This is a genomic window from Pseudomonas sp. S2_E01 (assembly GCF_054668365.1).
This window is the reverse complement of the sequence record NZ_CP162762.1, coordinates 169,517-226,917: the sequence shown is the minus strand read 5'-3', so window position 1 is coordinate 226,917 and position 57,401 is coordinate 169,517. Positions and strand designations below refer to the sequence as shown.

General features: G+C 59.0%; 49 protein-coding genes, 2 tRNA genes, 3 rRNA genes and 3 pseudogenes (2 of these 57 running past the window's edge). 26 read left to right on the top strand and 31 right to left on the bottom strand.

The window, feature by feature from the left end; genetic code table 11:
• A pseudogene (locus AB4O36_RS01110) lies at positions 1 to 3 on the top strand (type II toxin-antitoxin system HigB family toxin) (its annotated part extends 183 nt beyond the left edge of the window); the annotation flags it as partial.
• 26 nt (positions 4 to 29) lie between these two features.
• Here AB4O36_RS01110 and AB4O36_RS01105 read toward each other — a convergent pair.
• Positions 30 to 665 (bottom strand): LysE family translocator, encoded by a 636-nt coding sequence (locus tag AB4O36_RS01105; RefSeq protein ID WP_460140907.1) that lies wholly within the window; start codon positions 663 to 665, stop codon positions 30 to 32.
• A gap of 154 nt (positions 666 to 819) precedes the next feature.
• Here AB4O36_RS01105 and AB4O36_RS01100 point away from each other — a divergent pair, with 154 nt between their 5' ends.
• Entirely contained in the window at positions 820 to 1,629 is an 810-nt protein-coding gene (locus AB4O36_RS01100; protein ID WP_460140906.1) for an AraC family transcriptional regulator, read from the top strand.
• A 76-nt stretch (positions 1,630 to 1,705) separates the two neighbouring features.
• The gene (locus AB4O36_RS01095; protein WP_460120888.1) at positions 1,706 to 2,074 is read left to right on the top strand and encodes a cupin domain-containing protein; all 369 of its coding nucleotides are present in this window, start codon (positions 1,706 to 1,708) and stop codon (positions 2,072 to 2,074) included.
• Positions 2,075 to 2,084: 10 nt separating this feature from the next.
• On the opposite strand, the gene AB4O36_RS01090 is transcribed toward AB4O36_RS01095, so the two are convergent.
• The 4 genes and pseudogenes from AB4O36_RS01090 to AB4O36_RS01075 form a co-directional block, all read right to left on the bottom strand.
• A complete protein-coding gene (locus AB4O36_RS01090) occupies positions 2,085 to 2,684 on the bottom strand; it encodes a flavin reductase family protein (protein ID WP_460140905.1) in 600 nt (199 codons plus the stop codon).
• A 58-nt stretch (positions 2,685 to 2,742) separates the two neighbouring features.
• Positions 2,743 to 3,177, bottom strand: a pseudogene (locus tag AB4O36_RS01085) (methyl-accepting chemotaxis protein); the annotation flags it as partial.
• Between the two features lie 111 nt (positions 3,178 to 3,288).
• Positions 3,289 to 3,969 (bottom strand): annotated as a pseudogene (locus AB4O36_RS01080) (PAS domain-containing protein); the annotation flags it as partial.
• 205 nt (positions 3,970 to 4,174) lie between these two features.
• Positions 4,175 to 5,488, bottom strand: coding sequence for an MFS transporter (locus AB4O36_RS01075; protein ID WP_460140904.1), 1,314 nt, complete (start codon positions 5,486 to 5,488; stop codon positions 4,175 to 4,177).
• Positions 5,489 to 5,687: 199 nt separating this feature from the next.
• Between AB4O36_RS01075 and AB4O36_RS01070 the strand changes: the two genes are divergently transcribed.
• The 3 genes from AB4O36_RS01070 (at position 5,688) to AB4O36_RS01060 (ending at position 9,082) form a co-directional block, all read left to right on the top strand.
• The gene (locus AB4O36_RS01070) at positions 5,688 to 7,106 is read left to right on the top strand and encodes a short-chain fatty acid transporter (protein ID WP_460120884.1); all 1,419 of its coding nucleotides are present in this window, start codon (positions 5,688 to 5,690) and stop codon (positions 7,104 to 7,106) included.
• Between the two features lie 94 nt (positions 7,107 to 7,200).
• Positions 7,201 to 8,376, top strand: a complete 1,176-nt coding sequence (locus tag AB4O36_RS01065; RefSeq protein WP_460140903.1) for a hypothetical protein — start codon at positions 7,201 to 7,203, stop codon at positions 8,374 to 8,376.
• 178 nt (positions 8,377 to 8,554) lie between these two features.
• A complete protein-coding gene (locus AB4O36_RS01060) occupies positions 8,555 to 9,082 on the top strand; it encodes an SET domain-containing protein-lysine N-methyltransferase (protein ID WP_460140902.1) in 528 nt (175 codons plus the stop codon).
• A 6-nt stretch (positions 9,083 to 9,088) separates the two neighbouring features.
• Here AB4O36_RS01060 and can read toward each other — a convergent pair whose 3' ends face one another.
• On the bottom strand, positions 9,089 to 9,733 hold the full coding sequence (can, locus tag AB4O36_RS01055) for a carbonate dehydratase (protein ID WP_460120879.1): 645 nt from the start codon (positions 9,731 to 9,733) through the stop codon (positions 9,089 to 9,091).
• A 167-nt stretch (positions 9,734 to 9,900) separates the two neighbouring features.
• On the opposite strand from can, the gene AB4O36_RS01050 reads away from it, so the two are divergent.
• The gene (locus AB4O36_RS01050) at positions 9,901 to 10,305 is read left to right on the top strand and encodes a serine kinase/phosphatase (RefSeq protein WP_460140901.1); all 405 of its coding nucleotides are present in this window, start codon (positions 9,901 to 9,903) and stop codon (positions 10,303 to 10,305) included.
• A 74-nt stretch (positions 10,306 to 10,379) separates the two neighbouring features.
• Here the strand turns inward: AB4O36_RS01050 and rimI are convergent, their stop codons facing one another.
• Positions 10,380 to 10,832 carry a ribosomal protein S18-alanine N-acetyltransferase gene (gene rimI / locus AB4O36_RS01045; RefSeq protein WP_460120875.1) on the bottom strand — a complete coding sequence of 151 codons (453 nt, stop codon included), beginning with the start codon at positions 10,830 to 10,832 and terminating at the stop codon, positions 10,380 to 10,382.
• Positions 10,825 to 11,565: an energy transducer TonB gene (locus AB4O36_RS01040; RefSeq protein WP_460142098.1), complete on the bottom strand. Its 741-nt coding sequence runs from the start codon at positions 11,563 to 11,565 to the stop codon at positions 10,825 to 10,827. The genes rimI and AB4O36_RS01040 overlap by 8 nt, the downstream gene beginning before the upstream one ends.
• Before the next feature lie 238 nt (positions 11,566 to 11,803).
• On the opposite strand from AB4O36_RS01040, the gene mksB reads away from it, so the two are divergent.
• Genes mksB through mksF form a run of 3 tightly spaced genes read left to right on the top strand, consistent with a single transcriptional unit; the run spans position 11,804 to position 16,624 of the window.
• Positions 11,804 to 13,084: an Mks condensin complex protein MksB gene (mksB, locus tag AB4O36_RS01035; protein ID WP_460120873.1), complete on the top strand. Its 1,281-nt coding sequence runs from the start codon at positions 11,804 to 11,806 to the stop codon at positions 13,082 to 13,084.
• Positions 13,074 to 13,787, top strand: a complete 714-nt coding sequence (gene mksE / locus AB4O36_RS01030) for an Mks condensin complex protein MksE (protein ID WP_460140900.1) — start codon at positions 13,074 to 13,076, stop codon at positions 13,785 to 13,787. The genes mksB and mksE overlap by 11 nt, the downstream gene beginning before the upstream one ends.
• Positions 13,784 to 16,624 (top strand): Mks condensin complex protein MksF, encoded by a 2,841-nt coding sequence (gene mksF / locus AB4O36_RS01025; RefSeq protein ID WP_460120869.1) that lies wholly within the window; start codon positions 13,784 to 13,786, stop codon positions 16,622 to 16,624. Before mksE ends, mksF begins: the two co-directional genes overlap by 4 nt.
• Positions 16,625 to 16,765: 141 nt before the next feature.
• Here the strand turns inward: mksF and AB4O36_RS01020 are convergent, their stop codons facing one another.
• The 14 genes from AB4O36_RS01020 to AB4O36_RS00955 form a co-directional block, all read right to left on the bottom strand.
• Complete coding sequence (locus tag AB4O36_RS01020; protein WP_460120867.1) at positions 16,766 to 19,069, bottom strand: PqiB family protein; 2,304 nt, start codon at positions 19,067 to 19,069, stop codon at positions 16,766 to 16,768.
• Complete coding sequence (locus AB4O36_RS01015) at positions 19,062 to 19,685, bottom strand: paraquat-inducible protein A (protein WP_460120865.1); 624 nt, start codon at positions 19,683 to 19,685, stop codon at positions 19,062 to 19,064. The genes AB4O36_RS01020 and AB4O36_RS01015 overlap by 8 nt, the downstream gene beginning before the upstream one ends.
• The gene (locus AB4O36_RS01010; RefSeq protein ID WP_460120864.1) at positions 19,672 to 20,331 is read right to left on the bottom strand and encodes a paraquat-inducible protein A; all 660 of its coding nucleotides are present in this window, start codon (positions 20,329 to 20,331) and stop codon (positions 19,672 to 19,674) included. The genes AB4O36_RS01015 and AB4O36_RS01010 overlap by 14 nt, the downstream gene beginning before the upstream one ends.
• A 147-nt stretch (positions 20,332 to 20,478) precedes the next feature.
• A 5S ribosomal RNA gene (gene rrf / locus AB4O36_RS01005) occupies positions 20,479 to 20,594 on the bottom strand.
• 146 nt (positions 20,595 to 20,740) lie between these two features.
• Positions 20,741 to 23,634: ribosomal RNA gene (locus AB4O36_RS01000) — 23S ribosomal RNA — on the bottom strand.
• 245 nt (positions 23,635 to 23,879) lie between these two features.
• Positions 23,880 to 23,955, bottom strand: a tRNA-Ala gene (locus AB4O36_RS00995).
• A gap of 30 nt (positions 23,956 to 23,985) precedes the next feature.
• Positions 23,986 to 24,062: transfer RNA gene (locus AB4O36_RS00990), tRNA-Ile, on the bottom strand.
• Positions 24,063 to 24,142: 80 nt separating this feature from the next.
• Positions 24,143 to 25,679: ribosomal RNA gene (locus AB4O36_RS00985) — 16S ribosomal RNA — on the bottom strand.
• Together the 16S, 23S and 5S rRNA genes with 2 tRNA genes alongside form the textbook arrangement of a ribosomal RNA operon.
• A gap of 543 nt (positions 25,680 to 26,222) precedes the next feature.
• A complete protein-coding gene (msrQ, locus tag AB4O36_RS00980) occupies positions 26,223 to 26,837 on the bottom strand; it encodes a protein-methionine-sulfoxide reductase heme-binding subunit MsrQ (RefSeq protein WP_460120860.1) in 615 nt (204 codons plus the stop codon).
• Complete coding sequence (gene msrP, locus AB4O36_RS00975) at positions 26,837 to 27,850, bottom strand: protein-methionine-sulfoxide reductase catalytic subunit MsrP (RefSeq protein WP_460120858.1); 1,014 nt, start codon at positions 27,848 to 27,850, stop codon at positions 26,837 to 26,839. Before msrP ends, msrQ begins: the two co-directional genes overlap by 1 nt.
• A gap of 58 nt (positions 27,851 to 27,908) precedes the next feature.
• On the bottom strand, positions 27,909 to 28,763 hold the full coding sequence (pssA, locus tag AB4O36_RS00970; RefSeq protein WP_460120856.1) for a CDP-diacylglycerol--serine O-phosphatidyltransferase: 855 nt from the start codon (positions 28,761 to 28,763) through the stop codon (positions 27,909 to 27,911).
• Positions 28,764 to 28,909: 146 nt separating this feature from the next.
• Positions 28,910 to 29,926: a ketol-acid reductoisomerase gene (ilvC, locus tag AB4O36_RS00965; protein ID WP_007909969.1), complete on the bottom strand. Its 1,017-nt coding sequence runs from the start codon at positions 29,924 to 29,926 to the stop codon at positions 28,910 to 28,912.
• A gap of 48 nt (positions 29,927 to 29,974) precedes the next feature.
• Positions 29,975 to 30,466 carry an acetolactate synthase small subunit gene (gene ilvN / locus AB4O36_RS00960; protein WP_040064172.1) on the bottom strand — a complete coding sequence of 164 codons (492 nt, stop codon included), beginning with the start codon at positions 30,464 to 30,466 and terminating at the stop codon, positions 29,975 to 29,977.
• A gap of 2 nt (positions 30,467 to 30,468) precedes the next feature.
• Positions 30,469 to 32,193 carry an acetolactate synthase 3 large subunit gene (locus AB4O36_RS00955; RefSeq protein ID WP_460120854.1) on the bottom strand — a complete coding sequence of 575 codons (1,725 nt, stop codon included), beginning with the start codon at positions 32,191 to 32,193 and terminating at the stop codon, positions 30,469 to 30,471.
• A 401-nt stretch (positions 32,194 to 32,594) separates the two neighbouring features.
• Between AB4O36_RS00955 and AB4O36_RS00950 the strand changes: the two genes are divergently transcribed.
• The gene (locus tag AB4O36_RS00950; RefSeq protein ID WP_460140899.1) at positions 32,595 to 33,017 is read left to right on the top strand and encodes a DUF4124 domain-containing protein; all 423 of its coding nucleotides are present in this window, start codon (positions 32,595 to 32,597) and stop codon (positions 33,015 to 33,017) included.
• Between the two features lie 147 nt (positions 33,018 to 33,164).
• Here the strand turns inward: AB4O36_RS00950 and AB4O36_RS00945 are convergent, their stop codons facing one another.
• From AB4O36_RS00945 to mrcB, 3 genes are read right to left on the bottom strand one after another with little or no spacing between them, the layout of a single operon-like run.
• A complete protein-coding gene (locus tag AB4O36_RS00945; RefSeq protein ID WP_460120850.1) occupies positions 33,165 to 33,500 on the bottom strand; it encodes a YqcC family protein in 336 nt (111 codons plus the stop codon).
• Positions 33,500 to 34,240, bottom strand: a complete 741-nt coding sequence (locus AB4O36_RS00940; protein ID WP_460140898.1) for a tetratricopeptide repeat protein — start codon at positions 34,238 to 34,240, stop codon at positions 33,500 to 33,502. Before AB4O36_RS00940 ends, AB4O36_RS00945 begins: the two co-directional genes overlap by 1 nt.
• Positions 34,241 to 34,256: 16 nt before the next feature.
• On the bottom strand, positions 34,257 to 36,578 hold the full coding sequence (mrcB, locus tag AB4O36_RS00935; RefSeq protein WP_460140897.1) for a penicillin-binding protein 1B: 2,322 nt from the start codon (positions 36,576 to 36,578) through the stop codon (positions 34,257 to 34,259).
• A 117-nt stretch (positions 36,579 to 36,695) separates the two neighbouring features.
• Between mrcB and AB4O36_RS00930 the strand changes: the two genes are divergently transcribed.
• The 4 genes from AB4O36_RS00930 (at position 36,696) to AB4O36_RS00915 (ending at position 40,008) form a co-directional block, all read left to right on the top strand.
• The gene (locus tag AB4O36_RS00930; protein ID WP_460140896.1) at positions 36,696 to 38,252 is read left to right on the top strand and encodes a bifunctional aminoglycoside phosphotransferase/ATP-binding protein; all 1,557 of its coding nucleotides are present in this window, start codon (positions 36,696 to 36,698) and stop codon (positions 38,250 to 38,252) included.
• Positions 38,253 to 38,342: 90 nt separating this feature from the next.
• Positions 38,343 to 38,687 (top strand): pentapeptide repeat-containing protein, encoded by a 345-nt coding sequence (locus tag AB4O36_RS00925; protein WP_460120842.1) that lies wholly within the window; start codon positions 38,343 to 38,345, stop codon positions 38,685 to 38,687.
• A gap of 232 nt (positions 38,688 to 38,919) precedes the next feature.
• Positions 38,920 to 39,192, top strand: coding sequence for a TfoX/Sxy family protein (locus AB4O36_RS00920; protein ID WP_009050884.1), 273 nt, complete (start codon positions 38,920 to 38,922; stop codon positions 39,190 to 39,192).
• A gap of 15 nt (positions 39,193 to 39,207) precedes the next feature.
• On the top strand, positions 39,208 to 40,008 hold the full coding sequence (locus AB4O36_RS00915; protein WP_460120840.1) for a Crp/Fnr family transcriptional regulator: 801 nt from the start codon (positions 39,208 to 39,210) through the stop codon (positions 40,006 to 40,008).
• Between the two features lie 229 nt (positions 40,009 to 40,237).
• On the opposite strand, the gene AB4O36_RS00910 is transcribed toward AB4O36_RS00915, so the two are convergent.
• The 4 genes from AB4O36_RS00910 to AB4O36_RS00895 are packed head-to-tail and all read right to left on the bottom strand — an operon-like array spanning position 40,238 to position 43,780.
• The gene (locus AB4O36_RS00910) at positions 40,238 to 41,089 is read right to left on the bottom strand and encodes a ChaN family lipoprotein (protein WP_460140895.1); all 852 of its coding nucleotides are present in this window, start codon (positions 41,087 to 41,089) and stop codon (positions 40,238 to 40,240) included.
• 17 nt (positions 41,090 to 41,106) lie between these two features.
• Positions 41,107 to 41,874: a heme ABC transporter ATP-binding protein gene (locus AB4O36_RS00905; RefSeq protein ID WP_460140894.1), complete on the bottom strand. Its 768-nt coding sequence runs from the start codon at positions 41,872 to 41,874 to the stop codon at positions 41,107 to 41,109.
• Positions 41,874 to 42,857: a FecCD family ABC transporter permease gene (locus AB4O36_RS00900; protein WP_460126893.1), complete on the bottom strand. Its 984-nt coding sequence runs from the start codon at positions 42,855 to 42,857 to the stop codon at positions 41,874 to 41,876. The genes AB4O36_RS00905 and AB4O36_RS00900 overlap by 1 nt, the downstream gene beginning before the upstream one ends.
• A 50-nt stretch (positions 42,858 to 42,907) precedes the next feature.
• The gene (locus tag AB4O36_RS00895; RefSeq protein ID WP_460140893.1) at positions 42,908 to 43,780 is read right to left on the bottom strand and encodes a heme/hemin ABC transporter substrate-binding protein; all 873 of its coding nucleotides are present in this window, start codon (positions 43,778 to 43,780) and stop codon (positions 42,908 to 42,910) included.
• A gap of 167 nt (positions 43,781 to 43,947) precedes the next feature.
• On the opposite strand from AB4O36_RS00895, the gene AB4O36_RS00890 reads away from it, so the two are divergent.
• The gene (locus AB4O36_RS00890; protein ID WP_460120835.1) at positions 43,948 to 44,265 is read left to right on the top strand and encodes a Rieske (2Fe-2S) protein; all 318 of its coding nucleotides are present in this window, start codon (positions 43,948 to 43,950) and stop codon (positions 44,263 to 44,265) included.
• Here the strand turns inward: AB4O36_RS00890 and sfsA are convergent.
• Positions 44,262 to 44,975: a DNA/RNA nuclease SfsA gene (gene sfsA, locus AB4O36_RS00885; protein WP_460120833.1), complete on the bottom strand. Its 714-nt coding sequence runs from the start codon at positions 44,973 to 44,975 to the stop codon at positions 44,262 to 44,264. The genes AB4O36_RS00890 and sfsA overlap by 4 nt on opposite strands.
• Positions 44,975 to 46,147, bottom strand: coding sequence for a pyridoxal phosphate-dependent aminotransferase (locus AB4O36_RS00880; RefSeq protein ID WP_460120832.1), 1,173 nt, complete (start codon positions 46,145 to 46,147; stop codon positions 44,975 to 44,977). The genes sfsA and AB4O36_RS00880 overlap by 1 nt, the downstream gene beginning before the upstream one ends.
• A 337-nt stretch (positions 46,148 to 46,484) precedes the next feature.
• On the opposite strand from AB4O36_RS00880, the gene dksA reads away from it, so the two are divergent.
• The 10 genes from dksA to panD all read left to right on the top strand — a co-directional run.
• Positions 46,485 to 46,919, top strand: a complete 435-nt coding sequence (gene dksA, locus AB4O36_RS00875) for an RNA polymerase-binding protein DksA (RefSeq protein ID WP_460120830.1) — start codon at positions 46,485 to 46,487, stop codon at positions 46,917 to 46,919.
• A 98-nt stretch (positions 46,920 to 47,017) separates the two neighbouring features.
• On the top strand, positions 47,018 to 47,905 hold the full coding sequence (gluQRS, locus tag AB4O36_RS00870) for a tRNA glutamyl-Q(34) synthetase GluQRS (protein WP_460120828.1): 888 nt from the start codon (positions 47,018 to 47,020) through the stop codon (positions 47,903 to 47,905).
• Positions 47,906 to 47,983: 78 nt separating this feature from the next.
• Entirely contained in the window at positions 47,984 to 48,160 is a 177-nt protein-coding gene (locus AB4O36_RS00865; RefSeq protein ID WP_003176118.1) for a hypothetical protein, read from the top strand.
• Complete coding sequence (locus tag AB4O36_RS00860; RefSeq protein ID WP_460120827.1) at positions 48,144 to 51,098, top strand: sensor histidine kinase; 2,955 nt, start codon at positions 48,144 to 48,146, stop codon at positions 51,096 to 51,098. Before AB4O36_RS00865 ends, AB4O36_RS00860 begins: the two co-directional genes overlap by 17 nt.
• 22 nt (positions 51,099 to 51,120) lie before the next feature.
• Positions 51,121 to 52,557, top strand: coding sequence for a sigma-54-dependent transcriptional regulator (locus AB4O36_RS00855; protein ID WP_460120825.1), 1,437 nt, complete (start codon positions 51,121 to 51,123; stop codon positions 52,555 to 52,557).
• Positions 52,558 to 53,244: 687 nt separating this feature from the next.
• Positions 53,245 to 54,648 carry a polynucleotide adenylyltransferase PcnB gene (locus AB4O36_RS00850; RefSeq protein WP_460140892.1) on the top strand — a complete coding sequence of 468 codons (1,404 nt, stop codon included), beginning with the start codon at positions 53,245 to 53,247 and terminating at the stop codon, positions 54,646 to 54,648.
• Between the two features lie 4 nt (positions 54,649 to 54,652).
• Positions 54,653 to 55,144, top strand: coding sequence for a 2-amino-4-hydroxy-6-hydroxymethyldihydropteridine diphosphokinase (gene folK / locus AB4O36_RS00845; protein WP_460140891.1), 492 nt, complete (start codon positions 54,653 to 54,655; stop codon positions 55,142 to 55,144).
• Between the two features lie 341 nt (positions 55,145 to 55,485).
• The gene (gene panB / locus AB4O36_RS00840) at positions 55,486 to 56,286 is read left to right on the top strand and encodes a 3-methyl-2-oxobutanoate hydroxymethyltransferase (protein ID WP_460140890.1); all 801 of its coding nucleotides are present in this window, start codon (positions 55,486 to 55,488) and stop codon (positions 56,284 to 56,286) included.
• Positions 56,283 to 57,140, top strand: a complete 858-nt coding sequence (panC, locus tag AB4O36_RS00835) for a pantoate--beta-alanine ligase (protein WP_460140889.1) — start codon at positions 56,283 to 56,285, stop codon at positions 57,138 to 57,140. Before panB ends, panC begins: the two co-directional genes overlap by 4 nt.
• A gap of 128 nt (positions 57,141 to 57,268) precedes the next feature.
• Positions 57,269 to 57,401, top strand: the 5' end (the start) of a protein-coding gene (gene panD, locus AB4O36_RS00830) for an aspartate 1-decarboxylase (protein ID WP_460120814.1). It continues 248 nt past the right edge of the window; 133 of the gene's 381 nt are visible here — the first part of the coding sequence; its start codon is at positions 57,269 to 57,271; its stop codon lies beyond the right edge, outside the window.

Here is a 57,401-nt window from a genome sequence, read left to right as displayed (position 1 = left end):
TGAAATGGGCGCCGCCACCTAGACGCCTTTCAGCGATTGGCTACCAGATGCGCACCGAAAAGCAGGTAACAACTTCCGGCAAAACGATCCAGCCATTTGCGCGAACGCTCGTAACCCTTCGCCATTCGACGACTGGAAAACAACAACGCCACGCTGCAATACCAACTGAACGACAAGGTTGCCATCGTCAGAACGGCCAGCGCCAATAATGTCGCAGGCACCGTTGCCGGCATGGCCGTCGCAAAAATGGTCGCGACAAACAGTGCGGCTTTGGGATTGGTCATGTTGCCGAGAAACCCTTGGCCATACACGGATAACAACGTACGGCTTGCACCGCCCCTCAGGCCGGTATCACTGACAGCCATCGGCGGTTTGCGCTTGAACTGTTTCAGCCCGAGGTAGATCAAGTAACAACCACCCGCGATCTTGAAGCTCAGGTACAGCATCGGTGCTGCGCTGAACAGCGACTTGATACCCAAACCACCCGCCAACCCCCACAACACGGTGCCAGTCGCCACGCCGAGCGAGGCTACGACACCGTGGCGCTTGGACTGACTGGCCGCCAGTTGCGCGACGTTGAAAAAGTTGGGCCCCGGCGTCACCACCGCGACTGTCCAGAGAAGCGCCAAAGACAGCAACGGCGCTGCGTAGCTCGAGACTTCCATGCTCCGTCATCCCTTTCGTTGTTCAAGAAGAGGCTCAACACAATGCGCCATCTGCTCTCCATTTTCTACTGAATAAAGCGACTGCCCCGCCGGAAGACAATCGACTGATCATTGAGTTAACGTATTACCTGTCTCGTCCAGAAACGGCGTCTTCATGGCCAGCCCTCCCCTTCGCAACGACTGGTTCCACCGCGCCCCCGACGTCGGCGGCATGCAGCGCTTCGAGGCGTTTTTCGCAGGCCATGGTTACGAGATGCATCGCCACGACACCTACGCCATCGGTCATACCCTGTCCGGCGTGCAGCGTTTCCAATACCACGGTGGCTGGCGCCATAGCCTGCCCGGCGGGACGATCGTGTTGCACCCGGATGAAGCCCACGACGGCGAAGCCGGGACCGAGAACGGCTTTCAATACAGGATGATGTACATAGAGCCGGCGTTGATCCAGCAAATGCTCGACGGCAAACCCCTGCCTTTCATCAAGGATGGGATATCGAACGACCCTCGCCTATTTGCCGCCAGCGCCGCATTGCTGCACAGCCTCGATTGCCCAATGGAACCCCTGCAAGCGCAGGACGCGCTGTTTGATCTGGCGCAAGCCTTGAACACTGTCAGCGGCAGCGCTGCCAAACATCACAACTTCGACTACGTGGCGGCAGAGCGTGCCCGGGAATACATGCACAGCGCACTGGATCGCACAGTGACGCTGGAAGAGCTCGCGCACCACAGCGGTCGGGATCGCTGGAGCCTGTCGCGCGATTTTCGCCTGCTGTTCGGCACCAGCCCTTATCGCTACCTGACCATGCGCCGACTGGACCTGGTTCGCTCGCTGCTGATGCAGGGCCAGCCGCTGGTCAATGCGGCGCTGATCGCTGGCTTTACCGACCAGAGCCACATGACCCGTCAGTTCAGCAAAACCTTCGGCATGTCGCCGGCGCGCTGGATAAAGATGCACCGGCGCTGACCCACGCACAATCGTTCAAGAATCAACCCGACGCTCTGACTATCGTGGTTGCACGAATAACCACGAGAGCCGTGTCATGAACGCCTATAAAAGCCTGAACTTCGCTGAAAAAATTTCCCGGATCGGCCCGCACTGGAGCCCGCGGGTCATCGCCGAAATGAACGACTACCAGTTCAAGGTGGTGAAGCTGCTGGGAGACTTCATCTGGCATGACCACCTCGACACCGACGAGACGTTCATTGTCCTGGACGGCCAGTTGCGCATCGACTTTCGCGATGGTCACGTGCTGGTGAATGCCGGTGAAATGTACGTCGTCCCCAAAGGTGTCGAGCACAAACCCTGCGCCGAGCAGGAAGTGAAACTGCTGCTGATCGAACCCCGAGGCGTATTGAATACGGGCAACGAAGGCGGCGAACGGACGGCGCAGAACGACGTCTGGATCTGACGCAAAGGCGTTACGGCGCCAGCGTCTTTCCATCCACCGGATCACCGATGGTCAGGAAGTGTCCGCCGGCCACGTGGTGCAAGGTGCGCAACGCATCGTGTCCCTCGAAATGCCAACGGCCGTCGCTGAACACGCGCTCATCCGCATGGGCGGCGATCACTTCAGCCAGGAACAGATCATAGCGTTCATGGTTGCCGGGCTCGGGCAGTAGCCGGCATTCGAGCCAGGCTACACAGCCTTCGAGCAGCGGCGCGTCGATCAACTCGCCGTTGAACGCCTGCAGGTCATAAGCCTGGAACTTGTCTCGGCCTTGGTCTCGGTTCAGCTCCAGGCCCGAGATCGAGCCGACGGTCTGCACGATGTCGGCCTGCACAGCGCAAGGCACGTTCAGGGCGAACGCGCCCGACGCTTCCAGCAATTGCCGGGTCCAGGTGGATTTATCGAGTACCACGGCAATTTTGGGGGGCTCGAAATCCAGCGGCATGGCCCAGGCCGCCGCCATGATGTTGCGCTGCCCGCCGTGGGCCGCGCTGACCAGCACGGTCGGCCCGTGGTTGAGCAGGCGGTAGGCCTTGGCCAAGGGAACCGGGCGACGATGGGAAGCGCTCATGGACATCTGCTCCAGGGAAAAGAGCCGATTGTAGCGACTTGCGCCCGGTTCGCAGGGATCAAGTCGACAGTTGATTGGCGAACTGCCCGACGGCATTCACCACTTTCTGCGCACCGTCCTGAATCTCGACAATCACCGTACCGGCCTCTGCCGCGAGTGCCAGGCCCTGCTCCGCCTGGAGTTTGCCGTCGGTCATCAGCGACACGGCGTTACGCGCCATGTCCTGGTTCTGACGAACAACGAGGACAATTTCATCCGTGGCCTGGCTGGTACGCGACGCCAGTTGTCGGACCTCGTCCGCCACCACCGCAAAACCGCGCCCCTGCTCACCGGCCCGTGCCGCTTCGATGGCGGCGTTGAGCGCCAGCAGGTTGGTCTGTTCAGCGATGCCGCTGATGGTCTTGACGATGGTGCCAATCACCAGCGATTGCTCGTTCAGTGCTTCGATGCCGTCGCCGGCGGTTTGCATATGCTTGGCCAGATCGCGCATCACATTGACCGCCTGGGTGACCACGGTGGTACCGCGCTGCGCACTTTGATCGGTCAGTTGCGAAGTACCGTAGGCGATGTTGGCGGCTTCGGCGACAGCCAACTCCTGGTTGACCTGATCGGTAATCACAGTGGCGAATTTCACCACTTTGTAGAGTTTGTTATTGGCATCGATCACCGGGTTGTAGGAGGCTTCCAGCCACACATCACGTCCGTGACTGTCGATACGCTTGAAGCGCCCCGCCACGAACTCGCCGGCGTTCAAGCGACGCCAGAACTCCTGGTATTGGGAGCTGTTGTATTCCTGCGCGTCACAGAACGTGCGGTGATGTTTGCCTTTGATCTGCGCCAGGTTGTAGCCCATGGCGTTCAGAAAGCGGTCATTGGCCGTGAGCACATTGCCCTGCAGGTCGAACTCGATCACGGCGGTCGAACGCACCAGCGCACCGATCAGGTTCTCATGCTCACGGGAGGCTTCGATGGTGCGGGTGAGATCGCTGGAGAAAATCGAAAAACTCCTGATCTTTCCGTCCGAAGAGCGCACAGGCTGCAGGATCGACCGCAACCAGGCTTCCTGTCCGTTACCACGGAGCAGGCGCACTGCACCGGCGAAATGTTCCCCACGGCTTAGCGCTTGCTTGAAACGCTGGTGGAACTCATTGGACTTGACGTGAGCCGGGACAAAGTCGTCGAGTTGATGACCAACAAGGTCACTTTCCTTGTAGAGCATCTCGGTGAGGAAGTTCGGATTGACCGACTGAATCCGTGCATCGGCATCGAGAGTGAAGACAAGCATTTCGCTTTCCAGGCTTTCCTTGACTTGCTTGAGGCAGGAAAGCTCCTCGCGAAGGTCCGACAGTTCTTGCTTCAAGCGTTTGTTGAACATGGGAAAGCACCGATGGCAGGATAAATAGCGGCTTACAGCTTAGCCATCGGCCTACACGGTAGTTTCTGAAGCGTCTTTGAGGATTGTCCTACATAAATATTGTCACAGCGCGCAATCAGATGGCCTCAGCCGCTGGGCACGCTTCGGTTTTCGGTATACGCGTCCCAAAATACATCGCGCTGCTGACCCCCACAGCTCCCATTACGGCGCAGAAAATCACGCAGATCCACGGGCTCCACGGCATCAGTCCGATCAACAATAGCGGTGTGATACTCGCCCAGGCGGCGTAGGCAATGTTGTAGGTGAAGGAAATCCCGGAGACACGAATGCGCGCCGGGAACAGGTTCACCATCACTGACGGCACCGCGCCCACCACGCCGCAGCACAGGCCGGCAATCGCGTACGCCAGACCCAGCCAGCTCCCCCCGGTGATCAGGCAGGTGTAAAGCAGGCCGATACCCAGTGGCAGCAGCAGGCTGTAGAGCAACACCGTGCGCCAGGCACCCATGCGGTCGACGAGCAACCCGGCCAGCACGCAACCCATATTGAGGAAAACGATGCCCAAAGCGCTCAACGCAAAGGTGTGGCCGGCGGTCATGCCGAAGGTTTTCTGCATCATGGTCGGGGTAATGACCACGAACACCACCACCGCCGAGGTCAGCACGCAGGTGAGGATCATGGCGGGCAGGATCGCCAGGCGATGCTCTCGCAATACCGTGCGCAGCGGCAATTCGACCGCGGCCTCGCGCTTGGCCTGCATCGCAATGAATACCGGCGTTTCACTGAGCCAGCGGCGCAACCAGACACCTATTACGCCAAATACGCCGCCCAGCAGGAACGGGTAGCGCCAGGCGTAATCGAGGATTTGCTCCGGGGTGAACGCCTGCGCCAGAAAGGTCGCCGTCAGCGCTCCGATCAAATAACCAAAGGTCAGCCCTGCCTGCAAAAAACCCAAGGCGTAACCACGATGGCCGACTGGCGCGTGCTCGGCCACGAACACCCAGGCGCTTGGCACCTCGCCGCCCACCGCAGCCCCTTGCAGAATCCGCAGGGCCAATAGCAGCAGCGGGGCGAAATAGCCGATCTGGGCGTAAGTCGGCATGATCCCGATCAGCAGGCACGGCAGCGCCATCATCAGGATGCTCAGGCTGAACACCTTCTTGCGCCCCAGACGATCGGCGAAATGCGCCATCAGGATCCCGCCCAGCGGCCTGGCCAGATAGCCGGTGACGAAAATCCCGAAACTTTGCAGCAGCCGCAGCCATTCAGGCATTTCCGGCGGGAAGAACAGCTGGCTGAGGGTCAGGGCGAAAAACACGAATATAATGAAATCGTAGATTTCCAGCGCACCGCCCAGAGCCGCAAGGCCAAGGGTCTTGTAGTCCGAGCGGCTGAAGGGGGCCGGGCGCGATTCGTTAGGGGCAATCATCAAAAAGAACTCTGGCGTAGGCAAAAACCAAGGCGCACATGGTCTACGCAAATGCGCCAGCGAACAACCCGTTAGACCATAGTCCTGAAAGGCAGAAACGTTGTCACAAAACGTGACCGATTGTTTTACTGTGGGCATCTGTCCAGACGGGCCTTTGCAGCCCCGAAGACCATAACAAACATAAAATAGAGGTACTCCTGTGGCCGCTGATATCGAAGATACCCGCTCCGCCCGCTTTGCCCTGCGCTGTTCAAACTTTGCCGAACGCTGGTTTCCCGACTCCTGGGTGTTCGCCGCCCTGGCGGTGATCATCGTCGCCGTGGCGACCTTGTTCATGGGGGCCAAGCCCACCGACGCCGCCATGGCCTTCGGTGACGGATTCTGGAGCCTGATCCCATTCACCATGCAGATGGCGTTCGTGGTGATTGGAGGTTATGTGGTGGCCAGTTCGCCACCCGCCGTGAAACTGATCGACCGCCTCGCACGCATCCCAGGCAACGGCCGTTCCGCCGTTGCCTGGGTTGCCCTGATTTCCATGGTCGCATCCCTGTTGAACTGGGGTCTGTCGCTGGTGTTCGGCGGCTTGCTGGTACGCGCACTCGCCCGCCGTACCGACCTGAAAATGGATTATCGCGCAGCCGGCGCGGCCGCCTATCTGGGGCTTGGCGCTGTGTGGGCCCTGGGCCTGTCGTCGTCTGCCGCGCAATTACAGGCCAACCCGGCCAGCCTCCCGCCGTCCATTCTATCGATCACCGGGGTGATTCCTTTCACCGAGACGATCTTTCTCTGGCAGTCCGGCGTGATGCTGCTGGCGCTGATCGTGATCTCGCTGATCATTGCCTACGCCACCGCGCCGGGTCCCAAGTCGGCCCGTGATGCCCAGGCCTGCGGCGTCGACCCGAGCTTCAACCTGCCACCGCTGCAACCGCGCACCCGTCCGGGCGAATGGCTGGAGCACAGCCCACTGCTGACGATCGTGCTGGTGCTGTTGGCCGCCGGTTGGCTGTTCCACGAATTCTCGACCAAACCTGCAATCACAGCGATTTCGGGGCTGAACACTTACAACTTCCTGTTCATCATGGTGGGCGCACTGCTGCACTGGCGTCCGCGCAGCTTCCTTGATGCGGTGGCGCGCGCGGTGCCGACCACCACCGGTGTGCTGATCCAGTTTCCGTTGTATGGCTCGATCGCCGCATTGATGACCACTGTCAAGGGCACCGATGCGCAGACCCTGGCCCACCATATCTCGACCTTTTTCGTACAGATCGCCTCGCACGATACTTACGCGCTGTTGATGGGTGTGTACTCGGCGATCCTCGGTTTCTTCATTCCGTCCGGCGGCGGCAAATGGATCATCGAAGCGCCGTATGTCATGCAGGTGGCGACCGACCTCAACTATCATCTGGGTTGGGCCGTGCAGATCTATAACGCGGCCGAGGCGCTGCCGAACCTGATCAACCCGTTCTATATGCTGCCGTTGCTCGGCGTGTTGGGTTTGAAGGCGCGGGACCTGATCGGTTTCTCCTTCGTGCAACTGCTGGTGCACACACCACTCGTGCTGTTTTTGCTGTGGGCATTGGGGACGACGCTGGCGTACACGCCTCCAGTCATGCCATAAAGAAACAGGGCCGATCGTGCTATCGGCACTGTTTTTCGCGGGTCTGTTTCTGTTCGCCTCTCTATCGGGACCACACGCTGACAAGGATCTGAGCATGTTAAAACTCGCTGGACTCACCCTCGCCGCCCTCACCCTCAACACCGCTGCCCATGCGGATGTCGGCCTGAAGCTGGGCAGTACCGAGCGCGTCACCCGCCTGTTCGCCTACCCCAACAACTGCAACGTGATCTGCTTTCGCAACTGGACGCTGGAGCAGACCGTGGAACACTACCTGACACAAAGCGTGCAGCGCGATGGCTACAGCGATGCGAAGGTGCAGGTCAAAAACGATAACGGCCAGCTACACGCCGAAATCCTCGGCGTGCCGCCCCGTTATGAAAAGCCGCTGACCGCGCTGCTCGATGCGGGCGATCTGGCCTACACCGGCGCCAGCAAGCTCAATGCCGACGGCAAGTGGGCGTACAACTGGTACTTGTTCCTGCCGCTGGGCATGGCCCTGGAAAACCGCAGAAGCGTCGAACTGCTGCACTTCCCGCCGGATTACTCGCTGACCCAGGCGCAGGATTATCTGAAATCGGCCACAACCGACCGCTGGGCCTCGCTGTTGACGATCAACGGCGTCGCCGCCGAGCAGACACCGGCTTACCAGACCATCATCGACATTGCTCCGATTGCCGCGCCCTCCAACGCCGGCAAGGACCTGGAAGGGGTTTATGACTACTTCAAGGACTACCAGACCACCATGGTCAAGCAACTGAGCCAGACCTCCAGCGGCACGGCATTGCCAATGGTGGCCTTTGGCTCGCCCGTACGGACCTGGATCAAGCAGCAATACGGGCCCACCGTGAATGTACTGGGTCTGGTCAGCATCAACCCGACCGGCGCGCTGAAAGTGCCGGTATTGGGCGCCAACCACCCCAGTTATATCTGGTATGCGGCGGACCCGGACAGCTACACCGGCAAGGATGCACAGGCACAGGCCGATGCGGCGGGCCTCAAAGTCATGGGCCAGGATCTGGCCGCGTCGTGCTGGCAAGCCACCATGGGCCGCGAACCCGACAGCAATCCGGACATCGAGCTACGAACCTGCACCCAGACCTGGCAAGTCGCTCAGGCAGAGAAGACCTGTCAACTGTTCTACACCTCGATTCGCGACTTGACGCCTGCGCAGGCCGCTGCCAAATGCACATCAGCACCGATCAAGGCGCAACTCAAGCAACTCAAGGTTCCGACACCCGCGACCGCGGCACCTGCTGCCGCTCACCTGTAAAAAAACGCGCATCCGCATGTAAGCCCAGGCGGACATGCAAATGCGCGCTTTTCTCCTGTCAGATGTGACAGTAGACCAACCCGCCTATTTGCGAGAGGCTTGCGCCACACCCATGTGCCGCAGAGTTGACAGGATGTCAGCTGCCGGAGGTCGCAGCACCCAGACAACAGGGACCGTTATGACTGCCCAGACAAAACAGCCGGTTACCCAATCATCAACCGACGGCGGCATCTACGCGTCCAGCAGGTTGCCGGTCCACCGTGGTTTCCCCTCCCGTCACGATTTTGAAATCGTCACCAACGCCAAGGGTGTTGCAGTGGCGGTCACGGCCTTGCGTGATTTCCTGCGACTTGGCCGGGTTTGCCGGGTATCCGGCCAACTCTTGCCTTATCGCAGCCTGCACACCCGCCAGCTCGCGCCGGGGATCCACGTCTTCGCCCCCCTCTTCTGCAGCCTGCTCAACCACAGCTGCGACCCCAACGTGTTTCTCGATATGAGTGAGTTGTGGTTATGGGCGTTGAAGGACATCAAAAAGGGAGATCGCTTGACGATGGACCTCGCCATGACCGAAGACAAACTGCAGCGGCAGTTTGCCTGCCGCTGTGGTTCACCGGGATGCCGGGGCTGGATTACCGGCTACGACGAAATGCCGAATGCCAATGGCCAGCTGTTCTTTCGCAAACGGCGCAGCCCCGGTCCGGGTTGACGGTTGTTACGGGGCGTCGATCGGGCGCAGTCGGTATTGCGGCGGCAACTGCTCGAAACCACTGATGGTGGCATTGAGGCTTTTCCAGCGACCGTCCTTGATGCCGTAGATGCAACCGTGAATCGACAGTTTCTGTCCGCGATGCCAGGCATTTTGCACAATGCTGGTGTGGCCGACGTTGGCCACCTGCTGGATCACATTGAGTTCGCACAAGCGGTCGACCCGCTCTTCCTCGGTGGCGAAAGTGGCCAGTTCTTCACGCTTTTCGTAGTACAAATCACGAATCGAGCGCAGCCAACCGTCGATCAGGCCGAACTGACGGTCCTGCATCGAGGCCCGCACACCACCACAGCCATAGTGGCCGGTGACGAGGATGTGTTTGACCTTGAGCACGTCAACGGCGTACTGGATTACCGACAGGCAATTGAGGTCGGTGTGCAGCACCACGTTGGCGACGTTACGGTGGACGAACAGGTCGCCAGGCAGCATGCCAACAATCTCGTTCGCCGGCACACGGGCGTCGGAGCAGCCGATCCACAGGTATTCCGGGGTTTGCTGACGGGCCAGTTTGGCGAAGAAATCAGGATCTTCCTGTTTGATCGCGTCAGCCCAACGCGCGTTGTTATCAATCAGATCTTGTAATTCGTTCATGCATGAAGCCTCGATAATGATGCGCTGGTTTGACAGACAACCGTCCGTCGAGGTCACGCATCAGATGCAGATTGCCGTAGATGCATATTACCGGTGTTCCATGCCGGCGGAATTCTGGGCAGCCCAGTGGGTCCACCCAAGTAAGGACCACAGTATGAGGAATTGCCATGACTGATTCACGACGTCCATTTGACGCAGCGCAACCAGAGCCCATTGATGACAACGAAGATCGCATGGGATCGATGCATGAGCTGGATTTCGACGAGCAAGAGCCCAGCGCGAAAATCGGCGATGAACTGCCGGAAAAGGAGCGCAAGCAGCTGATGCCTGAGGAGCGCGTACGAGAAGCCGGAATGACCGGCGCATCGACCGCTGACCACGAAGCCACCGACGATGACCTGAGCCCCGAGACTCTCATCCGCGAGGACGGTGCTCGGGATGCCCGTGAGGCAGGGGATGACGGTCAAGCCGATTGGGATTTGAGCGTGGTCGACGAGAATGAAATCGGCGGCGGTGACGGGCTGGATGAGGCTGAACTGGCGCGCCGCAGGCCTTTGGATGGCAAGCCCTGACAGGATCGTTATCGTCGGAACGCCTCCCGGAGCGAGCTTTCTCCGGGCGGGGTTCCGACGATGCTTTCAGGCGTTCACTCCACCAAGGTGCAGGCCATCACCACCGCATCCTCACGCCCACCCACCGCCGGGTAGTAATCCCGACGTCGGCCAATCTCGTTGAACCCATACCGCTCATAAAGCCTGAACGCCGAAGTATTACTGTCGCGAACCTCGAGGAAACACTCCCGGGCCTCGGCCTTATAGGCAATCGACATCAAATGCTCCAGTAGCGTCAACCCGAGGCCGCGGCCCTGGTTTTCCGGTTTAACCGTGATGTTCAGCAGGTGCGCTTCATCGAGGATGATTTGCACCACCCCGTGGCCCACCTGTTGCGAACCTTCGAACATCAGCCATATCTGGTATTTGCCCAGCCCGTCGAGAAAAATCCCGCGTGTCCATGGGTGGCTATACGCTGCGTATTCAATCTTCAGCACAGCCTCGAGGTCCGCCTCAGTCATCGGGCGGAACGATACAGCGTCAGTCATTCGATTCTTTCCAGCGCGCCATCAGCCGACGCATGGCTTGCCAGACATCAGCCTTACGCTGTGGCTCTTCCATTAACAACTCCAGGCCCGGCAGGGCCCAAACCGAACCCAGGCCGTCGACCTGGAGTTCTCGGTTGAATGATTCAGCATTGCTCTCACCGGCAAAACGCACCGCTGGCAGGCCGATCAGCCACACGCAAACGCACGGCGCGTCCTCCAGCCGGGCCGAGAGAAAACCCTGCACGAAGTCGCGGGCTGCTTCCGGGCCCTGATCCATGGTGCCCCGGGCCAGCAGCGGCCAGCGCACCGGGTCGCCGACAATCTGCGGGCTGTCCGGCAGACCGGCGGCGCGCAGCATGTCCTTGAGCAACAAATACGCCGGATCGCGGCTCTGGAAGCGTTCGCCTGTGGGTAACTCCACCAGCAGCAGGCATCGACCAGCACGCAGCAATTGCAGCGCGAAACGCGGCGGCGGCACGGGCGTCGGCTTGACGACCGCTGGAGCTTCCTCCTCCACCGGGGGTGTGGCAATGCGTGTGCTCGGCGAGGAAGGCCTCGGCACTTCGATCTTCACTCGCTCGACAGGCCTGGCCACCGGCTGGGCAGGCGCGTCCGCCACGACCACGGGCGCCAGGGGGGCGTCGACCAGCGGCGAAGGCATCTCCAGCAACTCGGGCCGCGAGGGGGCGGCGAAGGGCAATTCGGTACGCGGCAGCCAGTTGACCACCTGCATGGCGGTCAAATAAGCGCGGCGACGGGACTCGATAAGCAAAGGTCGGCCACTTGTGGATAACTAAAGTGCGCTGATTCTACCGCCGTTCGCTCAAGATCGCCCGCGCTGTTGATCGATAGACCTCACCGCCAGCCTTTGCACAAGGGAAAAATGGCGACAGCCCGTCCCCGGAGTGAATCGACAGGGCTGCGATGCAGTACAATCGCGGCTTTTAATTGCCAACCAGCCGGCCATTCCGATGATCGAACCCAAGCGCGTCTTGCGCGCCCTCGCTGAACACTGGGCACTTCTGGAGCCACTGTGCGAGCACTTCGACCAAGGCACACTGAGCCTCAACGAACTGCGCACGCAGCTGGCGACCCAGCAACTGGACAGTACGCCGCAGGACATCACCAACCTGCTGGACGTGTGGATCCGCCTCGACATCCTGGTGCCCGTGGCCAAAAGCCCGAACCGTTTCGAGCTCAATGCGCAGATCCATGACTTCCTGGCGTATCTACGTCGTGAGCACCGCCTGGGCCTGTGCCTGGAAATCGAAGCTTACCTGCGCCACCTCGAGCGTCTGGCAGGTTACATCCAGGATGCCTTCGACGTGCGCGACGGCCACGACCTGGCGCGCCAGTTGCGCCTGCTCGACATGCGCGTACGCGATGTATTGAAAAAACTCGCCAACGACGAACAAGCCCTGGTGGCCGTGGCCGAACGGGCCAAGACCAGCGACCGCCAGATTCCGCTACGCCAGCGTTACGCCGAAGTGCTGGCGACCTGGGACGAATACGTCGAGCCGATGATCCAACTGGTGAACGCCGACGGTGCCTTCGAACAAGGCGTACGCAAGGTCGAAACCGTGTTGTTGAAAATGCTCACCGAGCAGCAACGACTTGGGCACCTGGTCGACGACGACATGCTGCTGCGCACCCACGCGCGCATCCTCGAAATGCAGACGAGCGCCCAATTGACGCTGCGTCATGCCCGCGAGCTGCTGTTGCCGCTGCGTGAAGAGGCTCGACGCCACAATGCCGTGACCCGTGGCGCGGCCCTGGCCCTGGCGGCCATCCGGCGAAAGGGCATCGACGCGGTACCGCAAGCGGCGATGCCAATGTTCACCCGGCCGCAAAGCACGTTCCTCGGCAGTGCCAGCCAGGTTGAAGCCTATGTTTACGCCCTGGCCCGTTTCGAGCCAAAACCGGCGCGTTTCCCCAAGGCCCACAAAACCCACAGCGGCGTGGGTGCCCCGCGCGCGCCGCGCACCGTTCGGGAGATGCTCGATCGCTGCGAAGACGCCCTGCCCATGCCGGACTTGATGACCTGGCTGCTGGAGCAGGAGCCGGACGGCGCCACCGACGAATTGCTCTACTGGTTCTCGCGCCTCTCGCGGGAGAAACGCTTCAAGCGCGAGCGTCTGGAACGTCGCGACTACTTCACACATGAGCACCAGGTCAGCCTGCGCTCCTTCGCCCTGCTCTCGGCCGCCGCCGATGCCACCGAGAATTCTGCGAGCAAACCACATGCATCTTGATCTATCCGAACTGTCCCAACTGGCACCGATCTTTCGCGAGCTGTTCAAGGGCTATCACGTCAGCCGCCGCGATCCGGAGCTGTACGCGCAATTGTCCAACTTCCAGGACCAGTACCGCACGCTGTTCAAGGCCCTGGGCTTTGAACTGGTGTGCGACACCCGGGGCTTCTACTACTTCGTGCCGGACCTCGCTGCGGCAGCGGTCAACAAGACCGCGCAACGCCTGGCGCTGTTCACCTTCATCCTGGTCGAGCACCTGGCTGACCAGGGCCGTGACCCGATCGCCGTGCTGGACGGCGGCAGCCTTGGTCGCGACGAACTGCCGTCGCTGCTGGAAAAGTACCGCGATCTGTTCATCCAGGCCGAAGTACAGACCCAGGACGAGCTTGAAGAAAAAATCATGCGCCGCATGACCCAGCTCGGTTTCGCCAGCGAAGACAATGGCGTTTACCGCTTCCTGCCGCCGATGCACCGGTTCCTGGACGTCTGCCTGTCGGTCCAGCAAGACCGCGACCTGGCCGCCAGCCTGCACAGTGTTCTGCCGTTGCCAGCACCGGTGCTGATCGACGAAGACAGCGACGAAAAACTGCTGCAAACCGATGATCCGCTGGATTTGAGCGAATTTGAAGGAGAGGGTGTCGAGGAAAGCGAAGAAGACGCCCTCGCCCGCGCCATTGCCGAAGAACAGGAGACCGACGCATGAGCAAGGAACGCTACGGCATCCGCCGCTTCGCCCTTTTGAACACCGCCGGCTACAGCCTTGGTTTGTTCCCGCTGGAAGAGCCGCTGTCGGTCTACGGCGCGAACAACCTCGGCAAGTCCGCGTCGATCAACGCCCTCCAGTTTCCCATCCTGGCGCGCATGTCGGACATGAGTTTCGGCAAATACAGCCTGGAACAATCCCGTCGTTTCTACTTCGCCTCGGACACCAGCTACATCCTGGTAGAAGTGGCACTGCCTCACGGCCCGCACGTGATTGGCGTGGTCGGTCGCGGTCCTGGCGGTGGTTTCGGTCACCAGTTCTTCGCCTACGCCGGCAAGCTCGATCTGGCGCACTACCAGAAGAACGACACCTGCCTGCGCCAGAAAGAGCTGTTCACCAACCTGGAGCGTGAAGGCCTGAAAGCCTACGAGCTGAAGCCTGACGAACTGCGGCGCCTGCTGGTGGGCGGTCACACCTCGATTCCGCTGGACCTGACGCTGATCCCGCTGCGCTCCACCAGTGAACAGAGCCTGAAAACCTTCCGCGCCTTGTTCATCAACCTGCTGCACATGCGCGAAATTACCGCCGCCAAGCTCAAGCAGCTGTTCCTCGATGCGTTCGAGCACAGCCTGCGTTCCGGTAGCGTCGATTACATCGCCGCGTGCGAAGAAGCCTTCCGCGACGTACGTCGCATGGAGCAGGACTACAACTCCCTGGTCACCGCCGGCCCGTTGGTCGAAGCCCTGTCCGCAGGCGTCACCCAGCGCAACATCCTGCGCGGCAAGCTGCACCGCATTTCGCCTGTGCTCGACTCGTTGCTCGGTACCTGGTCGGATTACGCCAGTGCGCGCAAGGAAGAGCTGACCATCCAGGCCGAGCACTATCGCAACGAGCAGGACGCCCTGCAAAACGATCAGCGTAGCGGCACCCAGGAGCTGATGCGCCTGGAACGGGAAATCACCGGCATCCAGCGCTGGCTCGGCGAACTCTCGGCACTGAAGAACCGCTTCGCGCTGGTCGACGACGTCAAAGTGTTGGAGCAACAACTGCTCGCCGCCAAGGATGCCCACGATGAACTGGCCGGTGCATTGGCGCAGTCGCGGCAGTTCTCCGCCGAGGATCTGGATGAACGTCTGCGCGACCTGGAAAAACGCCTGAAGTCGGTCAAGCAGCAACTCGATCACGCCGACAACAACAGCTATGCACGCCTGCGCGAAGAGTTTTCGCAACAGGACGTCGAGCGCCTGATGCGTCTGTTCAACAGCGCGCTGTTCAGCCTGCCGCTGGGCGAACACGGGATTGCACTGGACGAGGACGGCCAGTGGGTCAAATCCATGGAGCTGATCCTCGATGGCTTCAAGGGCGAGCGCTTTGAGGTGCCAGGCCTGAGCATCGACCTCTCGCACATCGAGCCTCCGGCGCTACAAGCCCTGGCAGACCGAGCGGCGTTGCGCGATCAGAAAGAGCGCCTGGAAAAAGAACTCAAGCAACTGAAAACACAGCAAGCCGTGGCGGCCGACCGCGCGGCGAGCAAGACCCAGACCGAAGCGCTGTACCAGCAAGTGCTGGATGCACAGAAAGCCCTGGAGGACTTCCGCCGCGCGCAAACCCTGAGCGCCGAAGAAGGTGACAAGCTCGAACAACTGGCGCAGATGGAAGCCGCACAGGACGAGTTGAAGCGCTCCAGCGACGCGTTCACCGAACGCGTCCAGCAACTATCGGCCAAGCTGCAATTGGTCGGCCGGCAGATCGGCGACATGGAAGCGAAGCAGCGCACCCTCGACGACGCCCTGCGTCGCCGTCAATTGCTGCCGGCAGACTTGCCATTCGGCACGCCGTTCATGGACCCGATCGACGACTCCATGGACAACCTGCTGCCGCTGCTCAATGACTACCAGGACAGTTGGCAAGGCCTGCAACGCAGCGACGGTCAGATCGAGGCGCTGTACGCCCAGGTGCGTCTCAAGGGCGTGGCCAAGTTCGACAGCGAAGACGATATGGAACGTCGCCTGCAACTGTTGATCAACGCTTATGCGCACCGCACCGACGAAGCCCTTACCCTGGGCAAGGCTCGTCGCGCCGCCGTGACCGACATCGCCCGGACCCTGCGCAATATCCGCAGCGACTACGACAGCCTCGAACATCAACTGGCGTTGTTCAACCGCGAGATCAACAAGCGGCAGGTGTCCAACCTGCAAAGCTTCCGCATCGTGCTCGCACCGAACAAGGAAGCGCTCAAGCACATCGATCAGATCATCCACAGCGCCGGCCAATACGAGGAAGGCGAAACCCTCTCCGTATTCGACTTGAGTCAAAGCGCCGAGCAGGACAACAAGAACGAGGAAGCCAAGGAATACCTGGCGCGCCTGGTGGCGGCGAACCACAACCAGCTCGGGCTCAAGGACCTGTTCGAGTTGGCGTTCGAAATCACCAAGGTCAACGGCCAGCCGGTGATCCACACCGACATCGATGGCGCCGCGTCCAATGGCACCACAATGACCATCAAGGCGCTGACCAACATGTACCTGTTGCTGCATTTGATGGACCGCGACCAGGCCGGCCGCGTGCGTTTGCCGTACTACCTCGACGAGGCAGCGGACATCGACGAACGCAACCAGGCGGCATTGCTGGAAACCAGCCTGCAATTGGGCTTCGTGCCGATCCTGGCCAGTGTGAAACCGCAGGTCTGCGCCAGTGTGGCAATCGACCTGGAAGGTGGCAGTGGGCCAAACGGCATCTACATCGACGAGGCGGACTGGAAGTACATCCGTCGTCACGATCAGGTGAAGGCCGTGGTCAATGTCGAGTCGGATGAGCCGGAGCTGGATGCGGTCTGATCCTGCGCAATAAATGAAAAGGGCCGCGATCCATTGGATGGCCGCCCTTTTTTTGTCTGGGGGTTTTGGGTTGCCTGTGCCGGCCCCTTCGCGAGCAAGCCCGCTCCCACAGTGATTTTGGGTGTGGCTCGCGATAGGGCCTTACTTGCCGAGCGAGATCTTCGGCGCCCAGGTCAACCACTCATCCTCGAACTTGTCGAACAACGGGAACGTCTGCTCCGGTCGCGCCGGCGCGCCCATGCGATCACCTTCCGGTGTTGCGAAGGCGATACCGCCCTGCAGCAGCGTCTCCAGCGATTCGGTCCGGACCGTCGCACCCTTGAACAATCCGTAATCGAAACCAAAACCGCTGGTGTTCCAGAAGCGCGTACCACTGCGTACCAACGGCGCATATTTCGGTTCGATCAGGATGTGCACCAATACGCGATCCGCCGTCTGGCCCAACTCATACCCCGTCACCTTGCCCACCGTCACTTCGCGATAGGTGACCGGCACGCCGATTTTCAGCGATCCACGGCGAGCGGCGCTCAGTACGAGGCTAAGACCGTCTTCCGATTTGACAATTTCCGGAGGTGTGGTCAACGCAACGAAATTCTTCTGCGGCGCCGCGCTCTTCGCCGCTGGCTGCACTTCGATGTACTGACCGGTCACCAGGGTTTCCAGGTTCTGCGTCTTGATCAGGCCCAGCTCAGGCTTGACCACCCAGAATCGACTGCCGGCACGGGCGATGCGCTCCGGTACTTCGGTAATCCGCGCGGTAAGCAGCACCGACTGCAGGTCATCGCTCAAGTCGACATCTTCGACCTTGCCCACATCCAGGCCTTTGAACCGTATCGGCGTGCCGCTGCGCAGACCGTCGGCGCGATCCACTTTGATGGTGATGACTTCACCTTTCTGATTGGCTTCGTCGTGGCTGGCAAACAGGCGGAAGCGCGGGATGCGCTTCTGCAGGGGCGCTTTCGCCAGTGGCGTTTCGAAAGCGATACCGCCAGCCATCAGGCTTTGCAGCGACTCACTCTTGACCTGAATGCCGCCGGTCAATCCGCCGGTGAGGGTAACGCCGCTGGCGTTCCAGAAACGGGTGGAGGCGTTCACCAATCCTTCGTATTCCTTCTCGATGTGCACGCCGATCACCAGTTGCTTCTTGGTGCGCGAGAACTGATAGCTCTGAACCGAACCGACCTTGACCTGTTTGTAAAGAATCGGGCTGCCCACCTCCAGCGATCCCAGATTGTCGGTGAATAACACCAAGTGCAGGCCGGGTGAGCGCAGGTCCAACGGCGGCGCCTTGGCCCGAGCGATAAATTCACGCTGTGGAGTAGCGCCCTTGTCACCAGGACGCACTGCGATGTAATTGCCTTTGACCAGCGCTTCGAGGCCGGTGATACCTGCCAGGGAGATCGATGGTTTGACCACCCAGAACTGCGTGCCTTCGACCAGGTAATCTTCGGCCAGCGGGTCCAGGGTCAACTCGGCGGAAGCACCGGACAGGTCCGGATCGATTTTCAGCGTTTTCAAGTTACCGACTTGAATGCCCTTGTACATGACTGGCGTCCGTCCGGCCTGAAGGCCTTCAAAATCGCTGAGTTTGACCTTGACCTTGATCCCGGCGGCAGCGGCATCATAATCCTCGTACAGGCGAAACGGCAGGCTCGGATCGGTGGGAGGGCTGTCCTTGCGGTTTTCCGGGGTGGCGAACGCGATACCGCCGGCGACGATGCTGGCCAAGGATTCGCTGCGCACCTTCACGCCGGACAGGTTGGCATCGATACTGATGCCGCTGGCATTCCAGAAACGCGTGTGTTTACGCACGAGCTTGGCGTAGGTTGGTTCGATGAACACCTTGAGCTCGACCGTACTTTGATCTTCTGACAGCACGTAGCTTTTGATCTGACCGACCCGGATTTGTTTGTAGAACACCGGGCTTCCCCGGTTCAGCGAGCCGAGGCGGTCAGCCTTTATGGTCAAGTGCAGGCCCGGTTGTGCATCTGACAGCGGCGGCTCTTCGGCCAACGCCTTGAACTTGCGCGCGGGCTCACCCTCCCCCGGACTGATGGCGACATAGTTGCCGGAGACCAATGTCTCCAAACCAGAAATACCGGCCAGGGTTACGCTCGGCTTGACCAGCCAGAAGCGTGTGCTGGTACGCAGGTATTGCTCGACGTCCTTGTTCATCTCGACCGTGGCAATCACCGCTTTGGAGGCGCCTTCGTCATCGAGCTTGAGGGTTTTCACCTTGCCGACCGGCATGCCTTTGTAGACCACTTCGGTCTTGTTGGCCTGAATGCCTTCACCACTCTCGAAACGCACCTGAATCTCGATGCCTGTTTCGTTGTAGGCGCGCCAACCGAGCCAACCACCAATGATCAGGGCGATCAGGGGCAACACCCAGATGGCGGACCAGTTGGAGGCCGGTCGGGTTTTCGCTGTAGGCAAATCAGTCATGGTCGTCGTCCGACTCCGTGTTATCCCAAATCAGTCGGGGATCAAATGTTACTGCGGCAAGCATTGTCAGAATCACCACACTGGCGAAAGCGATCGCGCCAAGATTGGCTTCGACACTGGCAAGCCGTCCGAAATTCACCACCGCAACAAGGATGGCAATCACAAATATGTCGAGCATCGACCAACGACCAATGAACTCGATGAAACGGTACATCCAGATGCGCTGGCGAGCCGACAGCGGCTGGTGGCGCTGAACTGAAAACAACAGCAACGCGATACCAACCAGCTTGAAGGTCGGCACTAGAATACTGGCGATGAACACCACGGCAGCGATGGGAATCATGCCGTGCTGAACCAACTGGATGACGCCGGACATGATGGTACTGGGGTCGCCCTGGCCAAGTGAGCGGACCGTCATGATCGGCAGGACGTTGGCCGGTATGTAGAGAATGGCAGCGGTGATCAGCAACGCCCAGGTACGGACGATGCTGTTCGGGCGCCGCGAGTGGACCAGCGCCCCACAACGGGTACAGGCCTGCTCATCAGTGCCGGCTTCCTGCCGGTTCAACTCGTGGCATTCAGCACAAATCAGAATGCCTGCATCAATCGCCCGCATGGGCATCCTCTCCTGATAGTGCCTGCCAGACCTGATGAGGCGACATCACCACCTCCAACCAGACCTGGACCAACAACAAACCGATAAAGCATGCCAGACCAAGGCCGACAGTGAGCGCTGCCATATCTGCCAGCTTTACGATCGCCACCAGCACGCCCATGAGGTAGACCTCGAGCATCCCCCAATCGCGCAAGTGGTGATAAATCCGGTAGAGCAGCAGCCCGTAACTACGGCCGACATCAAATCGAATGCTCAACAATACGGCCAATTGGCACAGCAGCTTGAGTAACGGGATGGCCATGCTGCATAGGAAGACGATCACCGAAACACCTTGCATTCCGGTGTCGAACAAGCCGACAACGCCTGTCCAGACAGTGTCTTGCGACTCCTGCCCGAGTAGATTGAGCTGCATGATGGGTAAAAAGTTCGCCGGGATGTACAACAACAGCGCGGCGATCACCAGGGCGAGGCTGCGCTGCACCACATTGTGTCGATGGGCGTAGAGTTCGTAACCACAGCGAGGGCACAAGGCTTTCTCGCCATGGGCAAGTGTGGGCTTGCGCATCAGCAAGTCGCACTCATGGCACCCCACCAGGTCGTCCAGCGGTAATTCTGACAGCCCTGAGGTGTCAACCGGATCTGGCATAAAGGCTCTGACTCCGAAAATGATCGACCTATTCTAGTGCCGCGAGTTGAAAATAACTGTGCAAATTTGTGAGGGTGTGCAGCGCTGTTTTGTTCCGCGCAAAAACAAAACCCCAACTGCTTTCGCAATTGGGGTTTCGGAATTTAATCTTGACGATGACCTACTCTCACATGGGGAAACCCCACACTACCATCGGCGATGCATCGTTTCACTGCTGAGTTCGGGATGGGATCAGGTGGTTCCAATGCTCTATGGTCGTCAAGAAATTCTTGAGCTGACGTGTCTTTCGACATTCCAGCGAATCGGGTATGTGATGGCTTTCGGTGCTTTGTGAGCTGCAAACTTTCGGTTCGTTTCGTCTTCACAACACCGCAATCTGGCCTTTCGACTCAAATTGCTTGGGTGTTATATGGTCAAGCCTCACGGGCAATTAGTATTGGTTAGCTCAACGCCTCACAGCGCTTACACACCCAACCTATCAACGTCGTAGTCTTCGACGGCCCTTCAGGGAACTCAAGGTTCCAGTGAGATCTCATCTTGAGGCAAGTTTCCCGCTTAGATGCTTTCAGCGGTTATCTTTCCCGAACATAGCTACCCGGCAATGCCACTGGCGTGACAACCGGAACACCAGAGGTTCGTCCACTCCGGTCCTCTCGTACTAGGAGCAGCCCCTCTCAAATCTCAAACGTCCACGGCAGATAGGGACCGAACTGTCTCACGACGTTCTAAACCCAGCTCGCGTACCACTTTAAATGGCGAACAGCCATACCCTTGGGACCGGCTTCAGCCCCAGGATGTGATGAGCCGACATCGAGGTGCCAAACACCGCCGTCGATATGAACTCTTGGGCGGTATCAGCCTGTTATCCCCGGAGTACCTTTTATCCGTTGAGCGATGGCCCTTCCATACAGAACCACCGGATCACTAAGACCTACTTTCGTACCTGCTCGACGTGTCTGTCTCGCAGTCAAGCGCGCTTTTGCCTTTATACTCTACGACCGATTTCCGACCGGTCTGAGCGCACCTTCGTACTCCTCCGTTACTCTTTAGGAGGAGACCGCCCCAGTCAAACTACCCACCATACACTGTCCTCGATCCGGATAACGGACCTGAGTTAGAACCTCAAAGTTGCCAGGGTGGTATTTCAAGGATGGCTCCACGCGAACTGGCGTCCACGCTTCAAAGCCTCCCACCTATCCTACACAAGCAAATTCAAAGTCCAGTGCAAAGCTATAGTAAAGGTTCACGGGGTCTTTCCGTCTAGCCGCGGATACACTGCATCTTCACAGCGATTTCAATTTCACTGAGTCTCGGGTGGAGACAGCGCCGCCATCGTTACGCCATTCGTGCAGGTCGGAACTTACCCGACAAGGAATTTCGCTACCTTAGGACCGTTATAGTTACGGCCGCCGTTTACCGGGGCTTCGATCAAGAGCTTCGCGTTAGCTAACCCCATCAATTAACCTTCCGGCACCGGGCAGGCGTCACACCCTATACGTCCACTTTCGTGTTTGCAGAGTGCTGTGTTTTTAATAAACAGTCGCAGCGGCCTGGTATCTTCGACCGGCATGGGCTTACGGAGCAAGTCCTTCACCCTCACCGGCGCACCTTCTCCCGAAGTTACGGTGCCATTTTGCCTAGTTCCTTCACCCGAGTTCTCTCAAGCGCCTTGGTATTCTCTACCCAACCACCTGTGTCGGTTTGGGGTACGGTTCCTGGTTACCTGAAGCTTAGAAGCTTTTCTTGGAAGCATGGCATCAACCACTTCGTGTTCTAAAAGAACACTCGTCATCAGCTCTCGGCCTTAGAATCCCGGATTTACCTAAGATTCCAGCCTACCACCTTAAACTTGGACAACCAACGCCAAGCTGGCCTAGCCTTCTCCGTCCCTCCATCGCAATAACCAGAAGTACAGGAATATTAACCTGTTTTCCATCGACTACGCTTTTCAGCCTCGCCTTAGGGACCGACTAACCCTGCGTCGATTAACGTTGCGCAGGAAACCTTGGTCTTTCGGCGTGGGTGTTTTTCACACCCATTGTCGTTACTCATGTCAGCATTCGCACTTCTGATACCTCCAGCAAGCTTCTCAACTCACCTTCACAGGCTTACAGAACGCTCCTCTACCGCATCATCCGAAGATGATACCCGTAGCTTCGGTGTATGGTTTGAGCCCCGTTACATCTTCCGCGCAGGCCGACTCGACTAGTGAGCTATTACGCTTTCTTTAAAGGGTGGCTGCTTCTAAGCCAACCTCCTAGCTGTCTAAGCCTTCCCACATCGTTTCCCACTTAACCATAACTTTGGGACCTTAGCTGACGGTCTGGGTTGTTTCCCTTTTCACGACGGACGTTAGCACCCGCCGTGTGTCTCCCATGCTCGGCACTTGTAGGTATTCGGAGTTTGCATCGGTTTGGTAAGTCGGGATGACCCCCTAGCCGAAACAGTGCTCTACCCCCTACAGTGATACATGAGGCGCTACCTAAATAGCTTTCGAGGAGAACCAGCTATCTCCGAGCTTGATTAGCCTTTCACTCCGATCCACAGGTCATCCGCTAACTTTTCAACGGTAGTCGGTTCGGTCCTCCAGTCAGTGTTACCTAACCTTCAACCTGCCCATGGATAGATCGCCCGGTTTCGGGTCTATACCCAGCGACTAAACGCCCTATTAAGACTCGCTTTCGCTACGCCTCCCCTATTCGGTTAAGCTCGCCACTGAATATAAGTCGCTGACCCATTATACAAAAGGTACGCAGTCACAGAACAAAGTCTGCTCCCACTGCTTGTACGCATACGGTTTCAGGATCTATTTCACTCCCCTCTCCGGGGTTCTTTTCGCCTTTCCCTCACGGTACTAGTTCACTATCGGTCAGTCAGTAGTATTTAGCCTTGGAGGATGGTCCCCCCATATTCAGACAAAGTTTCTCGTGCTCCGTCCTACTCGATTTCATGACTAAGAGACTTTCGCGTACAGGGCTATCACCCACTATGGCCGCACTTTCCAGAGCGTTCCGCTAATCTCAAAGCCACTTAAGGGCTAGTCCCCGTTCGCTCGCCACTACTAAGGGAATCTCGGTTGATTTCTTTTCCTCAGGGTACTTAGATGTTTCAGTTCCCCTGGTTCGCCTCTTAAGCCTATGTATTCAGCTTAAGATAACCATCTTATGATGGCTGGGTTCCCCCATTCAGACATCTCCGGATCAAAGTCTGTTTGCCGACTCCCCGAAGCTTTTCGCAGGCTACCACGTCTTTCATCGCCTCTGACTGCCAAGGCATCCACCGTATGCGCTTCTTCACTTGACCATATAACCCCAAGCAATCTGGTTATACTGTGAAGACGACATTCGCCGAAAATTCGCAAAACTCTTAAGAGTCACTCACAAATTTTACCTTAGCCTGATCCGTTACCAGTGAAAGTAACGTTCAGTCTATCTTTCTATCACATACCCAAATTTTTAAAGAACGAACTAGTCAAAGACTAGAAATCAACATTCATCATCAGTTCGATGGAATGCTCATTTCTAAGCTTTTACAAACAGAAGCAGTAGTGGTGGAGCCAAACGGGATCGAACCGTTGACCTCCTGCGTGCAAGGCAGGCGCTCTCCCAGCTGAGCTATGGCCCCGTATTTCTACAGGCGTTTCCCACACAAAATTGGTGGGTCTGGGCAGATTCGAACTGCCGACCTCACCCTTATCAGGGGTGCGCTCTAACCAACTGAGCTACAGACCCAATTTCGGGCTGCTTCTTTCGTCTTCTTCAATGAATCAAGCAATTCGTGTGGGAGCTCATGGAGCAACTGAGTCGTCGATTAAGGAGGTGATCCAGCCGCAGGTTCCCCTACGGCTACCTTGTTACGACTTCACCCCAGTCATGAATCACACCGTGGTAACCGTCCTCCCGAAGGTTAGACTAGCTACTTCTGGTGCAACCCACTCCCATGGTGTGACGGGCGGTGTGTACAAGGCCCGGGAACGTATTCACCGCGACATTCTGATTCGCGATTACTAGCGATTCCGACTTCACGCAGTCGAGTTGCAGACTGCGATCCGGACTACGATCGGTTTTGTGGGATTAGCTCCACCTCGCGGCTTGGCAACCCTCTGTACCGACCATTGTAGCACGTGTGTAGCCCAGGCCGTAAGGGCCATGATGACTTGACGTCATCCCCACCTTCCTCCGGTTTGTCACCGGCAGTCTCCTTAGAGTGCCCACCATAACGTGCTGGTAACTAAGGACAAGGGTTGCGCTCGTTACGGGACTTAACCCAACATCTCACGACACGAGCTGACGACAGCCATGCAGCACCTGTCTCAATGTTCCCGAAGGCACCAATCCATCTCTGGAAAGTTCATTGGATGTCAAGGCCTGGTAAGGTTCTTCGCGTTGCTTCGAATTAAACCACATGCTCCACCGCTTGTGCGGGCCCCCGTCAATTCATTTGAGTTTTAACCTTGCGGCCGTACTCCCCAGGCGGTCAACTTAATGCGTTAGCTGCGCCACTAAAGACTCAAGGTCCCCAACGGCTAGTTGACATCGTTTACGGCGTGGACTACCAGGGTATCTAATCCTGTTTGCTCCCCACGCTTTCGCACCTCAGTGTCAGTATCAGTCCAGGTGGTCGCCTTCGCCACTGGTGTTCCTTCCTATATCTACGCATTTCACCGCTACACAGGAAATTCCACCACCCTCTACCATACTCTAGCTTGTCAGTTTTGAATGCAGTTCCCAGGTTGAGCCCGGGGCTTTCACATCCAACTTAACAAACCACCTACGCGCGCTTTACGCCCAGTAATTCCGATTAACGCTTGCACCCTCTGTATTACCGCGGCTGCTGGCACAGAGTTAGCCGGTGCTTATTCTGTCGGTAACGTCAAAATTGCAGAGTATTAATCTACAACCCTTCCTCCCAACTTAAAGTGCTTTACAATCCGAAGACCTTCTTCACACACGCGGCATGGCTGGATCAGGCTTTCGCCCATTGTCCAATATTCCCCACTGCTGCCTCCCGTAGGAGTCTGGACCGTGTCTCAGTTCCAGTGTGACTGATCATCCTCTCAGACCAGTTACGGATCGTCGCCTTGGTGAGCCATTACCTCACCAACTAGCTAATCCGACCTAGGCTCATCTGATAGCGCAAGGCCCGAAGGTCCCCTGCTTTCTCCCGTAGGACGTATGCGGTATTAGCGTCCGTTTCCGAACGTTATCCCCCACTACCAGGCAGATTCCTAGGCATTACTCACCCGTCCGCCGCTCTCAAGAGAAGCAAGCTTCTCTCTACCGCTCGACTTGCATGTGTTAGGCCTGCCGCCAGCGTTCAATCTGAGCCATGATCAAACTCTTCAGTTCAAACATCTTTGGGTTTTGAGAAAACCCTAAACTTGGCTCAGCAATCGTTGGTTACATCTTTGATTTCTCGCGGAGTAACTTGTGATGCTGATAATCTGTTGACTAGCAGTCTGACTCCACAAGCACCCACACGAATTGCTTGATTCAGTTGTTAAAGAGCGGTTGGTTAAGAGCTTTCGCCTCAACCGAGGCGCGCATTCTACAGCGCTTGGTGTATCTGTCAAGCGGTTATTTTAAGAAGTTTTCAAAGTTTCCTTTGCAACTTCAACCACTTGCGCTTCCGATCTCTCGTCAGCGGGAGGCGAATTCTACAGCGTTACACGCTGCTGTCAACACCTCTTTTTCACCGCTTTCGACCGAGAAGATCGAACCGTCTATCAAGCGACAACTTCCTGCCTGACCGACTCCTTCCAGGCTTCGATGATCTGAAGCTGAACACCGTCGAAAACTGCGTAACTCGTTGTTTACCAAGGAGTTTTCCGTTTCGACTGCGCCGGAAGTGGGGCAAATTATAGACGTCCAGAATCTGCCGTCAACACCTTTTTATGCTTTTCTTGCAGAAGATGACTTTCCCGCCCTGAAACGCGGGATACGGCGGGCTACAGAAGGCAGACGCAGCACCAATAACAGCGCGCCTATAACGGCATACACCGCCCACTCCTTAAGATCGGCCCGCACGATCCACAACATATGCAGCAAACCCAGTCCGAGCACGACATAGGCCAAACGATGCAACTTCTTCCAACGAGACCCCAGGCGTCGCTGACTATAGCGATTTGACGTCACCGCCAACGCCAGCAAACCAAGGAACCCCAGCGCCCCAACAATAATGTAGGGCCGCTTGCGTAATTCGACGCCCAGTTGAGACCAGTCAAATCCAAGAATGAACGTCATGTAGCCACACATGTGCAGCACCACATAGGCGAAACACCACAACCCCAACTGCCGCCGTACAGCCACCCACCCCGCCCAACCGGTCAGCTTTTGCAACGGCGTCATGCTCAAGGTGATCAGCAGCAAGATCAGCGTTCCAAGCCCAAGTCGATCAACCAACACTTTGCCAGGATCAGGCCCAAGCAAATCAGCCCACGCCTGATAGAGCCAAAGCAGCGGCCAGATAGCCGCCACTATAAAGACAGCCAATCGCCACAATCGCATCAGTAGTTTTTCCGCAGGTCGAGCCCTGTATATAACGATGCAACTTCATCCGCGTAACCATTGAACATTTGCGTCTCGCGCACATTGGGCTTGAACAATCCACTTGGCAGTCGCCGCTCCCGCGCCTGGGTCCATCGGGGATGGTCGACCGTAGGATTCACGTTGGCGTAAAAACCATATTCATCTGCGGCGATGCTTTGCCAGGTGGTTTTCGGTTGCTCACTGACCAGGCTGATTCGCACGATGGACTTGATGCTCTTGAAGCCGTACTTCCATGGCACTACCAAACGTAGAGGCGCGCCGTTTTGATTGGGCAGCTCGCGCCCATACATGCCTACCGCAAGAATAGCCAAAGGGTTCATCGCCTCATCGAGGCGCAACCCTTCTATATAAGGCCAGTCAATCAAGGCAAAACCCGAACGCTGCCCCGGCATCGTCTTGGGGTCCTGCAGCGTTTCGAAGCGAATGAATTTTGCCTTCGAAGTCGGTTCGACCTGTTTGAGCAATGCCGAGATAGGGAAACCCAGCCATGGAATGACCATCGACCAGGCTTCCACACAGCGCAGACGATAGATACGCTCCTCCAACTGGTAAGGCTTCATGAAGTCTTCCAGCGCATATCGCCCCGGCCTGCCCACCTCCCCGTCCACGACCACACTCCAGGGCTCGGTCTTCAACGCACCCGCGTTCGCAGCCGGATCGCCCTTATCGGCACCGAACTCATAGAAGTTGTTGTAGTGGGTAGCGTCCTTGAACGGCGTGATCGCCTCATCCTTGACGTTGACTGCCCCCCATTGTGTGGAAGCAAGCTTCTCGGCAAACCAGGCAGGCGCCTTGCCGGGTTCGACATCCGGGTATCGAGCGGCATCGGCAGCGCTGGCCCAACGCGGCAGACTGCTCACAGCCAGACCGGCAGCCGCAGCCCCCAGGACACTTCGACGGGATAGATAAAGAGATTGAGGCGTAACGTCCGATTCATGACAGTCGGACGCCTTGGGGACCTTGATCAGCATGGTAACTCCGCAGCATTGGAGAACAGACGCACCAATAGACTGCGGAGTATGGAGGAAATTACACGCTTTTGTTCCGGCGAAGGCGTAACAGATATTGCACCGGCCCTGACGCTGCATAAGCGAGGAACACCAGCAGCAGGATGCGGGGCGGATCACTGAACACGACTGCAAAGACAAGGACGACCGCAAGGATGGCCACGAACGGCACGCGCCCCTTCAGATCCAGTTCCTTGAAGCTGTTGTATTTGATATTGCTGACCATCAGCATGCCGGCAGCGGCAACCAACAACGCCACCAGGAACGACATCTTGGAACCCTGGATACCGTAATCGCTGAAAGCCCAGACAATGCCGGCTACCACTCCCGCAGCTGCCGGACTGGCAAGGCCGATGAAGTAGCGTTTGTCGGCGGTGCCGACCTGGGTGTTGAAACGCGCCAGGCGCAAAGCTGCACCCGCGACATAGATGAAGGCAACCATCCAACCGACCTTGCCCATATCGCCCAACGCCCAGCCGAACGCCAGCAAGGCAGGCGCGACACCAAAGGCGACCATGTCCGACAGCGAGTCGTACTCGGCACCGAAGGCACTCTGGGTGTTGGTCATGCGGGCCACGCGACCATCAAGGCCATCGAGCACCATGGCCACGAAAATCGCGATGGCGGCGAATGCGAAATATTTGCTGGCACCGGCTGCGTCGCCAGCACTCAGGGCGCTCTGCGCACTCATCGAGCTGATGATCGAGTAAAACCCGGCGAACAGGTTCGCCGTGGTGAAAAGATTCGGCAGAAGATAGATACCACGATGCCTGACTTTACGGCCTTCGGCGTCATGCCCTTCTTCGACGTGTTCATCGATGGGCAGCAGGCTTTCGGCGTCGCTAGCCTGGTTTGGCTCTTCGGGACGTTCGCTCATGGAGATTACCTTGCAACGGGGTGGAAAGTTTCGACAGGTGTCTGGGACGACGGTTCGGCCGCAAACGAAGCAGCTTTATACCAGAACCGTCCCCCTCAAACGAAAAAACGCGGCCTAAGCCGCGTTTTTTCGCACAAGTAGCCGACTTAGTTTTTGGCTTTGTCGACGATCTTGTTGGCACCGATCCACGGCATCATGGAGCGCAGTTGCTCGCCGATGACTTCGATACCGTGAGCGGCGTTGTTGCGACGCTTGGCGGTCATCGAAGGATAGCCGGTAGCGCCTTCGCTGATGAACATCTTGGCGTATTCGCCGTCCTGAATACGTTTCAGGGCGTTGCGCATGGCCTGACGGGATTCGGCGTTGATCACTTCCGGCCCGGTCACGTACTCGCCGTACTCGGCGTTGTTGGAGATCGAGTAGTTCATGTTGGCGATACCGCCTTCGTACATGAGGTCAACGATCAGTTTCAGTTCGTGCAGGCATTCGAAGTAGGCCATTTCCGGCGCGTAGCCAGCTTCAACCAGGGTTTCGAAACCGGCTTTGACCAGTTCAACGGTACCGCCGCACAGTACGGCTTGCTCGCCGAACAGGTCGGTTTCGGTCTCGTCCTTGAAAGTGGTTTCGATGATGCCGGTACGACCGCCACCAACGCCAGCAGCGTAGGACAGTGCAACGTTCTTGGCGTTGCCCGAGGCGTCCTGGTAGATCGCGATCAGGTCAGGGATACCGCCGCCTTTCACGAACTCGGAACGTACGGTGTGGCCTGGTGCTTTCGGCGCGATCATGATCACGTCGAGGTCGGCGCGTGGCACGACCTGGTTGTAGTGGATCGCGAAGCCGTGGGAGAAGGCCAGGGTGGCGCCCTTCTTGATGTTCGGCTCGATTTCATTCTTGTACAGCGAGGACTGGAACTCGTCCGGGGTCAGGATCATGACCAGGTCGGCAGCAGCAACAGCCGAAGCAACGTCAGTCACTTTCAGGCCGTGGGCTTCTGCCTTGGCAACGGTAGCCGAACCTTTACGCAGGCCAACGGTAACGTCTACGCCGGAATCTTTCAGGTTGCACGCCTGGGCGTGGCCCTGGGAACCGTAACCGATGATGGCAACTTTCTTGCCCTGGATGATCGACAGGTCGCAGTCTTTATCGTAGAAAACTTTCATGAATTTCCCCTATATATCCAGGCCGTTCAGGCCATTCGCTAATTTGGTTTAGATGCTGAGTACTTTGTCGCCGCGCGCGATGCCGGTGACGCCACTACGGACGGTCTCCAGGATCGAGGCGGTGCCGATGGACTGGATGAAGCTGTCGAGCTTGTCGCTGGTACCGGTCAATTGAACGGTATACACGCTAGCGCTGACATCGACGATCTGCCCACGGTAAATATCGGTAGTGCGTTTGATCTCGGCGCGCTGGGCACCGGTGGCCTTGACCTTGACCAGCATCAGTTCGCGCTCGATGTGAGCACTTTCCGACAGGTCCACCAGCTTGACCACTTCGACCAGCTTGTTCAGGTTTTTGGTGATCTGCTCGATGATCTCATCGTGACCGACTGTGGTCAGCGTCAGACGCGACAGGGTCGGGTCTTCGGTCGGAGCCACGGTCAGGCTTTCGATGTTGTAGTTGCGTTGCGAGAACAGGCCAACCACACGAGACAGAGCGCCAGGTTCGTTTTCCAGAAGCAAGGAAATAATGTGCCGCATGATTAAGTACGCTCCGTCTTGCTCAGCCACATATCGCGCATCGAGCCGTCTTTGATCTGCATCGGGTAGACGTGCTCGCTGGTATCGACCGAAACGTCGATGATCACCAGGCGATCCTTCATGGCGAACGCTTCTTCCATCTTCGACTTCAGGTCTTTCGACTCGGTGATGCGTACGCCAACGTGACCATAGGCTTCGGCCAGCTTGACGAAGTCAGGCAGCGATTCCATGTACGAATGCGAGTGACGGCTGCCATAGCTCATGTCCTGCCACTGGCGAACCATGCCCAGAACGCCGTTGTTGAGGATGACAATCTTGACCGGCAGGCCATATTGCAGACAGGTGGACAGTTCCTGGATGTTCATCTGGATGCTGCCCTCGCCTGTCACACAGACGACGTCGGAGTCAGGGAAGCTCAACTTGATGCCCATGGCCGCCGGGAAACCGAAGCCCATGGTGCCCAGGCCGCCGGAGTTGATCCAGCGGTTAGGCTTGTTGAACTTGTAGTACTGCGCCGCGAACATCTGATGCTGACCGACGTCGGAGGCGACAAAAGCATCGCCCTTGGTCACCTCGCACAAGGTTTCGATCACGGTCTGCGGCTTGATCAGGCTACCGTCGCCCTTGTCATACGGGAACAAGCCACGGTCACCGCGCCACTCATCAACCTGCTTCCACCAACTGGCAACGGACTCCTTGTTCGGGGTTTCGCCGATCTCCTTGAGGATCGCGACCATTTCGGTCAGGACGCTCTCGACCGGACCGACGATAGGTACGTCGGCCTTGATGGTCTTTGAAATCGAAGCCGGATCGATGTCGATGTGAATGATCTTGGCATTCGGGCAGAACTTGGACGCGCCATTGATCACGCGATCGTCGAAACGCGCGCCTACAGCCAGGATCACGTCGGCATGGTGCATCGCGAGGTTGGCAGTGTAGCTGCCGTGCATGCCCAGCATGCCGATGAACTGGCGGTCGGTACCAGGGTAGGCACCGAGCCCCATCAGCGTATTGGTCACTGGCAGGTTGAGCATCTTCGCCAACTCGGTCAACTGCGCGGAGCCACCACCGAGAATCACGCCACCGCCGGCGTACATGACCGGACGCTTGGCCGCCAGGAGCATTTCGGCTGCCTTGCGGATTTGCCCGGAATGACCACGAACAGCCGGACTGTAGGAACGCAGCTTGGCTTTTTTCGGGAAGATGTATTCGAACTTCTCGGCCGGGTTGGTCATGTCTTTCGGGATATCGACAACGACGGGACCAGGACGACCGGATTGCGCCAGGTAGAACGCTTTCTTCATGACTTCCGGAATTTCCGAGGCGTGTTTGATCATGAAGCTGTGCTTCACGATCGGCCGGGAGATACCGATCATGTCGGTTTCCTGGAACGCGTCGGTACCTACCATGGTGCTCGGCACCTGGCCGGAAATGACCACCATTGGAATGGAGTCCATGTAAGCCGTGGCGATACCGGTGATGGCGTTGGTCGCGCCCGGGCCGGACGTCACCAGTACGACACCGGCTTTACCGGTGGCACGGGCATAGCCGTCAGCCATATGGGTCGCCGCTTGTTCGTGACGAACCAGGATGTGGGTCACTTCCGGTTCTTTGAACAGGGCATCGTAGACATGAAGAAGAGCACCGCCCGGGTACCCGTAGATATATTTGACGCCTTCGTCACGCAAAAAGCGGACGAGCATCTCACCGCCAGATAAAAGCTCCACGTTGTTCACCTCTAAAACGCCAGAATACCGTCCATGTCAGCATGGGACGGGTCTTAATAGGTTTACTTCTCGGCAGAGCATGAGCGACGGTGGTCGCCGACTACGTCAGCACTGACTGAGCAAGTATTGGGATCGTCCCAAGTGTTGCGGGCTTTTCCCACCCAGCGCGAGGTAACGCGTTGCGGGTGTAACAGGTCGACGCGGATGTGCGCCTCATGATCTGCTGAGTGGGTCTGCTTCTGGCAGTCCCTCTACAGCGGACTTTGGATTCTTCTGTTTCGTCCCCTGCAAGTCAAGTCGTCTATGTGCTTTATTGAAGTAAGCACATGAGAAAGCAAGAAAAAACCGCTAAACAGCAACTGTGTTAGCTTCAATTGCGCAACCCGAGACAAGGAAATGGCATGCGAACGTTTTTCCTGACCGCCGCCCTGCTGATGGGCCTCGGCCCATCGGTCATGGCCGCGCAGATTTACAAATGGGTCGATGAACAAGGCGTCACCCACTTTGACGCACAACCGCCGCAAGGCCGCCAAGCGGAAACCGTGGTCACGCCCTCTTCCTCGTCGGGCACTCCGACCGCGCCGCCACGCAGCAACACCATTGGCGATCAACAGGCCATCGACAAGTCGGTCAAGAGCCAGGTCGCCGAGCAGCTGGCTCAACTGAAGGTGTTCTGCGAGCAAGCCCGGACAAACCTGGCTCAACTCAAGAACAATCCGAGATTACGGGAAGATGTCGATGGGGAGTTGCGCCGCCTGAGCGAGGAGCAACGTCAGGAGCGCACGGCCGAGACGCAGCGGCAGATTGAAGAGAATTGCCAGTGATACGTTGAACCTGTAGGAGCGAGCATGTCGAGGCGTCGAACCGTCGCGATGATGGATCAGACCCCGCGGGGTGCCAGGCTGCCCAGCGTTATCGTTGACGTCCATCGCGACGGTTCGACATGCTCGCTCCTACAGATACAGCTATCTTTAGCGGGTGGCGGTGATCAGCAGGTCGAACTCTTTGAGCAGTTTCTGCAACTGCCGGTCCCGCCCCTGGACATTGCGAGAGGCGAAGACCATCTCGGCCATTTCCTGAATGCCAGAAGCATTGGGCAGCGGCAAATCCTGCTCCAGGATCATTTTCATGCGGGGCAGGAAGATCCATTGCAGCCACTGTTCGAAGTCCAGTGTATCGACCGAAAAGGGCTCGACACTGGACAACGCCTCAGCAGGAGGCGAGACATCGTCCCACCAGCCCTGAACCCTCAGTTCGCGCTCGATCAGCAGCAAGTGTTCGGCAATTTTTGGAAAACGCACGTCCATCACGAAGAGACCTTGGCCTTCTGACGAGCCAGTGCCGCGCCAGCAGAGTCACCTTGCTTCTCACGCGCCTGAGCAATCAAATCCCACAGGCTGGCCTGAAGCGCCGGACGCCCATTGGCGAATGTCAGGCCACGACGGGCAAACTGTTCAGCTTGCGCTGCATCGCCTTGGGCCATGCGCACCTGCGCCAGGCGATAAAGCACTTGCGGCTCACGGGGCGCAACGCGCTGGGCCCGCTCCAGGCTGGAAGACGCGCCATTCAGGTCGCCGCCAGCCTGTTGCTGTTGAGCGGTGGTCAACAGCGCCAATACCGGACCGTCCAATTGCTCGTCGGCCGACAGGCCACCGGCGCTCGCGGAGGGAATGCCGCTCGGGGTCGACGGCATGCTGTAGCTGCCCTGGTTGATCGGCGCCGACGAAGTGTCGATTGGGCCAGGGGTAATCGGGCCCGAGCTCGAAGGGCCTGGCGTGATCGGCGAAGTGCTGATCGGCGCGGACGAAACGGCGCCGCCGCCCGGCACCATGACCACGACACCGGTATCACCCTGCGGGATGGCCTGGCTCTGAGACTGCACCGGACGCTGTACCGTCGTCTGCCGGAAACCCCCATTGGCCGAAACCCGCTCGCTGTTGGATACGGCACTGCCCGAATCCACCACGGGAATGGAGCCACGCTGTACGCTGGAACAACCGCTGAGCAAAGCCACGGCGGTCATCGCCGGAATCAACCACTTGTTCACTTCAAACCCTCATTGCTTAATTCATCCAGCCCTTGACCCAATCCATCACCGTTTCGCCGGAAGCAGGTTCGCCACCACAGGCGGCGCCGGGAGGCGGTTCGCTGCCGCGAATATACGGCATCTGCACGGCGCCTGGGCAATTGGCATCGGAGCCCTGCCCGGTTCGCGAGTCAACCCAGGCCTGAACGACGTTGTCCGGTTGCGGCATGTCCAGCGGCAGCGGGTCGGCTTTGCGCATGAAACTGGTCCAAACCTGCAGCGCGCCGGTGGCACCGGTAAACGGAGTCTTGCCGTTATCATCGCGTCCCAGCCAGACCACCGCCAGCAAGTCCTGGCTGAAGCCTGCGAACCAACTGTCTCGCGAATCGTTACTGGTCCCGGTCTTGCCTGCCAGAGTCAGGGTTTTCGGCAACACGTTGTACACCGAACTGCCCGTACCTTCGCGCATCACTCGCTGCATGGCGTTCTGGATCAGGTAAATGGATGCCGGATCGAAACGCTGTTGAATCTGGAAAGGATAACGCTTGAGCGGCTCGCCCTCAGCCGTCAGTACGCTGCGAATCCCGCGCATTGGCGTATTGAAACCACCGTTGGCGAGCGTCTGGTACATGGTGGCGACCTCGATCGGGGTCATGCCACCGGCCCCCAGCAACATCGACGGGAACGCCGGGAATTCCCGGCTCACACCCAGTCGGGCCACCGTTTTCAGGACGTTGGGCACGCCCACCGCCAACCCGAGACGTGCGGTCGACAGGTTGTAGGAATGCGCCAGGCCTTGATACAGGAAAACCGTGCCATGGGAGCGGCGATCATAGTTCTGCGGCTTCCAGACTTGCCCGTCAGCACCTTTGACCGAAAACGATTCGTCCGACAGCCAACTGGTCAAGGAGTACTGGCTCGGTTTTTCCAGGGCGGTCAGATAAACCGCCGGCTTGATCAGCGAACCAATCGGTCGTACCGCATCCAGCGCCCGGTTGAAGCCGGCGAAACTCGCCTGGCGACTGCCGATCATGGCCTGGACTTCCCCGGTTTCCGGGTTGGTCACCACCATCGCCGCTTCGACATCATCAGAACCTTTGCGCCCCGCCAGCCGTTTGAAGGTGTCGTTGACCGAGGCTTCGGCTTTCATCTGCAGAATCGGATCGAAACTGGTGAAGATCCGCAGGCCTTCTTCAGTCAAGTCTTCGTCGCGGTAGTCTTCACGCAACTGACGTTTGACCAGGTCGATAAAGCCTGGGAACGAGCTGTCGGCCAGCTTGCCGCGAGTGGTCACGCCCAACGGCATTTTCTTCGCCGCCGCGACTTGCTCCGCCGTGGCGACGCCCTGTTGCTCGAGCACATCGAGCACCAGGTTGCGACGCTCCAGTGCGCGCTCGGGATTGCGACGCGGGTTGTAGTAGGAAGGCCCCTTGACCATACCCACCAACATGGCCACCTGATGCAGTTTGAGTTCGGACAATGGCTGCCCGAAGAAGAACTGACTGGCCAGACCGAAACCGTGCACCGCACGCTGCCCATCCTGACCGACGAACACCTCGTTGAGGTAAGCCTCAAGGATTTCGCGCTTGTCGTAGTGCAGTTCCAGCAACATCGCCATCATGGCTTCGGTGAGTTTACGAGTCAGGCTGCGCTCGCTGGTCAGGTAGAAATTCTTCACCAACTGTTGCGTCAGCGTACTACCACCCTGGGTCATTTTGCCGCCGGAGGTATTGACCCAGACGGCCCGGGCAATCGATTTGGGTGATACGCCCCAGTGGCTGTAGAAATCACGGTCTTCCACGGCAACCAGTGTTTCGAGCAGGTACGGTGGAACCTGATCGAGCTTGATCAGGATGCGGTCTTCAAGATTTTTCGGGTAGATGCCGCCGATCAGTAGCGGTTCCAGGCGCACCACAGACAGTTTCGAACCGTTGGTCGCCGAGAGTTCGGCCACGTAGTCGCCGGAGAAACGCACGCGCACCGGTTGCGGCTTTTCCAAGCCTTCATAGAACTGGAACCCCCGCGTGTTCAGGTCAACGGTGTTGCCACTGACAGAGGCAGCACCGGGGCCATTGCTGACGCTTTCGCGGCGATAGCCCAGGGCATCGAGTTCCGTCAGGAAGTCTTCTTTACTCAACTTCTGGCCGGTAAACAGCTCAAGCGGACGGGCGTACACCTTCGCCGGGATCGTCCAGCGCTTGCCGGAGAACTTCTCCTGGACGATGGCATCGAGGTAAACGGCGAATCCGGCGAGGAGCACAAGGCCGACCAGACTGAGTTTAATGGCCCAGCCCAGCCAGGGGCGCAGGCCCCGGGAAGGTGGTTTTTTAGGGGTTCGGGGAGATCGAGTACGAGTCATGGCGCCGGATTATACGCAGTTTATTCATAGTCAACAGGAGCGCACCGAGGTTTGCGTCGGGCGGACTTGTGGACATAATGGCGGCCAATAAATTCCCCAGACTCTGAAGGAAAGCCTGTGAGCCAGTCCCTGATCGCCGCCCTGCAAAACCCGGCCCTTTACCCACATCCGGTAGACGGGTTCCAGGTCATCGAGACCCATATCTCCTGGGTCATTCTCACGGGCCCCTTCGCCTATAAAGTGAAAAAGCCGGTGAATTTCGGTTTTCTGGACTTCACCAGCCTGGATGCCCGTGAGCATTTCTGCGGCGAAGAACTGCGCCTGAACCAGCGCCTGACCGATGATCTGTATCTGGAAGTGTTGCCAATCACCGGCAGCATCGACGCGCCACAACTGGGGGGTGATGGTCCCGCGCTCGACTTCGCGCTCAAGATGCGCCAGTTCCCGCAGAGCCAGTTGCTCAGCACCCTGCAAGCCAACGGTGAACTGACCACCGCCCATATCGACGAGATGGCCGCGCAGATCGCCCAGTTCCACCTCAACGCACCGAAAGTGCCAGCCGAACATGAAGCCGGCACTCCCGACAGCGTCATGGCACCCGTGCGGCAGAACTTCGAACAGATCCGCCCATTCCTCAGCGACAAGGCCGACCTGCTGCAACTCGACGCGCTTCAAGCTTGGGCCGAAAGCAGTTTCGATCGCCTCCAACCGCTGTTTGCCCAACGCAAAGCCGATGGGTTCATCCGTGAATGCCACGGTGATATCCACCTTGGCAACGCCACTGTCATCGGCGGCAAGGTCGTGATCTTCGACTGCATCGAATTCAACGAACCGTTTCGCTTCACCGACGTGTATGCCGACACCGGCTTCCTGGCGATGGACCTTGAAGACCGTGGCTTGAAGTGCCTGGCCCGTCGTTTCGTCAGCCAGTACCTGGAGTTGACCGGCGACTACCAGGGCCTGGAAGTGTTGAATTTCTACAAGGCCTATCGCGCGCTGGTTCGCGCCAAGGTCAGCCTGTTCAGCATGCCGGCCGAGGCCGATGCGGTGCAACGCGCCACGACCCTGCGCCAATACCGCAACTACGCCAACCTGGCCGAAAGCTACAGCACCATTCCTTCGCGCTTCCTGGCCATTACCCACGGTGTGTCCGCTGTCGGCAAAAGCCATGTGGCCATGCGCCTGGTCGAGGCTCTGGGGGCAATCCGGCTGCGTTCCGACGTGGAACGCAAGCGCATGTTCGGTGAGCAAACGGTCAAGAACGATCCTCAAGCCGGTATCTATAGCGACGATTCCAGCGTCGCGACCTACGCCCGCCTGCATGAAATTGCCACCCAGATCCTGCGCGCCGGCTTCCCGGTAGTGATCGATGCCACCTACCTCAAGCGTGATCAGCGTGATGGCGCCGCGCAGATCGCCGAAGCCACTGGCGCGCCGTTCCTGATCCTTGACTGCAATGCGCCACAAGCCGTGATCGAAAGCTGGCTGGCGATGCGTCAGGCAGACAAGAACGATCCTTCCGACGCCAACCTGGCCGTGATCGCTGCTCAACAGGCCAATCGTGAAGCGCTGACGCCTGCCGAGATTCTGTGCAGCAAACGCGTCCAGACCAATGAAAGCGGAACCCTGGACACCGTTGTTGCACAAATCCGTCAACGCCTGCCAGGCCTGTAAAGCGTATTTCAGTCGTGAAGCCTTCCACGGCTTCACGACTGTAACGTGGTGGCACTATACTGGCGTCATAAAACCAACAGGTGACCTGACATGAGCCAGCCCAAACTACTCGACACTCCGCTGTATGCTTTGCTGCACAAAGACGACATCAAGGGTTTCAACAACGAACGCCCCAAAGACGGACCTGTCGATATGGTCGGGGGTGATTTCCGTGGCCTGGACCTGCGTGAGTTGAATGCCGAAGGCGTCGACTTCAGCAATGCCTATTTCCGTTCCGCCGACCTGCGCGGTATCGACTTCACACGCTCGAACCTGGAGGGTGCAAGCCTGGCTCACGCCCAAATTTCCGGTGCGTACTTCCCGCCCGAGCTGAGCGCCGACGAGATTCTGATGTCGATGAATTTCGGCACACGCCTGCGTTATCGCTCGCGCTGAAAATGACGGGTCAGTCCGGCGCCGCGCTGCGCTGGACTGAAGGTGTCTCGCCGACTGCCAACTGACTACTTCCTGCCTTCCCGACGCGATTTCATCCGTCTACGTCCCCTCCCCCGCATGCTTCTTAGAAGCATTTGCTCCAAAACCGACCAAACAATCACGCTTTTCCTACTGATGGCTACACTCCTCAGAAGCTCGCCCACGCACCGTTCGGCCGTCGCAAGGAGGCTTGATGAATGATGAACTGCAGCATCTGAAGAATCTTGGCAAGACGTCGGCGCAGTGGCTGCATGCCGTGGGTATCCATAGCGCCTCGGATTTGCGCCGCCTTGGCGCTGTGGATGCCTATCGGGCCGTGCGCACGCGCGGGTTCCGGGCATCGAAAGTGTTGCTGTACGCGATTGAGGGAGCTCTGATGGATGTGCACTGGAACGACATTCCCGCAGAGCGCAAGGAAGCCCTGAATAAGCAGTTGGATGCTATTTCGTCACGCCACAAGAACTGAACGAGCCCTGCCGCCATGTATTTGCTTGGGGAACAACCGGCTTACGCCGACGCACTGATCAACCGTCTGCAGAATATCCCGACACGCCTGCTGGAGCATTTGACCCCGTGCGGTCCGGTGCTGGAATTCCGCGCAGTCGAGGACCTGGCGGCCGACTTGCCGGGCGATCAGTTGTTTGTCTTGAAAAATGGCTTGCTGTACGGATGCATCGACGAACGCCCACTGTTTTACCTTCATGAAGGTGATCTGGTCGGCTTGCGCCAGGAGGCCGATCTGCCGCGCTGCCGCTTGCGCACCGACAGCCCGATCGCGCTGATACCCTATTTGCGTAGCGAAGTGTTCCGACATATTTACGCTGACTCACAACGCTCGGAACTGTTCGTGCAGTACATGGCCGGGCAGAACGCGCTGCTGTCCGACGCCGTCGCGCGCCTCAAACAACCGGAGTTTCGCAGCACCAACGGTTTTCAGCGCGTGGCGCGTGGCGACCTGCTGATCAATCAGGGCGATGAGGCGGATCATGTTTTCGTCATTATTGAAGGACACGCCGAAGCCTTCGTCGACGGACACAAGGTGGGCGACATCCCCAGGGACGAGATTTTCGGCGCCATGGCGGTGTTCACCGGCGAGAAACGCAACGCGAGCGTGATTGCCAGCGAACCCAGCACGGTCATGTTGATCCCCAAGGATCAGTTTTTGAGCCTCACCCGCAGCAATCCGAAGATCGCCCACAGCCTGATCGAGAGCATGGCGCGCAGAATTGGCTCGTTGAATAAACAGGTTACACATCTGAGCACGATGAAAAATTCGCCCTGACGCCAATGACTACGCGGCCTCGCATCGCTGGAACAACAATTTTCAAATAAATGCAGAATCAGTTGTTGACTCGGTAATGAGAATCGATATGATTATCACAACTGGTCGCGAGACTGGTCGATATTTGAAAAGCCCTTGGTTCGGACTCTCAGATATCTCCTCATCAGGCTAATCACGGTTATTTGACCCGGCTCTTGCCGGGTCTTTTTTTGCCTGAGAAAAAGCCGCGCTATTTGCCGAACTGCTCACGCATCTGCGCGCAATAATCCGGTGCCTGCGTGACGGGTGTGTACCAAACGTAATCGGCCATTGCCGCCGTCACCTCATTGCCCTGCTCAGCCAACATCAAAACCGTCGGTGCCTGGGCCGGGCCCAAATCCAGGACATGGATCGGCACCCCAACATCCTTGCGTGCGTGGTAAGCCCCCGCCAATAACAACGCTGGAGCAGGTGCCGCGATCAGGCGCTGCGCCATGCGGCGGTCGCGCTGTTGCTGCACGGCGAGCATGGCCGGCATTTGTGATTCAGGCAGCAGGCCGCAATGGGATTCGCTGACTTGCGCCAGCAACTGCGCCCTGACCGTTTCGGCATTCGTGCGCGATCCACTCAGGACCGGCGGCTTGGCATAGATAGCACGGACCTTGTTGGTGTCCAGATTGGCAGCCAGCAACGGATAAGGTTGGGTCAGGGCGAAACTGACGATTGGCCCGTACAGGTTCCAGTCCCAACCTGCCTGCCAGGCCAAGGCACCGGGCAAGTCTGCCGGCAAAGTCGGGGCCTGGCGCAGATCATCGACACGGGCCTGCTGATCCGGCGTGAGCATCTCCAGCAACAGGCTGCCTTGGGGTCGCTGATCTCCCATTGACTGCAACAACCATCGCTGCAGTTCATGATGATCGAGGTTGTCGTGCTGTTCACCCACGATCAATCGCGCCGATTTGGCCAGTTGCGACACAAGCTCTTGCGCGCTCAGCACTTGGCCAGTGCGCAAGTCGCGAATCTCGCCGACAACCTGCGGCGGTGCAGAAACGTGTTGGCAGGCACTCAGCAACAGCCCCGCCAGAATTACCCAGATACGCATGCGCTCACCCTGTGGTTTCAGCGGGCGATGATCAACGGATGCCCGCGCTCCGGATGCTGTTGAACCAATACGTCCAGACCGAATACGGACTTGAGCGGTCCTGGGCGCAGCACCTGTTCAGGTGTATCGAGCGCCACCGGACGCCCGCCTTCGAGTAACAACAGGCGGTCACAGTAACGCGCCGCCAGGTTCAGATCATGCAGGATCACCATGACCGCCGCACCGCGGTCAGCGAATTCGCGCACCGCCTGCAGGGTCGTGTGCTGGTGCAGCGGATCGAGCATCGAGGTCGGCTCGTCCAGCAGCAGGGTCTGCCCAACTTCGCCGGGCCAGAGTTGAGCCAGCACACGGGCCAGGTGCACCCGCTGACGCTCGCCACCGGACAATGCCAGATAACTGCGCCCCATCAAATGCCTGGCGTCGGCGGCCTGCAAGGCGGCCGCGACGATTTCGTCGTCCCGGAGTCGCCCGCTCTCATGCGGCAAGCGCCCCATACCGACCACTTCCTCCACGCGAAACGCGAAATCCAGGGTCGATACCTGCGGCAATACAGCCAGGCGCTGCGCACGGCGGGCGCCCGTCCATTCGCGCAACTCGCGATCGTCGAGCCACACGCTGGGTTGATCCGCGTGCAACTCACCTGCCAAGGCACTCAGCAGCGTACTTTTACCGGCTCCGTTCGGCCCCAGCACGCCGAGTACTTCACCGGGCTTGAGCTCAAGCGTGATGTCCGTCAGGACCCGTTGGTGCCCCCTATGGATGTGCAGATTTTGCGTTCGCAACATCAGGCACGCCCCCGCAGTAACAGATACAGAAAGAACGGCGCACCAATGAACGCCGTAACAATCCCGATCGGCAGCTCGGCCGGCGCCAACGCCAGGCGCGCCACCAGATCGGCCAAGAGGAGCAGGCTCGCCCCCGCCAGCACCGAAGCCGGCAACAGGACACGATGATCCGGGCCCGCCAGCAAGCGCACCAGATGCGGCACGACCAACCCGACGAAGCCGATCATTCCCGCCGCCGCCACCGCTGCCCCAACCCCCAGCGCCGTACAAAACACCAGCTCGCGCTTGAGTCCTTCGACATCGATGCCCAGGTGACCGGCCTCCGACTCGCCGAGCAACAACGCATTCAGCGCTCTGGCCCGGCGCGGCAGCCACAACGCCACGCCGACACTGATCAGCAACAATGGCCAAAGTCGCGAATAACTGGCGCCATTGAGGCTACCCAGGTTCCAGAACGTCAGCGTGCGCAAGGTCGCGTCATCCGCCAGATAGGTAAACAGCCCAACGGCGGAACCGGCCAGTGCGGTCAAGGCGATACCGGCCAGCAGCATGATCGCGACATGGGTCTGCCCATTTCGCCGGCCCAGTCGGTACACCAGCGCGGTCACGCCAAGACCACCGAGAAACGCGCACAGCGACAACAAATACGGCCCGGCGGATTCAGGCAACCCCCCAAAAGCCGAGCCGCCGACAATCGCGATCGCCGCACCCAAGGCCGCGCCGCTGGAAACGCCAACCAGGCCCGGATCAGCCAGCGGATTGCGAAACAGGCCTTGCATCGCCACACCCGACAGCGCCAATACGCCGCCCACCGCCAACCCGAGCAAGGTACGCGGTAGGCGAATCTGGCCCAGGATCAGTTCAGCCTGTTCCAGCCCATCGGCGGCAATCGGCAAACCGAGCATGCGCAACGTCGCGCGCAGGGTATCGAACAACGGCAGGCTGACTGGCCCCAGCGCCAGAGACAGCCAGATCGCCAGCACGCACAGGACACCCAGGCCAATGAACAAAGTCCGTGGTTTTACGAGTACGGTCATGGAGTGGCAGTGCCGGGGTAGAACAGATCACTGATGTTTTTCAAGGCAGCGGGCAATCGAGGGCCGAGTCCACCCACCAGAAGGGTCGGATCAAGTTCCATGACCCGCCCATCTTTAGCGGCACGGGTTGAGGACAGGATCGGATTTTCCTTGAACAACGCGGCACGCGCCGCTTCGCCAGTCAGGGCACGGTCAGCGAAGACCAATACTTCGGGGTCCAGGCTGATCAGGGATTCGTTGGAAAAAGGTTTGTAACCGGCGTGGGTCGCCAGATTATGCCCGCCGGCTTTCTGGATCAGCCAGTCGGCCGCGGTGTCCTTGCCGGCGATCAGGGGTTTGCCACCCGCATGCCCCACCAATAACAGCACCCCAGGCGACGATTGCGTCAACTGCGCCTTGGTGACGCGGACTTTCTGCTGGTCCAGTTGCTGTTGATAGTCCTGATACACCTGCGCAGCCTTGTCTTCAGCCCCCAGCAACTTGCCCAGGTGCTGCAGATTGCCTTGAAGCGTTGGCAGATCAGGCTGGGCGGAAAACAGTTCGACTTTTACCCCGGCAGTACGAATCTGCGACAGCACCGGCGGCGGCCCCATTTCCTCGGTGCCCACCAGAATGTGTGGGCGCAGGCTCAAGACACCTTCCGCCGACAGCTGCCGTTGATAGCCGATGCTCGGTAACGCCTTGAGAGATGGTGGGTGCTGGCTGGTGGTGTCGACTCCGACCAGTTTCGATTCGCCCCCCAGTTCACAGACCCATTCCGACAGGGCGCCTCCGGCACTGACCCAACGTTGTGGCAACTCGGCCGCCATGGCGTGATGGCTGGCGAAAAGTCCGACGCAAAGCGCAACAACGCGGGTACTCAGACGCATAAACGACTTCCTTTGAAAGGTTTTCCCAGACATTGAGATGTCAGGCCAAGTATCCTCGGCTCCGTGCACCTTTGTCCCACGGACAAGTCGGCCATTTGATAATTGTTTGCATTTGAACGTCAAGCTCGGACATATCCAGTCACGAGCCGTCGGCGTTGAGGAGAGTCATGAAGTTTCTCTGCGCCGGCACTGAGCTGGCCGATTCCAGCAGCCGCGGTTTCGACGTCGAGGGGCGGAAGCTGTTCGCCGTGCGTCGCAACGGCCTGGTCCATGTTTATCTCAACCGCTGCCCGCACCGTGGCGTAGGGCTGGAATGGACGCCCGACCAATTTCTCGACCCGAGTAACACCCTGATCCAGTGCGCCACCCATGGCGCATTGTTCCTGATTGAGGACGGCGAATGCGTGGCCGGCCCCTGCGCCGGACAATTTCTCACCGGCATTGATTGCCGCGAAGACGACCAGGGTATCTGGATCAGCGTCTAACGACCGAGCAACACGTCCAGTCGCCGCTCAACCCGCATTTCTTCATGGCTCAAGCGCACACCGTACGCCAGCACCTCGACTCCACACGCTACTGCTTCTCGCAATGCCGACGCGTAGGCCGCATCGATTTCGTCCGCTGGGCGCACGGCGTCGATATCGTTCAGGCACACGCAGTACAATTGCACAGCGCGGATGCCGTCCCTGGCCAGATGCGCCAGCTCACGCAAATGCTTGGCACCCCGCTGGGTCACCGCATCGGGAAACGCCGCAACGGATGATCCGTCGAAGCCCAGTGTCACGCTTTTGACCTCCACATAGGCGGGGCCACTCGGGTAGTCGAGACGAAAATCGATGCGACTTCGTTCCTGTCCGTAAGCCACTTCACGCTTGAGCTCGGTAAAACCAGCCAGTTCGGTGATGACGCCGCCACGCAGCGCCTCCTCGACCAAACCATTGGCACGTCCGGTATTTACGCAAAACAGCCGTCCTTGTGGGGTTTCACCGATTTCCCAAGTGCCCGTCAATTTGCGCTTCGGGTCGTTTGAGCGACTGAACCACACTTGACCGCCTTCAACCTGGCAATTAAGCATCGAGCCGGTATTCGGGCAATGTAGGGTGAGGAACTCGCCGTCAACGGTCTCGATATCGGCGAGAAACCGCTTGTAGCGCCGGATCAGGCGACCTTCTTCGAGGGGCGGGTGAAAACGCATCAGCCTTGCCAGCTCCGCAAGCCGCGAGCGATGCGCTCAACCGCTTCCTGTAGGCGCGGCAGACTCTGGGTGTAGGCAAACCGAACGTGATGGCTGGACTGGTAGCGCCCGAAATCGAGACCAGGCGTAATTGCAACATGCTCGGTTTCAAGGAAATGTTTACAGAACGCGAAGGCATCACCGCCGAACTGGCTGATATCGGCGTACAAATAGAAGGCGCCCTCAGGCTCCACGGCAATATTGAATCCCAGCTCACGCAGGGCCGGCAACAGGAAGTCCCGACGTCGGCCAAATTCGGCGCGGCGTTCTTCAAGAATATTAATAGTCGCCGGTTCGAAACAGGCCAAAGCCGCATGCTGGGCCACGCTTGGGGCACTGATGTAGAGGTTCTGGGCCAGTTTCTCCAGCTCACCTACCGCTGCCTCCGGTGCCACCAGCCAGCCCAGCCGCCAACCGGTCATGCCGAAATACTTGGAAAAACTATTCAGCACAAAGGCGTCGTCGTCGACTTCCAGGACGCTGGCGGCATCGGTGCCGTAAGTCAGGCCGTGGTAGATCTCGTCCACCACCAGATGACCGTGACGCGCCTTGATTGCATCGGATAACCCGGCCAGGTCGTCGCGGCTCAGGATCGTACCCGTCGGGTTGGCGGGCGAGGCCACCAGCGCACCGACGCTGTCTTTGTCCCAATGACGCTCGACGAGATCCGGCGTCAGTTGATATCGCACCTCGGGCCCCACAGGGACAAGCTGCGCCGCACCTTCGACCAGTCGCAGAAAATGCCGATTGCACGGGTAGCCCGGATCCGCCAGTAGCCAGTGTTTGCCCGGATCCACCAGCAAGGCACTGGCCAGCAGCAACGCGCCGGAGCCGCCGGGGGTAATGAGGATGCGCCGCGGATCGATACCCAAACCATAACGCTGCTGATAGAAACCCGAAATGGCCTCGCGCAGTTCTGGAATGCCGCGGGCGGCAGTGTAACGGGTCTTCCCTGCCGACAACGCCGCTTGGCCGGCCTGGATGATCGGCTCGGCGGTGGTGAAATCCGGCTCGCCGATTTCCAGATGAATCACATCAAAGCCGGCCGCTTGCAGTTCATTGGCCCGCGCCAGCAGCGCCATGACATGGAACGGTTCGATCGCGCGACTGCGGGCACTGTAGGACTGGGCCATTAGCCTTCCTTCAACAAAAGGGGAAAAACCGATTCTACCCAAGCGCGGGAACGAGCGAGAACCAAAAGCGGTCAGACACCTGGTACCCCTGGCCACAAACGACTCATACGCGTGCGCCAGGTTTGACTAAAATCATTACTTGATCAGGCCTCCATCGCCAGCAGACAAGGCTTTGCAATCATTTGCAAGCCCCACCGGGCCGTGACCTCGACATCCGGGAGTAGCGCGGTCCGACTTGATCTGTTAAGTTCGCCCGCTTGCAGCCGCAGGGCCGGCAGGTGCCGGTGATGGAGCAATCCTGCGCAGATGGATTACAAGAGTAGAGGCGGTCTATTTCATGTCCACCCAAGCAAAGCAACAGCCAATCAGCGGTTTCGAACCTTACGTTCAAACCAAGGGTGAGGAATACATGGGCAAGCCCATGCGCGCTCACTTCACCAAGGTCCTGAACAAGTGGAAACAGGACTTGATGCAGGAAGTCGACCGCACGGTTGATCACATGAAGGACGAAGCAGCCAACTTCCCGGACCCGGCAGACCGTGCCAGCCAGGAAGAAGAGTTTGCCCTCGAACTGCGCGCCCGCGACCGCGAGCGCAAGCTGATCAAGAAGATCGACAAGACTCTGCAACTGATCGAAGACGAAGAGTACGGCTGGTGCGAATCCTGCGGCGTCGAGATTGGCGTCAAGCGTCTGGAAGCCCGCCCTACCGCCGACATGTGTGTTGACTGCAAGACCCTGGCGGAAATCAAGGAAAAACAAGTCGGCAAGTAATGGCGATTTGAATGAAGAACGGAGCGTGCGAACGCTCCGTTTTTGTTTCTGATATTTACCCGCCCCTGTAGGAGCGTAAGCCTGAAAGATATCGCGCCATGAAATCCCGCACCTACATCGGACGCTTCGCCCCCACCCCAAGCGGACATCTGCATTTCGGTTCGCTGGTCGCCGCGCTGGCTTCGTACCTCGACGCCCGTGCAGTGGGTGGGCGTTGGCTGATGCGCATGGAAGATCTCGATCCGCCGCGGGAAGAGCCCGGCGCGCAGGCAGCCATTCTCCACGCCCTGGAAAGCTACGGTTTCGAGTGGGATGGCGAACTGGTCCGCCAGAGCGAGCGCCACGACGCGTACGCCAACATGCTCGATCAGTTGTTCAATCACGGCCTGGCGTACGCCTGCACCTGCTCGCGCAAACAGCTTGAGCCCTATCACGGCATTTATCCCGGGCTGTGCCGCAATGTCGGTCACAGTCCTGAAGGCGCAGCCATCCGTCTGCGCGTCCCCGAGCTCGAATATCACTTCATCGACCGCGTGCAGGGTGAGTACCGCCAGCACTTGGGCCGGGAGGTCGGTGACTTCGTGATCCGTCGCCGCGATGGCCTGTACGCCTATCAATTGGCGGTGGTGCTCGATGACGCCTGGCAGGGCATCACCGATATCGTTCGCGGCGCCGACCTGCTGGACTCTACCCCGCGCCAGTTGTACCTGCAGGAACTGCTCGGTCTGCGGCAGCCTCGTTATCTGCACATTCCTCTGATCACCCAGCCTGACGGCAACAAGCTCGGCAAGTCCTACCGCTCGCCGCCACTGACCAAAGATCAGGCAACCCCCTTATTGCTGCGGGCACTGCGGGCACTCGGGCAAAATCCCGGGACCGAACTGACCTACGGCACGCCCCGGGAAGTGTTGGACTGGGGCATCGCCCACTGGGATGCATCGAAGATCCCGCGCACACTCAACCTGCCCGAAGCGCAACTACAGTGATCAGGCTTGCAGTGGCTCACCCATCCGTTACCATCGCCGCACGTTTTCAGGCACGTGCATAAATAAAGAGAGGCCGGGATGTACATCTATCGCTTGGTCCTGCTCCTGGTAGTGGGGATCTATCTGTTCTCCCCAGCCATCATGGATTGGTGGATCGACGCCACAGGCGCCTGGTATCGCCCTTATCTGCTCTGGCTGATCCTGATCGTCGTGACCTTCATCCTGCAGAGCCAAAAAGATGCCGATGAGCTTTAGTCTGACCCAGATGATCCTGATCAGCGCCGCCTACCTGGCAGTGCTGTTTGGCGTGGCCTGGGTCAGCGAACGGGGCATGATCCCCCGGGCGATCATTCGCCACCCGCTGACGTACACCCTGTCGCTGGGGGTCTACGCCAGTGCATGGGCGTTTTACGGCACGGTTGGCCTGGCCTACCAGTATGGCTATGGCTTTCTGTCGAGTTACCTCGGGGTTTCCGGTGCATTCCTGCTGGCGCCGGTGTTGCTGTACCCAATCCTGAAAATCACCCGCACCTATCAGTTATCGTCACTGGCCGACCTGTTCGCGTTCCGCTTTCGCAGTACCTGGGCGGGCGCGCTGACCACCATCTTCATGTTGATCGGCGTGCTGCCGTTGCTGGCCCTGCAGATTCAAGCGGTGGCCGACTCCATCAGCATTCTCACCGGCGAACCGGTACAGCATCGCGTGGCGCTGAGCTTCTGCGCATTGATTACCCTGTTCACGATTTTCTTCGGTTCACGACACATCGCCACTCGCGAGAAGCATGAGGGCCTGGTGTTTGCGATTGCCTTTGAGTCGGTGATCAAGCTGATCGCCATTGGCGGTGTTGGCCTGTATGCCCTTTATGGTGTATTCGACGGCCCCCAACAGCTTGAGCTTTGGTTGCTGCAAAACCAGACCGCCCTCGCCGCCCTGCACACGCCCTTGCAGGAAGGCCCGTGGCGCACGTTGTTGCTGGTGTTCTTCGCGTCGGCGATCGTGATGCCGCACATGTACCACATGACCTTTACCGAAAACCTCAACCCGCGCTCGCTGGTCAGCGCGAGCTGGGGCTTGCCGCTGTTCCTGCTGTTGATGAGTCTGGCGGTGCCGCTGATTCTCTGGGCCGGACTGAAACTGGGTGCCACCACCAATCCTGAATTCTTCACCTTGGGCATCGGCATCGCCGCCAACAGTCCGGCCCTGGCGCTGCTGGCCTATGTCGGAGGGTTGTCGGCCGCCAGCGGCCTGATCATCGTCACCACCCTGGCCCTGTCCGGGATGGCCCTGAACCACCTGGTGCTGCCGCTTTACCAGCCCCCTGCCGAAGGCAACATCTATCGCTGGCTGAAGTGGACCCGCCGCGCCTTGATCGTCGCGATCATCATGGCCGGCTACGGTTTCTACCTGCTGCTGGGGGCCGAGCAGGACCTTGCAAACCTGGGCATCGTCGCGTTCGTCGCCACCCTGCAGTTCCTGCCTGGCGTGTTGTCGGTCCTGTACTGGCCGACCGCCAACCGTCGCGGCTTCATCGCCGGCCTGCTGGCGGGGATATTGGTGTGGCTGATCACCATGCTGTTACCCCTGGTGGGCAACCTTCAGGGTTTCTACATTCCGCTGCTGAACATGATCTACGTGCTGGACGACACCAGTTGGCACATGGCGGCCATCGCATCGCTGGCCGCCAACGTGCTGATGTTCACCCTGATTTCACTGTTCACCAACGCCAGCACCGAAGAGGCCAGCGCCGCCGAAGCCTGCGCGGTCGACAACGTGCGTCGCCCGCAACGCCGGGAACTGCATGCCGCCTCGCCCCAGGAATTCGCCACGCAACTGGCCAAGCCCCTGGGTGCCAAGGCGGCACAGAAGGAAGTCGAACAGGCCCTGCGCGATCTCTATCTGCCGTTCGACGAACGCCGGCCGTATGCCCTGCGCCGCTTGCGGGACCGGATCGAAGCCAACCTCTCCGGCCTGATGGGGCCGAGCGTGGCACAAGACATGGTCGAAACCTTCCTGCCGTACAAGGCTGGCGGCGAAAACTACGTCACCGAAGACATTCATTTCATCGAAAGTCGCCTTGAGGATTATCACTCGCGCCTGACCGGCCTGGCCGCCGAACTCGACGCCCTGCGCCGCTACCACCGCCAGACCCTGCAGGAATTGCCCATGGGCGTTTGCTCCCTGGCCAAGGACCAGGAAATCCTCATGTGGAACAAGGCCATGGAGGAGCTCACCGGCATCGCCGCGCAACGCGTGGTCGGTTCGCGCCTGAGCACCATTACCGAACCGTGGAAGGGCCTGCTGCAAGGTTTCATCAACGTGCCGGACGAGCACTTGCACAAGCAGCACCTGGCTCTCGATGGCCAGACCCGCTGGCTCAACCTGCACAAGGCGGCCATCGATGAACCACTCGCGCCGGGCAACAGCGGGCTGGTACTGCTGGTCGAAGACCTGACCGAAACCCAGATGCTCGAAGACAAACTGGTGCACTCCGAGCGTCTGGCCAGCATCGGCCGTCTCGCAGCGGGCGTGGCCCATGAGATCGGCAACCCGATTACCGGCATTGCCTGCCTGGCTCAGAATCTGCGCGAAGAGCGTGAGGAAGATGGCGAGCTCAAGGAAATCAGCGGCCAGATCATCGAGCAGACCAAACGCGTGTCGCGCATCGTCCAGTCATTGATGAGCTTCGCCCATGCCGGGAGCCATCAGCACAACGATGAAGCCGTCTGTCTGGCCGAGGTGGCCCAGGATGCCATCGGCCTGCTGGCGCTGAACCGACGCAATTTCGAGGTACAGTTCTACAACCTGTGCGATCCCGAGCACTGGGTCGAAGGCGATCCGCAACGACTCGCCCAGGTCCTCATCAATTTGCTCTCAAACGCCCGTGACGCCTCGCCTCCGGGCAGCGCGGTGCGGGTCAAGAGCGAAGCCTACGAACACACGGTCGACCTGATCGTCGAAGACGAAGGCAGTGGCATACCCAAGAACATCATGGACCGACTGTTCGAGCCTTTCTTCACCACCAAGGACCCTGGCGAAGGCACCGGTCTGGGCCTTGCACTGGTCTATTCCATCGTTGAAGAGCATTATGGACAAATCACCATCGACAGCCCGGCTGATGTTCAAAGCCAACGCGGCACCCGTATCAGGGTCACTTTGCCGCGTCATGTCGAAGCGACGTCCGCTGTGAACTGAGACCGTCGAGAGTATCGAATCAATGCCGCACATTTTGATCGTCGAAGACGAAACCATTATCCGCTCCGCCTTGCGCCGCCTGCTGGAACGTAACCAGTACCAGGTCAGCGAAGCCGGTTCAGTGCAGGAAGCACAAGAACGCTTCACTATTCCCACGTTCGACCTGATCGTCAGTGACCTGCGCCTTCCGGGCGCGCCGGGGACTGAACTGATCAAGCTTGGCCAAGGCACTCCGGTGCTGATCATGACCAGCTACGCCAGCCTGCGCTCGGCGGTCGACTCGATGAAGATGGGCGCGGTGGACTACATCGCCAAACCCTTCGACCACGATGAAATGCTCCAGGCCGTTGCACGCATCCTGCGTGACCGGCAATCGGCACCGGCCGGCGGCGAAACGGTAGCGGGCAAAGCTGCCAATGGTGCGGCCAAACCGGGCACCGACAACAGCAATGGCGAAATCGGCATCATTGGCTCATGCCCACCGATGCAGGACCTCTACGGCAAGATTCGCAAAGTCGCACCGACCGACTCCAATGTGCTGATCCAGGGCGAGTCCGGCACCGGCAAGGAATTGGTGGCGCGTGCCCTGCACAACTTGTCCAGGCGCGCCAAGGCACCGATGATCTCGGTGAACTGTGCAGCCATTCCGGAAAGCCTGATCGAGTCCGAACTGTTCGGCCACGAGAAAGGTGCCTTTACCGGTGCAAGCGCCGGGCGTGCCGGCCTGGTGGAAGCTGCGGACGGCGGCACGCTGTTCCTTGACGAAATCGGTGAATTGCCACTCGAAGCCCAGGCTCGTCTGCTGCGCGTGTTGCAGGAAGGCGAGATACGCCGGGTCGGCTCCGTGCAGTCGCAGAAGGTCGACGTGCGCCTGATCGCCGCGACCCACCGCGACCTCAAGAGCCTGGCGAAAATCGGCCAGTTCCGTGAGGACCTGTACTACCGCCTGCACGTGATTGCGCTGAAACTGCCGGCATTGCGCGAACGCGGCGCCGACGTCAACGAAATCGCCAATGCGTTCCTGGCACGCCAAAGTGCGCGCATCAACCGCACCGACCTGAAGTTTGCCCCTGACGCGGAGCAGGCCATCCGTCACTATTCGTGGCCGGGTAACGTGCGCGAGCTGGAAAACGCAGTCGAACGCGCGGTCATCCTAAGCGAGAGCCCGGAGATTTCCGCCGAGCTGCTGGGCATCGACATCGAACTGGGCGATCTTGAAGACGACGAGTTCATCGGCCTGGCGCCGCAACAGGGCAATGGCGCTGCCAGCAGCAGCCATGAGCCGACCGAGGACCTGTCGCTGGAGGACTACTTCCAGCACTTCGTTCTTGAGCATCAGGACCACATGACCGAGACCGAGCTGGCGCGCAAACTGGGGGTCAGTCGCAAATGCCTGTGGGAGCGCCGTCAGCGCCTGGGCATTCCGCGGCGCAAGACCGGGGTGGCCAGCGAGAGCTGAACGTCACCTGAAGGGTGCGCCAGTAACACATGACTTTGTGAAAAAACTGTTACCGCAGGCTTTTCGCGTAACAGAAGCCGGGGCTTACGGTAACGAAGCCCCGTTTTTTTTTGACCTCAAAAAACCGACCGCGAGGGTGTAAGCCCTTGTTTTACTGGGGTTCGCAAAAGTTGGCACGCACCCTGCTATATGTTTGGTACAAGAACAATAACAAGCAATGCATAAGACAATAAAAATAAGACGAATCGACTCACGCACAATAAAAACAAGACGGCGAGAGGCGCAGCTAACTGATTCTTTTGGAGAGGCGTTGTATTTGGGGCGTGCCCCACGACCAGGCCGAGAACAACAAAAACTGTCCTAAGACAGAGCCTGAACTGGTTGGATCGCAAGATCACTGCAACACAGCGACCAAAGCAATCCGTTTGCTCTTGGCTCCCGATTGGGAGGGTCATGAAGGAAAAGCTTCATGACGAGGGCACTCAACAAAAACAAAAAGCCCGAAACCAATAACAAAAATAGAGCATGCAACTACTTCTTGGGGAGCTTCGGCTCCCCTTGTAGTTTCCGTCTTCCGGACCTCTTCCTACGGTGTCCTACACCATCCTCTGACTAAATGCTAGAATCCCCGCCCATCATGCGGTCATTCTTCGTTTTGGCCGAACATTCCTTCAAACAGTGCATCCCATGCTGAAGAAGCTGTTCCAGTCATTCCGTTCTCCCAAGCGTATTACGCAACACATCCGCAGCACGCCTGAAGTGCTTAACAGCGGCCAACATTCGCTGCAAAAGGCGCAATTCAGCCGCTACGCGGTGAACATTGTCGAACGCCTGCAGAGCGCCGGTTACCAGGCTTACCTGGTCGGTGGCTGCGTGCGCGACATGCTGCTGGGCATCACGCCCAAAGACTTCGACGTCGCCACCAGCGCCACGCCCGAGCAAGTTCGCGCCGAATTCCGGAATGCGCGCATCATCGGTCGTCGCTTCAAGCTGGTGCACATCCATTTCGGTCGTGAAATCATCGAAGTCGCGACCTTCCGCGCCAATCACCCGCAAAACGACGAGGAAGAAGACAGCAACCAGTCCTCGCGCAACGAGAGCGGACGCATCCTGCGCGATAACGTCTATGGCACCCTGGAGGAGGACGCACAACGTCGCGACTTCACCATCAACGCCCTCTATTACGACCCGGTCAGCGAGCGCATCCTTGATTACGCCAACGGCGTACACGATATCCGCAATCACCTGATCCGCCTGATCGGCGACCCGAAGCAGCGTTACCAGGAAGACCCGGTGCGGATGCTGCGGGCCGTGCGTTTTGCCGCCAAGCTCAATTTCGGCATTGAAAAGCACAGTGCCCAGCCGATCCGTGACCTGGCACCGATGCTGCGCGAGATCCCGTCGGCGCGTCTGTTCGAAGAAGTGCTGAAGTTGTTCCTCTCCGGCCATGCCGCCGACACATTCGAGATGCTGGTCGACCTGCAATTGTTCGATCCGCTGTTCCCGGCGAGCGCCGAGGCACTGGAATACAACCCGACGTACACACACACGCTGATCAGTGAAGCGTTGATCAACACCGATCTGCGCATCAAGCAGAACAAACCGGTGACCCCCGCGTTCCTTTTTGCCGCCTTGCTCTGGCCTGCCCTGCCTGCTCGCGTCTTGCGCCTGCAAGAGCGTGGCATGCCGCCAATCCCGGCGATGCAGGAAGCCGCTCACGAACTGATTGCCGAACAATGCCAGCGCATCGCGATTCCGAAGCGATTCACCCTGCCCATCCGTGAAATCTGGGACATGCAGGAACGCCTGCCGCGACGCAGCGGCAAACGCGCCGACCTGTTGCTGGACAACCCGCGATTCCGCGCCGGTTACGACTTCCTGCTGCTGCGTGAAAGCGCGGGCGAGCAGACCGACGGCCTGGGTGAATGGTGGACCGACTATCAGGATGCCAACGACAGCGAACGTCGCGACATGATCCGCGACCTCGGCGGCAAGGACGATGGCGCCCCCGGGGCTCCCCGCAAACGTCGTCGCAGCACCGGTGCCAAGCGCAAACGAGCGGCTGGTGCACCGAGCGCATCGGGCGAGTAGCGCCATGGAACGCATCTACATTGGCATGGGCAGCAACCTGGCTGACCCTGCCGAACAACTGCGCAGCGCACTCGATGCGCTGTCGCGTTTGCCGCAGACCACCCTGGCCGGCGTCTCCGCGTTTTATCAGAGCGACTCACTGCTACCCGGCCAACCGCGCTACACCAATGCGGTGGCCGCCCTCGACAGCTCACTGGCGCCACTGGCGCTGCTGGACGCGTTGCAAACAATCGAAAACGGCCAGGGCCGCGAACGTCTCGAACGCTGGGGACCGCGCACGCTGGACCTCGACATTCTGCTGTTCGGCGATCGCCTGATCGACGAACCACGCCTCAAGGTGCCCCACTACCACATGCAGGAGCGCGCCTTCGTCCTGTATCCGTTGGCCGAACTGGCGCCGGCAGACCTGCGCCTGCCGGATGGCCGCACATTGGCCGACATGCTCGCCGCCTGCCCGTTCGTCGGACTCGAACGCCTCCCGCACGCCCCCCTGTAGGAGCGAGTTTGCTTTAGATTGCGACAGGCCAGTTAGCTCAGCAGTGACTGACACTCCGAAATCGCGAGCAAGCTCGCTCCTACAGGGGGAGTCTTGTGTTGCCAGTGCTGAAACGCATCAGTCCCCTTCGGTAACACCCCTGTCGTAACAATGCGGTAACACACGTAATTGACTTCCCGAGTTCTCCTCACGACTATAGGCGTCCCGCTGCCGTCAACTCGGCAGTAAAGGGCGCAATCCAGGCCTTAAAAGCACGACAACAGAGCGTGCGCCTGTATTTAACGAAGAATCACGCGCGTTACTCGCAGTAGTTTCCACAGCGCCTGAATGAGGAACTTTTGATGCCAGCCATCACCCTGACCACGCTGCAAGGTCTCAAGCAAAAAGGTGAAAAAATCACCATGCTGACCTGCTATGACGCCACCTTCGCACACGCCTGCAACGAGGCTGGCGTCGAAGTGCTGTTGGTGGGCGACTCCCTCGGCATGGTTCTACAAGGTCATGACAGTACTTTGCCGGTGACCACTGCCGAAATGGCTTACCACGTCGCGGCCGTCAAACGTGGAAACACCGACGCTTTGATCCTCGCCGACCTGCCATTCATGGCTTACGCCACCCTCGAACAAACCATGATCAACAGCGCCACGCTGATGCAGGCGGGTGCGCACATGGTCAAGGTCGAAGGGGCACTGTGGCTGGCGGAATCGATCCGCCTGCTGGCCGAGCGTGGCATTCCGGTCTGTGCACACTTGGGGCTGACTCCGCAGGCGGTGAACCTCCTCGGCGGTTACAAAGTCCAGGGCCGCAGCGAGAATCAGGCGCGGCAGATGCGGGCCGATGCCATTGCCCTGGAGCAGGCCGGCGCCGCCATGCTGTTGCTGGAGTGCGTGCCAAGCGAATTGGCTCAGGAAATCACTCAGGCAGTGAGCATTCCGGTGATCGGCATCGGCGCGGGTAACGGCACCGATGGCCAGGTACTGGTGCTGCACGACATGCTGGGCCTGTCGATCACTGGCCGCGTGCCGAAGTTCGTGAAGAACTTCATGGCCGGCCAGACCAGCATTGCGGCGGCGCTCGGCGCTTATGTATCCGAGGTCAAGGCAACGACTTTCCCCGGCACCGAACACGGATTCTCTGCATGAACACCGTAAAAACCCTACGTGAACTGCGGGCAGCCGTAGCTCGCGCCCGCAGTGAAGGCAAGCGCATTGCCCTGGTGCCGACCATGGGCAACCTGCACAGCGGTCACATGGCGCTGATTGCCAAGGCCTCGCAACGGGCAGATTTCGTGGTCGCGAGCATTTTCGTCAACCCACTGCAATTCGGCGCGGGCGAAGACCTCGACAAGTACCCGCGCACACTGGCGGCGGACCAGGAAAAACTCCTCGAAGCCGGTTGCCACCTGTTGTTCGCCCCCGCCGTTGAAGAGATGTACCCCGAGGGCATGGCCGGTCAAACCCGCGTCAGCGTCCCGCAACTGTCCGAAGGCCTGTGCGGTGCGAGTCGTCCTGGCCATTTCGAAGGCGTGGCGACGGTGGTCAGCAAGTTGTTTAACATGGTTCAGCCGGACCTGGCCGTGTTCGGCCAGAAAGACTTCCAGCAACTCGCTGTCATTCGCGCGCTGGTGCATGACTTGAACATGCCGATCCAGATCATCGGCGAGCCGACAGTCCGCGCCGACGATGGCTTGGCGCTGTCGTCGCGCAATGGTTTTCTCAATGAAGAACAGCGCGCGGTTGCCCCGATTGTGTACCGCACGCTCTCCTCGATGGCCGAGGCCATCAAACAGGGCGAACGGGATTATCCTGCGTTGATCGCGGCGCAACAGCAGCAGCTCGAGGCCGCTGGCCTGCGCACCGATTACCTGGAAATCCGTCATGCACTGACCTTGCGCCCGGCAACGGCGCAGGACCGCGACCTGGTGATTCTGGTGGCGGCATTCCTGGGCACCACGCGCCTGATCGATAATCTGCACCTGGATCTCGACGCTTCCTGAAAAATGTGGGGCGGGCTTGCTCGCGAAAGCGGTGTGTCAGACACATAAATGCTGGCTGACACACCGCTTTCGCGAGCAAGCCCGCTCCCACACAGGAACCCATCGCCCCCTCGACCTGGGAAACACTCATGCACACCATCATGCTCAAGGCCAAGCTGCATCGCGCCGAAGTCACTCATGCTGTACTCGATTACGAAGGTTCCTGCGCCATTGACGGCGAGTGGCTGGACCTGTCCGGCATCCGAGAATACGAACAGATCC

Bases quoted from the DNA above. Each gene is read 5' to 3' on its own strand.
- AB4O36_RS01105 (WP_460140907.1), bottom strand. From the start codon at position 665: ATGGAAGTCTCGAGCTACGCAGCGCCGTTGCTGTCTTTGGCGCTTCTC.
- AB4O36_RS01100 (WP_460140906.1), top strand. From the start codon at position 820: ATGGCCAGCCCTCCCCTTCGCAACGACTGGTTCCACCGCGCCCCCGAC.
- AB4O36_RS01095 (WP_460120888.1), top strand. From the start codon at position 1,706: ATGAACGCCTATAAAAGCCTGAACTTCGCTGAAAAAATTTCCCGGATC.
- AB4O36_RS01090 (WP_460140905.1), bottom strand. From the start codon at position 2,684: ATGAGCGCTTCCCATCGTCGCCCGGTTCCCTTGGCCAAGGCCTACCGC.
- AB4O36_RS01075 (WP_460140904.1), bottom strand. From the start codon at position 5,488: ATGATTGCCCCTAACGAATCGCGCCCGGCCCCCTTCAGCCGCTCGGAC.
- AB4O36_RS01065 (WP_460140903.1), top strand. From the start codon at position 7,201: ATGTTAAAACTCGCTGGACTCACCCTCGCCGCCCTCACCCTCAACACC.
- AB4O36_RS01060 (WP_460140902.1), top strand. From the start codon at position 8,555: ATGACTGCCCAGACAAAACAGCCGGTTACCCAATCATCAACCGACGGC.
- can (WP_460120879.1), bottom strand. From the start codon at position 9,733: ATGAACGAATTACAAGATCTGATTGATAACAACGCGCGTTGGGCTGAC.
- AB4O36_RS01050 (WP_460140901.1), top strand. From the start codon at position 9,901: ATGACTGATTCACGACGTCCATTTGACGCAGCGCAACCAGAGCCCATT.
- rimI (WP_460120875.1), bottom strand. From the start codon at position 10,832: ATGACTGACGCTGTATCGTTCCGCCCGATGACTGAGGCGGACCTCGAG.
- AB4O36_RS01040 (WP_460142098.1), bottom strand. From the start codon at position 11,565: ATGCAGGTGGTCAACTGGCTGCCGCGTACCGAATTGCCCTTCGCCGCC.
- mksB (WP_460120873.1), top strand. From the start codon at position 11,804: ATGATCGAACCCAAGCGCGTCTTGCGCGCCCTCGCTGAACACTGGGCA.
- mksE (WP_460140900.1), top strand. From the start codon at position 13,074: ATGCATCTTGATCTATCCGAACTGTCCCAACTGGCACCGATCTTTCGC.
- mksF (WP_460120869.1), top strand. From the start codon at position 13,784: ATGAGCAAGGAACGCTACGGCATCCGCCGCTTCGCCCTTTTGAACACC.
- AB4O36_RS01020 (WP_460120867.1), bottom strand. From the start codon at position 19,069: ATGACTGATTTGCCTACAGCGAAAACCCGACCGGCCTCCAACTGGTCC.
- AB4O36_RS01015 (WP_460120865.1), bottom strand. From the start codon at position 19,685: ATGCGGGCGATTGATGCAGGCATTCTGATTTGTGCTGAATGCCACGAG.
- AB4O36_RS01010 (WP_460120864.1), bottom strand. From the start codon at position 20,331: ATGCCAGATCCGGTTGACACCTCAGGGCTGTCAGAATTACCGCTGGAC.
- msrQ (WP_460120860.1), bottom strand. From the start codon at position 26,837: ATGCGATTGTGGCGATTGGCTGTCTTTATAGTGGCGGCTATCTGGCCG.
- msrP (WP_460120858.1), bottom strand. From the start codon at position 27,850: ATGCTGATCAAGGTCCCCAAGGCGTCCGACTGTCATGAATCGGACGTT.
- pssA (WP_460120856.1), bottom strand. From the start codon at position 28,763: ATGAGCGAACGTCCCGAAGAGCCAAACCAGGCTAGCGACGCCGAAAGC.
- ilvC (WP_007909969.1), bottom strand. From the start codon at position 29,926: ATGAAAGTTTTCTACGATAAAGACTGCGACCTGTCGATCATCCAGGGC.
- ilvN (WP_040064172.1), bottom strand. From the start codon at position 30,466: ATGCGGCACATTATTTCCTTGCTTCTGGAAAACGAACCTGGCGCTCTG.
- AB4O36_RS00950 (WP_460140899.1), top strand. From the start codon at position 32,595: ATGCGAACGTTTTTCCTGACCGCCGCCCTGCTGATGGGCCTCGGCCCA.
- AB4O36_RS00945 (WP_460120850.1), bottom strand. From the start codon at position 33,500: ATGGACGTGCGTTTTCCAAAAATTGCCGAACACTTGCTGCTGATCGAG.
- mrcB (WP_460140897.1), bottom strand. From the start codon at position 36,578: ATGACTCGTACTCGATCTCCCCGAACCCCTAAAAAACCACCTTCCCGG.
- AB4O36_RS00925 (WP_460120842.1), top strand. From the start codon at position 38,343: ATGAGCCAGCCCAAACTACTCGACACTCCGCTGTATGCTTTGCTGCAC.
- AB4O36_RS00920 (WP_009050884.1), top strand. From the start codon at position 38,920: ATGAATGATGAACTGCAGCATCTGAAGAATCTTGGCAAGACGTCGGCG.
- AB4O36_RS00915 (WP_460120840.1), top strand. From the start codon at position 39,208: ATGTATTTGCTTGGGGAACAACCGGCTTACGCCGACGCACTGATCAAC.
- AB4O36_RS00910 (WP_460140895.1), bottom strand. From the start codon at position 41,089: ATGCGTATCTGGGTAATTCTGGCGGGGCTGTTGCTGAGTGCCTGCCAA.
- AB4O36_RS00905 (WP_460140894.1), bottom strand. From the start codon at position 41,874: ATGTTGCGAACGCAAAATCTGCACATCCATAGGGGGCACCAACGGGTC.
- AB4O36_RS00895 (WP_460140893.1), bottom strand. From the start codon at position 43,780: ATGCGTCTGAGTACCCGCGTTGTTGCGCTTTGCGTCGGACTTTTCGCC.
- AB4O36_RS00890 (WP_460120835.1), top strand. From the start codon at position 43,948: ATGAAGTTTCTCTGCGCCGGCACTGAGCTGGCCGATTCCAGCAGCCGC.
- sfsA (WP_460120833.1), bottom strand. From the start codon at position 44,975: ATGCGTTTTCACCCGCCCCTCGAAGAAGGTCGCCTGATCCGGCGCTAC.
- AB4O36_RS00880 (WP_460120832.1), bottom strand. From the start codon at position 46,147: ATGGCCCAGTCCTACAGTGCCCGCAGTCGCGCGATCGAACCGTTCCAT.
- dksA (WP_460120830.1), top strand. From the start codon at position 46,485: ATGTCCACCCAAGCAAAGCAACAGCCAATCAGCGGTTTCGAACCTTAC.
- gluQRS (WP_460120828.1), top strand. From the start codon at position 47,018: ATGAAATCCCGCACCTACATCGGACGCTTCGCCCCCACCCCAAGCGGA.
- AB4O36_RS00865 (WP_003176118.1), top strand. From the start codon at position 47,984: ATGTACATCTATCGCTTGGTCCTGCTCCTGGTAGTGGGGATCTATCTG.
- AB4O36_RS00860 (WP_460120827.1), top strand. From the start codon at position 48,144: ATGCCGATGAGCTTTAGTCTGACCCAGATGATCCTGATCAGCGCCGCC.
- AB4O36_RS00855 (WP_460120825.1), top strand. From the start codon at position 51,121: ATGCCGCACATTTTGATCGTCGAAGACGAAACCATTATCCGCTCCGCC.
- AB4O36_RS00850 (WP_460140892.1), top strand. From the start codon at position 53,245: ATGCTGAAGAAGCTGTTCCAGTCATTCCGTTCTCCCAAGCGTATTACG.
- folK (WP_460140891.1), top strand. From the start codon at position 54,653: ATGGAACGCATCTACATTGGCATGGGCAGCAACCTGGCTGACCCTGCC.
- panB (WP_460140890.1), top strand. From the start codon at position 55,486: ATGCCAGCCATCACCCTGACCACGCTGCAAGGTCTCAAGCAAAAAGGT.
- panC (WP_460140889.1), top strand. From the start codon at position 56,283: ATGAACACCGTAAAAACCCTACGTGAACTGCGGGCAGCCGTAGCTCGC.